This is a genomic window from Flavobacterium suzhouense, assembly GCF_042684765.1.
Lineage (GTDB): Bacteria > Bacteroidota > Bacteroidia > Flavobacteriales > Flavobacteriaceae > Flavobacterium > Flavobacterium suzhouense.
Genome location: NZ_JBHUMD010000024.1, coordinates 115,344 through 172,372 on the forward strand (window position 1 = coordinate 115,344; position 57,029 = coordinate 172,372).

Below are 57,029 nucleotides of genomic sequence, written 5' to 3' on the forward strand. Positions count from 1 at the left end.
TTGCATTGTTTACATTCTTTATCACTCAGTTTAGTGCCAACAAAGAATACTGGGGGCATATCTTCTGGATGCCTGGTGTACACCCAATCATGAAGGTTATTCTTGCTCCAATCGAAGTGTTGGGTATTTTTACAAAGCCATTCTCTCTAATGATACGTCTATTTGCAAACATCACTGCTGGTCACACGGTAGTTATGGGTCTAATTGCGATAGTATTCCTTTTAAAGGATAAACTTACAGTAGGAGGAAGTGTTGGAGTGTCTATGGGACTAACACTGTTTATTATGATAATCGAGTTGTTGGTGGCATTCCTTCAGGCGTTCATTTTTACCATGCTTTCGTCACTATTTATTGGTATGGCGGTTCAGGAGCATCATCATGAAGACCACGGTCATCATGAAGAAGAGGTGAATGATGAAATTCCTGTAATATAATTTAGTAAAACAGTAAACAAGTAAATTAATTTAATTATTTATATATCATGACAATTCCAAATCTTATTGGTGCCGGTCTTATTGTAATAGGAGCTGGTGTAGGTCTAGGTAAAATTGGTGGTTCTGCAATGGACGCTATTGCTCGTCAGCCTGAAGCTGCTGGTAAAATCCAAACTGCGATGATCATCATTGGAGCTCTTCTTGAAGGTCTTGCTTTCGGTGCTCTAATCCTAGGTGCTTAATTTTTAAATCCGGTATCAGGTAACGGTTGGTTGCCTGATCCGGATTAAATAATGTAATTAAAAAGCTTAAATAATTAAAATATACAATTTATAATGGAAAAGTTAATCAATGATTTTTCGTACGGTTTGTTCTTCTGGATGGCTATTATCCTTGTTATTCTTGTTATTCTATTAGCAAAGTTTGCATGGAAACCAATCGTAGAAGCACTTAATGCCAGAGAAGAAGGTATTGCTAATGCGCTTGCTTCTGCCGAAGCTGCTCGTAAAGAAATGCAAAACCTGCAGGCTGATAACCAAAGAATACTTCAGGAAGCAAGAGCTGAGAGAGATGCAATGATTAAAGATGCAAGAGATATCAGAGAAAAAATGATTGCTGATGCTAAAGCTGAAGCTCAGACTCAGGGAGAAAAAATGATCGAGCAGGCTAAAGCTGCTATTGAGAGCGAGAAAAACGCTGCAATGGCTGAGCTTAAAAGTCAGGTTTCAGGATTCTCTCTTGATATCGCTGAAAAAATCCTTAAAAACGAATTGTCTGACAAGGCTTCTCAAACTTCACTTGTTGAGAGAATGCTTGACGACGTAAAATTAAACTAATCGCTGTATGACAGGTTCAAGAGCTGCAATACGATATGCAAAGGCAATCCTGGATATGGCACAGGCTTCAGGAGCTGCCGGCAATGTAAATGAAGACATGGCCCTTATAGCATCTACCATCAAAGACAATGCTGAGCTGAGCAATTTTGTAGACAGCCCGGTTGTTAAGGCGGACGTTAAAGAGGCAGCCCTTAAGGAAATATTTGCGGGAACGCAGGCTATTACTCAGGGTCTTTTTCACCTATTACATGAAAACAAAAGGTTTGAGATACTTCCGCTTATCGCAGAAGAATACAAAAACCAGTTTGATATTCTAAATGGTATAGAGGTAGCAACAGTTACTACTGCAATACCATTAACAGAAGAACTTGAAGCTAAGGTAATGGCTAAGATCAAAGAGTTTTCAAGCAAAAAAGTTAGCATTAAGAATGTAGTAGACCCTGCTATTATTGGTGGGTTTATAATCAGGATAGGCGACAGACAGTTTAATGCTTCTGTGGCTAACAGGCTGACAACATTAAGAAGAGAGTTAAGTAATTAAGTATTTTATCGCACTAAACGTGTTTAAATTATAAAGTAACATGGCAGAAATTAAAGCTGCTGAAATTTCAGCAATATTAAAGAAACAATTGTCCGGTTTTGAATCGGGTGCTACATTAGAAGAAGTGGGAACAGTTCTTAATGTAGGAGATGGTATTGCCCGTATTCACGGACTATCTAACGCACAGTATGGTGAGTTAGTTCAGTTTGAGAATGGGTTAGAGGCTATGGTCCTGAATCTTGAAGAAGACAATGTGGGCGTAGTATTGTTTGGTACATCTCAGGGTATCGTAGAGGGATCTACAGTAAAAAGAACACAGCGTATCGCTTCACTTAAAGTAGGTGAGCAAATGGTAGGCCGTGTAGTAGACACTCTTGGTTTTCCAATTGATGGTAAAGGCCCTATCGGTGGTGACCTTTATGAGATGCCTCTTGAGCGTAAAGCTCCGGGAGTTATCTTCCGTCAGCCGGTAACTGAGCCACTACAAACAGGTGTAAAAGCTGTTGATGCCATGATTCCTGTAGGACGTGGTCAGCGTGAGCTTGTAATTGGTGACCGTCAGACTGGTAAAACTACTGTATGTATTGATACCATCCTTAACCAGAAAGAATTTTATGATGCTGGGCAACCGGTATTCTGTATATATGTTGCTGTTGGGCAAAAAGCTTCTACAGTAGCAGGTATCGCAAAAACACTAGAAGAGAAAGGCGCAATGGCTTATACAGTTATCGTTGCTGCTAATGCTTCTGACCCTGCTGCAATGCAGGTTTACGCTCCGTTTGCAGGTGCTGCAATTGGTGAGTACTTCCGTGATACTGGCCGTCCGGCTCTTATCATTTATGATGATCTTTCTAAACAGGCAGTTGCTTACCGTGAGGTATCGCTTCTACTTAGAAGACCACCAGGACGTGAGGCTTACCCTGGAGACGTATTCTACCTCCACTCAAGACTTCTTGAGCGTGCTGCGAAAGTTATCGCTGATGACGATATCGCTAAAAACATGAATGACCTTCCTGAATCACTTAAGCCAATCGTTAAAGGTGGTGGATCGCTTACTGCACTTCCAATCATCGAAACTCAGGCGGGTGACGTATCAGCATATATCCCAACTAACGTAATCTCGATTACTGACGGTCAGATATTCCTTGAGTCAGATCTATTCAACTCAGGTGTACGTCCGGCTATCAACGTGGGTATCTCTGTATCGCGTGTAGGTGGTAACGCTCAGATCAAATCAATGAAAAAAGTATCTGGTACACTTAAGCTTGACCAGGCACAGTTCCGTGAGCTTGAGGCTTTCGCGAAATTTGGTTCTGACCTTGATGCTGCTACACTAAACGTAATTGAAAAAGGTAGAAGAAACGTTGAGATCCTTAAACAGGCTGTTAACGACCCTTATACTGTAGAAGATCAGGTAGCTATTATTTATGCAGGTTCTAAAAACCTACTTAAAAATGTACCTGTAAGCAAAGTAAAAGAGTTCGAAAAAGACTATATCGAATACCTTAACGCTAAACACAGACCAACTCTTGATGGTCTTAAAGCGGGTAAATTTACAGATGAGATCACTGACGTTCTTGAGAAAGCAGCAGCAGAGATTTCAGCAAAATACTAATAAATTAATGTATCAATTAATCAATGTAGCAATTGTTACATTGATTAATTGCTTAATTATTACATTATAAAATGGCAAACTTAAAGGAAATACGTAACAGGATTGCTTCCGTTTCATCGACAATGCAAATTACGAGTGCGATGAAAATGGTTTCTGCAGCCAAGCTTAAAAAAGCACAGGATGCTATTACGGCCATGAGGCCTTATTCTGAAAAGCTTACTGAGCTATTGCAAAATCTTAGTGCTACCCTTGACAGCGACAACGGAGGAGTATATGCCGAGCAACGCCCGGTAAATAAAGTGCTTATTGTTGCTATTACATCAAACAGGGGTTTATGTGGTGCTTTTAATGCCAATGTGATAAAACAGATAAAAAACCTTCAGGTTGCTTATGCAGGTAAAGAGGTTGATGTTTTAGCTATTGGTAAAAAAGGTAACGACGTACTTAAGAAAACCTGCAATGTTGTTGGAAACAAAAGCGAGCTTTTTGATACCCTTACATTTGAAAATGTAGCTGAGGCAGCACAATCGTTAATGGATAAGTTTGCAGCAGGTGAGTACGACAAGATCGAACTGGTTTATAACCACTTTAAGAATGCCGCTACTCAGGTTGTGCTTACAGAGCAGTTCCTTCCGTTAGAGCCGGCAGCTAAAGATGAAAAAGCAGCTAACAATGCTACTGACTACATTTTTGAGCCTTCTAAAGAAGAGATCGTACTTAGCCTTGTGCCACTTTCGTTAAAAACGCAGTTGTACAAAGCCGTTCGTGACTCTTTTGCTTCTGAGCACGGAGCGCGTATGACAGCGATGCACAAAGCTACCGATAATGCTACTGCATTAAGGAATCAGCTTAAGCTTACTTACAACAAAGCCCGTCAGGCTGCCATTACTAATGAGATCCTTGAGATCGTGGGTGGTGCTGAGGCATTGAACAGCTAATAAACAAAACAAGCATATTTTTGAAAAGGCTTCCGGTTTTCGGGAGCCTTTTTGATTTAAAGCCATTGTATTATGAATATTTTAGGATTTGTACAATTATTCTTTTGTGCCGTAGTTTTTATAATGCTGTAAATTATAATTACTTTTGTTCTAACATAAAACAAACCACTCTTTGAGTTTATATAAAAACCTTTTTAAGCAAACGGCCATATATGGAATAGCGACGGTTGTACCCCGGATATTCAGCTTTTTGCTCACTCCGCTTTATACAAAGCTCCTCCCGGAAAAGGAGTATGGAGAGCAGGCGTTGATTTTTGCAGGAATGGCATTTTTAAATGTTATTCTGGCTTATGGTATGGAGACTGCTTTTTTCAGGTTTTACAGTTCAGAGCCTAAAAAAAATGTAGTTAGTACTTCTACGATTTCACTTTTCTGGTCGTCTATTACATTTTTGGTAGTTGCATTATTAGGGCGAAAATTTCTTGCTGATGCCGGAGATCTTGACGTTGAATATGTAACCTATACTATATGGATACTGGTGCTTGATGCTTTGGTAATCGTGCCGTTCTCTAAGCTCAGAGCCGAAGGCAGGCCATTGCTATACGCAGCAATCAAGATTGGAAATGTTGCGGTGAACCTGTTGTTCAATGTATTCTTTCTGGTTTACTTAAAAGACGTCGCAGCGGCTTATCCGGATAGTTTTTGGTCAACAATTTATCAGGAAGATTTTCAGGTAGGTTACATATTTGTGTCGAACCTTATTGCCAGTTTGCTTACCCTTGTTATACTGTTGCCGCACTATATTAAAACCGAATGGCATTTTGATGTTTCGCTATGGCGAAAGATGATGTGCTACAGTATGCCTGTTATGATCGCCGGATTGGCTTTTGTTATTAACGAGACCTTCGACAGGTTTTTCCTTAAAGCATTTCTTCCGTTGTCTGAAGACAACATTAAAATTAAGATTGGTATTTATTCAGCCTGTTATAAGCTTGCGGTATTTATGACGTTGTTTACAACGGCATTCCGTTTAGGAATTGAACCATTTTTCTTTAGTCATGCAAATCACGAAAATGCGCGTAATACCTATGCAACCATTACCAAGTATTTTGTAATATTCGGTTCGGTTATCCTGTTGGGTGTTGTGGTATTTGCCGACGTTTTAAAAATGCTGATGCTTCAGGATAAATCGTATTGGGAGGGTATGGACGTAGTTCCGCTAATTATCCTTGCTAATTTTTTCCTTGGTATCTATTCTAACCTTTCCGTTTGGTACAAACTATCAGATAAAACCAAAGTGGGAGCTAACATTTCCATTGCGGGTGCTATAGTGACCATAGTACTCAATTACCTGTTGATTCCTTATATGGGCTATATGGGTTCGGCAATTGCAACCATATCGGCATACGGAACCATGATGGGGCTTTCGTTTTACTTTGGCAATAAATATTACCCAATTCCGTATGACATGAAAAAGATATGCCTGTATCTTGGTTTGTCAATAACGCTTTCGGCACTATCATTTTATGTAGATATATTAAGAGAGACGTATATCTTTGGAATACTATCGATAATAGCATTGCTCGCTATAATTTATAAAGGGGAGAAAGAAACCCTGCAACGCATTTTAAAAAGAAAATAACAGATTACAATTATATAATGACAATTAACATCATCAATAAATCGGCACATGCATTGCCAAACTACGAAACTATTGCTTCGGCAGGAATGGACCTTAGGGCTAATATAGATGAGCCTATTGTATTACAACCATTAGGCAGGGCTATCGTAAAGACAGGATTGTTTATTGAACTTCCTATTGGTTACGAAGCACAGGTGCGTCCAAGAAGCGGACTGGCAGCCAAAAAAGGCGTAACGGTTTTAAACAGTCCGGGAACTATTGATGCCGATTACAGAGGTGAGATTGGTGTAATTTTAGTAAATTTATCGAATGAGCCGTTTACTATAGAAAATGGCGAAAGAATTGCCCAGCTGATTATTGCCAGACATGAGCGTGCCGAGTGGAATGAGGTAGAAGTATTAACAGAAACTTCGAGGGGAGAAGGCGGCTTTGGCAGTACAGGTGTAAAGTAACCAACAAACCAAGCCTATATGACGCAATTTTTTAAATTCTGTTTTATTCTCTTTTTAGGGTGTTCGACTGTAACATCGGCTCAGGACAAAAAACAACAGAAAGAAATAAAGAAACTTTCTGAAAAAGCCTGTGAATGTACTGATGATGTATCATCGGCACTCATTAAAGAAGAGATAATTGATAAAATAAATTTCTGTATCACCCAGGCCATCGTCAACGAGCAGATGGATGAATCTTTGAAAGAATTAAAGAATATTCAAAAACTGCTTAAGGAAACGAAATGGGAGACAAGAGTAGAGAATGGCGATACAGTTTATGTTGCAGATAAAGGCAGTAAAAGCGTAATTTTAGCGGATAAGAATTTCCAGGAGATTCAGGACTATATGATGAAGAACTGCAAGCGCATGAAAACGCTGATTGGCAGTGAAGATTTAGCATCTGATAAATCATATTCTTCAAATCCTGAAGCAATGAAGTTTTATACCGAGGGTAATAAATATGCTGAAAAAGGTAAAAATGATAAAGCTATAGAAAGCTATAAGAAGGCGGTAAAGGCAGATCCGGAATTTGCTTTTGCATGGGATAACCTTGGACTTTCATACCGAAAAGCAAATAATTATGAAGAAGCAATAAAATGCTATAATAAATCGCTGGAAGTTGATCCATTCGGAATTTTGCCTCTTCAAAATCTTGCTGTGGTATACGAGTATACCAAAGATTATAAAGCAGCGGCAGGAACCTACAGCAAACTAATAGAAAGTGACAGTAATAACCCGGAAGGGTATTATGGGGCTGGTAGAGCTTATTACATGGCGGGCGATTATGAAAAAGGGGTTGATAACATGTTTAAAGCCTTTGTGATTTATACAGAAACCAGATCGCCATATGCAAGTGATGCTCAGAATAATCTCGCTTTCTTTTACAGTGACCTGAAAAAACAGGGTAAGGAGAAAATATTTGAGGATATGGCGGCAAAAAATAAAGTTGATATAAAATAATAGAGAGAACATTATTATGTTCTTTGAGAATTACAAACAAACTACTAAATGAAAATTATAGTTCCTATGGCCGGGCGTGGTTCTCGCCTTCGCCCACATACACTTACAGTTCCAAAACCATTAATACCAATTGCAGGCAAACCTATCGTTCACAGGCTTGTTGAAGATATTGCAGGAGTGCTTAACCAGAAGATCGAAGAGATTGCGTTTATCGTAAGCCGTGATTTTGGTACTCAGGTAGAAACCGACCTTGTGGCTATTGCTGAAAAGCTTGGTGCTAAAGGTTCTATATACTATCAGGAGAAACCATTGGGTACTGCCCATGCTATTATGAGTGCTAAAGAATCGATCAGCGGACCTGTGGTTGTGGCTTATGCTGATACACTTTTCAGAGCCGATTTTACGTTAGATACTACAGCCGACAGTGTTATCTGGGTAAAGCAGGTTGAAGACCCGAGTGCTTTTGGCGTGGTTCAGCTTAATGAGAAGAACGAGATCGTTGATTTTGTTGAGAAACCTAAAGACTTTGTTTCTGATCTTGCTATTATTGGTATTTACTATTTCAAGAGCGGTGAAACACTTCGTGCCGAGCTTCAGTACCTGTTAGACAACAACGTTACTAAAGGCGGCGAGTACCAGCTTACCGATGCTCTTGAGAACATGAAAGAGAAAGGCATGAAATTTGTGCCGGGGAAAGTAGATGAGTGGATGGACTGCGGTAACAAGAACGTAACGGTAGAGACTAACTCACGTATGCTGGGCTTCCTTCATGCAGATGGTGAAAACCTGGTATCGGCTACGGTAAAGATGGAAAACAGTACTATCATCCCTCCTTGTTTTATTGGAGAAAATGTAGTCCTTAAAAATTCTACCATCGGGCCATACGTTTCGTTGGGCGACAACTCTCATGTAGAGAACACCATTATAAAAAACAGCCTTGTGCAAACGCACGCCACAATTAATAATGCCGTGCTGGATAACGGGATGATAGGTAATCATGCGGCTTTTAACGGTAAATTTACCAGCATTAGCATTGGTGACTATTCAGTTATAGAATAAGAGATATGAAATTTAAAATCCTTTTTTGCGGAGCATTGCTTTCGGGTTCATTACTGATACCCGGCACGCTGCATGCCCAGGAGCCAAAGGAACCCGATCAGGTAGCATTGGCTAATGATGAGTTTGAAAACAACTTTTTTGAGGCGCTAAAGCAAAAAGGAATTGAAAATTATGATAAAGCGATTAAATCGCTTGAAAAGTGCCTGGCTAAAGATCCTCAGAATGCTGTGGTGCTTCATGAACTGGGTAAAAATTACCTTTCGCTAAAAAATTATCCTGAAGCCGAAAAAGCATTTCTTAAGGCTCGCGATCTTGACCCAAACAATCGTTGGTACTGGCAAAGCCTGTATGATGTGTACTATGAAACGAAAGATTTTAATAAATCGATTCCGGTAGTGCAAAAACTTACAGAGTGGCGCAAGCAATACTATCAGGAAGATCTGGTGTCATTATATATGTATACCCAACAGTTTGATAAAGCGCTCGATCTTATCAATGAGATGGAACAAACGGTAGGGATGTCTGAGAAACGAGAGATGTACAAGCTACAGATTCTTAGTGACAGCAAGTACAGGAAACCGCAAAAGGAAACTCTTGAGGAAGCGATAAAGAAAAACCCTAAAGAGGAATCGAATTATCTTGAGCTGATCTATTTGTATTCTGAAAGCAATCAGGAGCAAAAGGCTCAGGAAGTTGCAAAAAAACTGGAGAAGGAAATCCCGGGATCGGACTGGGCACAGGTAAGTCTTTTTAAGTTCAACCTTAATAACAACGATGGTAAAAAAGCTGCCGAATCGATGTTCAGGGTATTGGACAGCAAAAAGATTGACCGCAAGATAAAACACAGGGTGCTGAATGAGTTCCTTATTTATGCTTCGAACAATCCGCAGTACATGGGAGATCTTGATAAGGCAGTTGGGTATTTTGAAGACGACAAACAGGTTAATGTGCCTAAAGAGATAGGGAAGTTCTTTTTCAGTAAAAACAGATATCCTGAGGCAATAAAATATTTCGAACGCGGACTTATCCAAAAACCTGATGATATCGAAACGGTTGAGTTATTACTATACACTTATACCGAAGCAGCGCAGTATGACAGGCTGCTGAAAAAATCGGAAGAATATATTGAGCTGTATCCTACCCAGGCCCGACTGTACTATTTTGCTGGACTTGCTTCAAATCAGCAAAAACAATATCCAAAGGCGAAACATTATCTGGAAACAGGAATCGATTTTGTGGTTGAAGATCCCGAACTTGAATTGAAGATTACCAAACAGCTTGTAGATACCTACACAGCATTGGGCGATAATAAAAAGAAAAATGAAATGGCTCAGCGTCAGGCTAAGCTTGAAAAATCGAAAAGCAATTAATGAAAAAATTACTGGTCATAACCCTTGCGGTACTATCGCTTACGTCGTGTAAAACAGCGCAAAAGGCTTTAATGTCTGAGGATAAGGCTGCTGAGCAAAAAGCGGTTAAAGAAATTGTAGATGGACACTATAGTAACGCTAAGGATTTTAAGACGTTGCTTATAAAAGCATCGGGGCATTACAAAAAAGGGAGCACTTCTTTTAATGCAAATGCCGAAATACGTGTTAAGAAAGATGAGATCATTCTGGTAAGCGTGCGCGTACTGGGTATCACAGTTGCTAAAGCAATTATTACACCTACCAGGGTAAGCTATTATGCAAAGACTACCAATGAATATTTTGACGGTAACTATGCTGCACTTAGCAAATGGCTTGGTAACGATCTTGACTATACCAAGGTACAGAATATCCTTTTAGGGAATGCTTTGTATGATCTTAACAAAGGAAATTATATAGGTTCACTTGAAGATGGTATGCACAAGCTACAATCTGCAGACAGATCGGCGATATCTAAATTATTCTTTTTTGAAGGGAGTAAATTTTTACTGAAAAAAGAAACATTTAAAACTTCAGGAAATATTCCGCAAAGCCTGGATATCCAGTATGCTTCTTATAAGGAATATCCAAAAGCGGTACTGCCGGCGGTAATTAACATCGAAGGTGAGCAGCAGGAGAGAATAAATGTAGACATTGAATATAATACTGTAACCTTCGATGAAAACCTTACATTCCCGTATGAGGTACCCGAAGGAATGGAACAGATTTTTATAGACTAAACCCAAAACCAGACATGACCAGATTTTTCTTTATTATTTTTTTCTTAGGCTTTACCGTTCTTGGCTATGGCCAGGTAGATCAGCGTAAAAAACTGGAGCAGCGCAAAGCACAGATTTTAAAAGAAATGAAGGAGCTGCAAAATCTTGAGTCGCAAAGCAAGACTAAAGAAAAATCAGTATTGGGGAAAATAGAAGAAAACAGTACTAAGATCAAGCTTAGTGAAAGGCTTATCAGTACAACTTCTAAACAAACTCGCCTGCTTACCGATGATATTTACACAAATCAGCTTAGCATCAATCAGCTTAAGCGTGAACTAAAAGTGCTTAAGGAGGATTATGCCAATATGGTGGTAAAAGCATATAAGAGCAGATCGGAACAAAGCCGTATCATGTTTATTCTTTCTTCTGAGAATTTTCTACAAGCTTATAAACGCATGCAGTACATGAAACAGTATGCAAGTTTCAGGAAAGTACAGGGTGAGGAGATTCGTTCCAAAATGGCTGAACTTGAATTAAGAGTAGAAGCATTGTCAAGTCAAAAGAAAGAAAAAGAAGTGTTGCTTGCCGAAAGCGAAAAACAGAAGAAAGATCTTGAACAGGATAAGCAGGAGCAGGAAAAGTTAGTGAAAGCTATCCGTAAGGATAAGAAAAAATATGCTTCGGAGATTAAGAAAAAGCAACAGGAAGCAAAAGAGATTGACAGAAAAATAGAGAAGGCCATAAAAGATGCGATCGCTGCTGCCAACAGAAAGGCTGCTGCCAAAGCAAAAAGTGCAGCCGAAAAGAAAGAGATTACAGAAGCTGCTAAAAAAGAACCTAACAAAATTGTAATGACTAAAGAAGAGAAACTTCTTGCTAACAGTTTTGTGGCTAATAAAGGTAAACTGCCATGGCCTGTGCGTGAAGGATATCTTTCTGCGCGATTCGGCAGACATGAAAGCCCTTATGATAAGGATGTAATTGTTGATAATAATTATATTGAGATAACAACCAATCCGGGTAGTGCCGTTAGGGCAATTTACAATGGAGAGGTTACTGCGGTGCAAATTGTGGCCGGTACCAAAGCAGTTACCATAAGGCATGGTGATTACATGACTATTTATTTTAACCTTGGGGCGGTAAGTGTAAATGTGGGCGACAAGGTAACGACATCTCAAAATATAGGGCAGGTATATACCTATCCTTCGGGGAAAACAGTAATGAGATTCTATGTGTCGCAAAATGCTAAATTCCAGAATCCAGAATCGTGGATTACAAGATAAAAAAATCCCTCGCTTAGCGAGGGATTTTTGTTTTATAGAAACAACGCTTTTAATTCGGTAGCTTCATGCGGGTTCATTTTGCCTGCCAGTACAAGGCTTAGCTGTTTTCTTCTCAGCGCAGCGTCATAGCGTTGTTTTTCAAGTTCGGTCTGGGGTTCAATAATTGGTACTTCAACCGGTCTTCCTGTTTCATCAACGGCAACAAAAGTGTAAATGGCTTCATTTGCTTTATGCCTTATTCCGCTTTCACGGTCTTCGATCCAAACATCAATAAACACTTCCATCGAGGTTTTAAAAGTGCGGGATATTTTTGCCTCAACGGTAACAACACTTCCTAATGGAATAGCGCGGTTAAAAGCAACGTGGTTCACAGATGCCGTAACAACAATACGACGTGAATGCCTTCTGGCGGCAATGCTCGCGGCACGATCCATGCGGGCCAGCAATTCTCCACCAAAAAGGTTGTTAAGCGGATTGGTCTCACCCGGTAAAACCAGGTCGGTCATAATGCAAATAGAGTCTGAAGGATATTTTGCCTGCATGCGTTTTTTTTGCAAAGATAGTACAGATGCAGATGCAAAAAAAATCTCCCCGTTTGGGGAGACTCAATTTTATAATTCTTTTACCAAAAGCCAGGCATCGCTGTTTTCAGTTTGTTTGATCTTATTCATTTTCGCCTGTGCTTCAGCATAGGTTTTAAAGCTTCCGTAACCTACCTGAAAAAGGCCGAATTTGTTTTTACCCAGTTTTCTGGCGTTGTAACCTTTAGATACAAGTTCGCCCACTGCTTTTTCAGCATTTTCCTCGCTCTTAAAAGCTCCAGCTACAACATGGTAAGGATAGGTAGATGCGCTTTCTTCTTTAACAGGAAGGCTTACTGCCGGCATAGGCGCCTCTATAAAAAAGGTAGCCTGTTGTATTTTTTCGTTTACACGATCCTGTACCGATTGCTCTACAAGCAGGGTTTGTTGTGCAATCTCATGGTCGCGGTATACTTTAAATCCTGCTCCGCTTGCACTTGTCATTACAACAAATATAGCGGCATATTTAAGATATGAGTAGTTTTTCTTTCTTTCCGGAGTAAATATTACCGGAGCCATTTCTTCCACTTTTTCGGCAACAGCTTTAAGCTCTTCTCTTTTTATGGCTGGAGAAATTACATTGGTAAGTCCAAACGCTTCAGCAAGGTAATTTACCGGAGTATCAGGCGTGAAAACAATATTGCCTTCTATGTTATGAGCAATAGTCCCAAGGTTCTTAAGAATAAGGGTTTCCCAGTTTTGAAGCCTTTTATTCCAGCTTTCAACAGTCTGGGTAATATTGGCTACAGCCTGATCGTAAGAAATTTTTTCCTGTAATGCGATATGATTGGCTAAAAGCCCGTCATTATTTTTTAAATTCGCATTGAATGAAATTAGTTTTTTAGGAGGATAGAACGTATAGGTGTCATTGTTAAGCTGCGCGGGCTGTGTGTCCGTAAGAAATGCGCCAAAGCCGGGAACGCTAACGCACTGGTAGCGATACAATAAAGCCGATATGTGTTTTTCTATCATCATAACAACAAAATTAACAATTCGACGCAAGTTGCAAAATTTTATTCACAATTTTTATTAACAACGCCAGAGAATCCGATAAACGCCATATAAAACCGATTAATGACTGATTTTGAATTACTTAATGCTCTTGCGCTGATGCGCGTTGAGGGTGTGGGCGACATTGTTGCCAAAAGGCTTATTAACCATTTAGGTTCTGCCGAAGCTGTTTTCAAAGCAAAAAAATCACAGATAACTGCCATAGAAGGAATAGGAGATGTTGTATACAACAGCCTGAAAAAGGCCGATACTTTTAAGCTGGCCGAAGCCGAAATGAAATTTATTGCAGACAGCGGCATCACTCCTTTATATTATCAGGACAAAACGTACCCTGACAGACTTAAACACTGTATAGACGGACCTGTTGTTTTGTTCACATCCGGAGATATTAATCTTGAGAACCGAAAAACGATCAGCATAGTGGGAACCCGCCAGATGACCTCTTATGGTTCCGACTTTTGCCGTAAACTTATTGAAGACCTCGCTCCGCTCAACCCTGTTATCATCAGCGGCTTTGCATATGGGGTAGATATTCATGCTCATGCTGTTGCCATGGAACTCGGCTTACAAACTATAGGTGTTGTGGCTCACGGGCTCAACCAGGTATATCCTAAGGTACATAAAAAGTACGTCTCTAAAATGGAGGAGAACGGTGGTTTTATGACAGAGTTTTGGAGCACGTCAAATCCGGATAAAGAAAATTTCGTAAAACGTAACCGCATTGTGGCAGGGCTTAGCGAAGCAACTATTATTATAGAAAGTGCTGATAAAGGCGGTTCACTGATAACGGCCAATATTGCGAACGATTATAATCGTGATGTATTTGCTGTTCCGGGGCGTATTACCGATAAATACAGTATGGGTTGTAATAATTTAATAAAGAGTCAGCGCGCCAATGTGCTAACCACTGCTGCCGATCTTGTTTATATGCTTAACTGGCAATTGGAAGACGAAAAAAAGAAGCCGGTGCAAAAACAGCTTTTTGTTGTGCTTGAAGATGATGAACAAAAAGTATATGATTTTTTACAAAAGCATGGGAAGGAACTAATGGATGTTATTGCCCTCGAATGCGAAATGCCAATCTTTAAAATATCGTCGTTACTCCTTAATATGGAACTGAAGGGAGTGATTCGCCCACTGCCCGGTAAATTGTTTGAGGCGATATAGTGATTCAGAGTTCAGAGTTCAGAGTTCAGAGTTCAGAGTTCAGAGTTCAGAGTTCAGAGTTCAGAGTTCAGAGTTCAGAGTTCAGAGTTCAAAAAAAGAGCCACAAATTACACTAATTCCACCAATTCGCGATAATTTGTGTAATTCGTGGCAACTGTAAACTGACCACTGTAAACTGTCAACTAACTATTCGTATCCCAGTTTTACTCTTACTCTTGATAGTACTCCGTTGGCAATGGTCGCTGCCTTTTCGGCACCGGCTTTTAACAGGGCATCTACTTCGTCAAGGTTATTGATGTAATAGGCGTATTTTTCACGGATAGGAGCAAACTTGTCAACGATAAGTTCAAACAATGCCTGTTTCGCATGGCCATAACCGTAGTTACCCCCAAGGTAGTTGGCTCTCATTGCCTCGATTTGTTCCGGAGTCCCTAATAATTTGTAAAGCGCAAATACATTACAGGTATCCGGGTTTTTAGGTTCTTCCAGCGGAGTACTGTCTGTTTGTATTGCCATTACCTGTTTGCGCAGCGGTTTGTCTTCAACAAAAATATTGATGAAGTTGTTGCGCGACTTACTCATTTTTTCGCCATCGATACCCGGAATAATTTTGGTATCATCGCTGGTAACCGCTTCAGGTAATACAAAGGTTTCACCCATTTGGTGGTTAAAGCGTGAGGCTACATCACGGGTAATCTCAAGGTGCTGCAGCTGGTCTTTACCTACAGGTACAAACTGAGCATCATATAATAATATATCGGCAGCCATAAGCATAGGGTAGGTAAACAATCCGGCGTTTACATCCTCCAGCCTGTCGGCTTTGTCTTTAAAAGAGTGGGCAAGCGTTAGTCGCTGAAACGGAAAGAAACAGCTAAGGTACCATGAAAGCTCTGCCGTTTGAGGCACATCGCTCTGGCGGTAAAAAGTAACCTTGTTAAGGTCAAGGCCACAGGCAAGCCATGTAGCCGCCACGCTATAGGTATTAGCGCGCAGGGTTTCGCCATCTTTGATCTGCGTAATAGAATGCAAATCGGCTATAAATAAAAATGAATCGTTCTCTGGTTTATTGGCCATTTCCACGGCCGGTAGTATAGCCCCCAGCAGGTTACCCAGGTGAGGGGTTCCGGTGCTTTGCACCCCGGTTAATATTCTTGCCATTCTACAAAAAATTGAATTTACACAAAGGTAAACGATTTGGGCAGAAAATAAGGATTGAATCCTTACATTTGGAATATATGAAAATAGCACGATATTTTTTATGGACACTGTGGCGAATTTGGTTCTATATCCTTATGGGAGTGCCAATTATAGTTTTGTCTCCATTACTTATCATAACGATATCATCCGAAAAAACCTATCCGCAGTTTTTTGTGCTTGCACGGATGTGGGCAAAAATCATCCTGTTCGGGATGGGACTTCCGTATAAGATAGAACGTGATGAGCAAATACAAAAAGGCAAAAGTTATATGCTTGTAGCCAATCATACATCTATGACGGATATAATGCTGATGCTTGTCATTTCGAAAAATCCGTTTGTATTTGTTGGTAAGAAAGAGTTGGTAAAGATTCCCATTTTCGGATTCTTTTATAAGCGTACCTGCATACTGGTAGACCGTAATAGCTCGAAGAGCCGTTTCGAAGTTTTTAAGCGTGCACAAAAAAGGCTCAATCAGGGATTAAGTATTTGCATTTTTCCTGAGGGTGGCGTTCCGGATGATGAATCGATACTGCTTGATGAATTTAAGGATGGAGCTTTCAGGCTTGCCATTGAACACCAGATTCCTATTGTGCCGATGAGTTTTTATGATAACAAAAAACGTTTTTCGTTTAGCTTTTTTAGTGGAAAACCGGGATTGCTAAGGGCTAAAGTGCATCACTTTGTACCAACCGACGGGTTATCGATGGAAGATAAGACTGACCTGAAAAACCTGAAAGATAAAGTATGGCAGATACTTTATAATGATTTGGTGGAGAAAGCAAAAAAATAAAAGCACCTCTGTGACTGCAGAAGTGCTTTTACTAATAGAACTACCTAATAAAATTTCCGAACCTAACCAACAAGGTTTAGAAACTAAAACTTACACCCGAGTAAAGCCCAACGAAATAAGGTTTAAAGTTACCTGCATTTCTGCTGTAGGCGTTCACCTGGTATTTGAATGTAGGTTCAAAGCTGGCCTGGAACGAATCCCAGAATTTGTATTTGAAACCAACACCTAAATTAGTACTGAAGTGTAGGTTGTTAAGGTTTTGTGCCTTACCTACCTCGGTGCTCATACCGGTAGATGATACCACGCTCACATTATTCTCATTAAGGAATAGCGAACTCACGCCACCTATAAGGTCTACACCAAATTTATTATTTACCAATGCATAGCTCATTTCCAAAGGAATCTCTATGTATCCTGTTTTCTGAATCATCGAACCTTCAACAAGCTGTGTGCTTTGCCCATCTATAAGGAATACATCCGGAGCTGCAGCATCGGCAGGCTGAATGACAAAACCTGTTGCTTTAGCAGTTCCGATATTTGAAGTTCCGCCGTTTAGCGATGCATAATAGGCAATATCGTTTGTTGAATAGTTCAGGTTAACACTGTTGATACCCGAACGTATGCTTATCCTGTCGGTAACGGCATAGTTAATGCCAAGACCGTAGCTCAGGTCGTTATCGTAGCTTTTGCTGTTTCCGGCTAATTGTTCATTGATTGGCGATCCTGCCGATAGCGAGTTGTAGAATACCGGAGCAACCTGAGGTCTTATGTTCCAGCGGTCTTTACTCTTTTTGTTTTCGGCAAGCTCCTTGTCTTTTTCTTCTCCTTTCAGTTTTTCCTCAAGCAGTTTTTCAAGCTCGTTTTGCGGAACCACTTTATTGGTGTCAACTACAGTTTGTGCTACTTCACCACCTACCGGAATATTCTTGTCGATGATTACGTTGCCTTTAGCAGCAGGGTCGTTTGTGCCGCTTGTGGTATTTGTGCCCGAAGCATTTTCTTTAGTAGCTGCGTCGTTGGCAGAGGCTATACCGTTAGCAGCATTTTGTTTTTGCAGATTACTGTTGGCAGCAGGATTGGTACTGTCTGTATTTTTGATTGATGATTTAGCATCTGTACCGGCAATACCTTCAGAAGCAATTGGCGTAGTGTTAGCGTTGCCATTTTGTTTCTGGGTTGTATTTCCATTATTAGGTGTACTGCCTACATTGCTGCCTGATGATTTTGCATCGGTTGCTGCGATACCTTCAGTTGCTGTAGATGTCGCATTGCCATTTTGTCTTTGCGCCGTATTCGCAGCATTCGTAAGACCTGTATTGCTGCCTGTGTTTGATCCCGCTGTTTTGCCGTTTGTGGTAGCAATACCTTCGTTAGCAGGTGAATTAGGTGCTATGCCGTTATTGTCAGCAGTATTGATACCGTTTTTATTGTTTTTGCTGTTTGAGTTCTGTGTACCGGCAACTGCATTGCTGTTTTGCATTTGGGCATTGCTGTTGTTTTTATTAGTTGTTGACGTGTTGGCAGCGTTCCTGTCATAAGCAACAGCATTATTGTTTTTGCTGCCAAAGCCGTTAGCTGCCGAATTTGCTCTTTGGTTGCGGCTGTTTGTTTGTGTAGCCGAATTTTGTTCGTTATTCTGTGCGGCTTCTTCGCTAACCGCAACAGCTGTATTGTTGTTAGTAGATATGTTGTTTTGAGAAGCTGTTCCTGTTTCTGTTCCCGTAGCCGATGGGCCGGCCTGTGTAGGAGCAGTTGCATCAGGAGATGATGGCATAACAGTGTTTGCCGGAGTAGCGTTTTGATCTTCAACTACTACAGCCGGAGCATTTGTGGCAGGGTTTTCCGCATCGTTAAAGAACAATGTGGCAAGTAGTCCGCCCAGCAGCAATAGTGCTGCCACACCCGATAGCCTTAGCCATAAAGGGGTGACCTTTCCTTTTGTCTTTTTTTCTTCCTGGAGTTCCTCCCGTATGTTTTCCCATACAAATTCAGGGGGAGCCACTTCAAAGTCCTTGAACTTTTCCTGGAATAACCTGTCTATATTGTGTTTCTCATTCATTTTGCAGTCGGTATGCTATTGCCCTGCAGGGCTTCAATTTTTTCTTTTAATATCATTCTTGCACGGGCAAGGTTCGATTTAGAGGTGCCGTCGGTAATGCCCAGCATCTCAGCAATTTCTTTGTGCGAATAACCGTCAATTACATACAGGTTAAAAACCATCCTGTAACGGTCCGGCAGTTCCTGGATAATACCTACAAGGTAGTCCATAGATATGCCTTCGCTATCCACTTCAACTTCGGCCACATCGGGTATGTTCTCGCTAACCAGTTCGAAGATACCTTCAGAGCGGTAGCGTTGCAGTACATTGTTTATCATCACCCTTTTTGCCCAGCCTTCAAAGGAACCTTTGAACTGGAACTGGCCAATTTTCTGGAAGATCAGCAGGAAACCATCCTGTAGGTTATCTTCGGCATCCGCACGATTGCGCGAATACTTAAGACAAGCCGCAAACAACTTAGGAGCAAGAAGCTTGTATAGCTGTTCCTGCGCCCGGATGCTGTTTTGCTGGCAATCCTTTATGAGCTGATCTAAACCCAAATTATATGTTAGTTTAAGTTATTTTTTAACCGGTATCACGATCTGTTCGTATGTTTTGTTGCCTTCTACATCATAACCTGTAAAGAATTTAAAGGTGTAGATATCGTTAGCGAGGGCATAGCTTTCGTCACACGAAAAAGTAAAGCTTTGCTCGTCTTTATTTTCTTTTTCATAATTCCTGCATTCACCTTCAAGGCGCACCATTGTTTGTATGGCAATAACCACGGCATTGCCGTCTTTTTCAGAAACAAAATGGTCAAACAGGTAACAGCCGTTAGGTTTTGTAAAGCCAACCCTTACCTCATAGGTATGGCCGGGCTCTACCCATTGTGGGAATATAACCCAGTCGGCAGGCAGGAATTCAACATTATATTGTGGTGCTTCATCAGGCTCCATGTTACATGATGAAAGAATAAATAATGCTGTAAATAATAGTAAAATCTTTTTCATAAATCAATCAGCGTAAAAAACCGGTTTATAGATAGATACAAAAAACGTAAAAGGTTGCGTAATAGCAATAAAAAAACCCGAAAAAATCGGGTTTTAATTATAAATTTAAGATGCCTGTTCTTTTATCATCTCTTTTATTTTCAGTTCAAGCTCTTCAGCGAGTTCCGGATTGTCTTTTATCAGGGCTTTTACAGCGTCGCGTCCCTGGCCTAATTTGGTGTCGCCGTAGCTAAACCATGAGCCCGATTTCTTGATAATCTCGAACTCTACCGCAAGGTCAAGTATCTCACCTGTTTTAGAAACGCCTTCGCCATACATGATGTCGAATTCAGCGGTTTTGAAAGGAGGTGCCACTTTGTTCTTAACGATCTTCACTTTTGTGCGGTTACCCAGTACGTTCTCACCGTCTTTGATCTGCGCAGCACGGCGGATGTCTATCCTTACCGAAGCGTAGAACTTAAGTGCGTTACCACCCGTAGTGGTTTCCGGGTTACCGAACATCACACCGATCTTCTCACGAAGCTGGTTGATGAAGAATACCGTACAGTTGGTTTTGCTGATAGTAGCGGTAAGCTTTCTAAGTGCCTGAGACATCAAACGTGCGTGAAGACCCATTTTAGAATCTCCCATTTCGCCTTCGATCTCGCTCTTAGGTGTAAGTGCCGCAACCGAGTCGATTACCACGATATCAATAGCACCCGAACGGATAAGGTTCTCGGCAATCTCTAATGCCTGCTCACCATTGTCCGGCTGTGATATGATAAGGTTTTCGATGTCAACGCCAAGTTTTTCTGCATACACACGGTCAAACGCGTGCTCGGCATCAATAAAGGCAGCGATACCGCCTGCTTTTTGCGCTTCAGAAATAGCGTGAAGCGTAAGTGTGGTTTTACCTGACGATTCAGGTCCGTATATTTCTATTATCCTTCCGCGAGGGTAACCGTTAACGCCAAGGGCAAGGTCTACACCCAGCGATCCGGATGGGATTGACTCAACTTCTTCAACAGCCTGGTCGCCCAGTTTCATCACCGTTCCTTTACCGTAAGCCTTGTCCAGTTTATCTAATGTAAGCTGTAATGCCTTCAGTTTTGCTTCTTTATCTCCGCTCATTTTTTGTATATGATTTTGGGTAAAAATAATGCTTTTTTTTGGTGTGGCAATGTGAGGATGAGGGTTGTGGATAAGTTTATTTATGTTAAAAAGAATCTTACATTAAATTAATGGTTTAAGGAAAATTGATAATTTAGTTCACAATAATTTTTAAGGATATGAATAAGGAGGAAGTACAAAAAGATTACTTGAAAAACAAACATGATCATTTAAAATTGGCTGAAAACCTTAAACACGCGTTAGAAGGTTTTCTAGTAGATAATGAAATTTCTTTCCATACAGTTTCTTTTAGAATTAAAGAATTTGAATCCTATCAGGAAAAAATTGAAAGAAAAGGATATGATGATCCGATTGAGCAAATTGAAGATTTTTGCGGTTTGAGAATAGTATGTTTTTATCCAACTGATTTACAAAGAATAGCTCAGGTAATAGCTCAAGAATTTGACGTTATTGAATCTATTGATAAAACTGGAAATTTTGAACCTGATAGATTTGGTTATAGGTCTCATCATTATATTGTTAAAATAAAAGAAGATTGGGCAAAAGCACCTAATTATAGAAACTTAGAGAATTTAAAAGCAGAAATTCAAGTAAGAACTATACTTATGCATGCGTGGGCTGATATTGAACATAAATTAGCATACAAGAAAAAAGAAGATATCCCAATAGCGTTTAGAAGGAAACTTTATCAACTGAGCGCTTTACTGGAGATAGCTGATGGCCAATTTCAAGATTTAAAAAATGAGAAAGAAGATTTTAGGAAATCTTTAATTTCTGAAAACAAAGGTGTTTTTGAGTTTGATGTAATGCAAGATTTAAATCTTGATAGTTTACAAGCATACCTTGATTTTAAATTCCCTAGGCATTCGATAGCAGAGAAGTCAACTGGTGATCTTTTAGAAGAATTTATAGAATATGATATTAGCTTAGAAGAATTTGATAAAATGTGCACTGAGATTGAAGATATATTACCAGAAGTAGAGAGGAAAATAAGAGGGAAATCATGGACTTTGGCTCAAGTTGGAGTAGCAAGATTGGTGTTGGATTTAAAATCAGAGGCTTACTGGATTAGCAGACAGGGAGATTTTCCTTCTCCTGAATGGAAAAATGTAGTCAAGAAAATGAGATCCGAATTTTCAAAAAAATAAAAGTATTTCTAATTATGGATTATAAACTCTAAATGAATATGCCTCCTGTCAATTCTAATATATTATCATTAACATCTGAACAACTCGAAATGCTTACCATGAGTGAAGATGATATTGCTAATGGCAGGATTATCTCTGAAGAAGAATTGGATAGGCTTGACGAAGCTTATTTTAAATCAAAAGGAGATTTTTCAAATTAAATAATTTTTCTACCTTTGCAGCCGGTTCCGCCATTGTGAACCAACAACATACTGAAAATATCTCACTTAAAATTGTATAGCATGCAACTGTTCAACACTTTAAGCGCAGAGGAAAGAACCGCCCTGATCGAGGAAAGCGGTAAACAGCGCCTTACGCTGTCTTTCTATGCCTACGCACACATTTCTGATCCAAAACAATTTCGCGATTCGCTTTTCTTAGCCTGGAACCCACTGGAGGTTTTAGGGAGAATTTACGTTGCTAAAGAGGGTATCAACGCCCAGCTTTCGCTTCCGGCTGATCATTTCTATGAATTCAAAGATCATTTAGATACTATCCCGTTCCTGAAAGACATTCGCCTTAACGTGGCGGTGGAGCAGGACGACCTTTCTTTCCTTAAACTTACCATTAAAGTTCGTGATAAAGTCGTTGCCGATGGACTTAACGACGATACTTTTGATGTGACCAATATCGGAGTACACCTGAAAGCACAGGAATTCAATGACATGTTAGAACACCCTGACACTATCGTGGTCGATATGCGTAACCACTACGAGAGCGAGATCGGCCATTTCCGTGGTGCCATCACTCCGGATGTGGACACGTTCCGTGAGTCGTTGCCAATCATCGAAGAGCAACTTTCAGAATATAAAGAGGGCAAAAACCTGCTGATGTACTGTACAGGAGGTATCCGTTGCGAAAAGGCATCGGCGTTCTTTAAACACAAAGGTTTCCAGAATGTGTACCAGCTTGAGGGCGGTATCATTGAATATACACGCCAGGTAAAGGCTGAAGGATTAGAGAGCAAATTCATAGGTAAGAACTTCGTATTCGATGCACGCCTTGGTGAGCGTATTACCGACGATATCGTTTCACAGTGCCACCAGTGCGGTAAGCCATGTGACAACCACACCAACTGTGCTAACGAGGCGTGTCACCTGCTGTTTATCCAGTGTGATGAGTGTAAGGACGCTTCACAAAATTGTTGTTCTGAAGCGTGCCAGGATGTGGTTAACCTGCCTGTTGAAGAGCAGAGAGCATTACGCCGTGGTATCATGAACGGAAACATGATCTTCAAAAAAGGTAAAGCCGACCGCCTTACCTTCAAGAAAACCGGAACGGAAGTTTCTGATGTTGCCTTAGGTACTGCTGCCAAAACTAAAACCGTTCGCCCACGAATCAGAAAAACACTGGTGGGTAAAGGCGAGCACTATTTCCCGAAAGCGGAAGTAGCGCAGTTCATTATGGAAAACGAACTGGCTGTTGGCGATACGGTAATCATTTCAGGTCCTACTACAGGCGAACAGCAACTGGTTATTGAAAAAATGCGCGTTAACGGTCAGGAGGGTACTACCGCTGCAAAAGGCGATAAAGTTACCTTCAGCGTTCCGTTCAGGATCCGTCTTTCCGACAAATTGTTTAAAGTTATAGGGTAACACCTAATTTATATAATTAAGAAACCTGCATGAGAGTGCAGGTTTTTTTGTGGCCTCACCCTTGTTTTCCTCACCCCCAGCCCCTCTCCAATCGAGAGGGGAGCGAAGCAGATTCTTAGTATGGTCGAGTGAAGCTTCACCCTCTCCCTTGGAGAGGGATGGGGTGAGGATATGTATGAGTAGGCTTCCCCTCCTTCGGAGGAGTGGCTGAAAGCCGGGGTGGTCAAAGTAAATTAAAACCACCCCATTCGCCGCGGCGCAACACTTTTCGAAGGAGGGGAAACCTGAATGCGCGTCTCACTCATGCGAAGGAAAGAATCCGCGTCTACCCGTTCAATCCTTGTCATCCGCGTTCAATATTTCATAATAAAGGCAGGTATAATGTTGTTAAACAGTTTACAGTCAGTGAGCTTCGCTCCAATCAAAACCCTTAACAACATTCCCGTAAAAAAATACTATCTTTACCCGCAAAAACATTTTACGAACAAGTAGCGGCCGGGCCGCGATCTATATATAAACACGAACTATGGCATGTACAAACTGTTCTACGGGATCCAAGGATGGACAACCCAGAGGATGTAAGAATAACGGGACCTGCGGGACGGACAGTTGCAATAAACTAACGGTCTTCGACTGGTTATCAAATATGAGCCTCCCGGGAGGCGAAGCGCCTTTTGACTGTGTTGAGGTGCGCTTTAAGAACGGGCGAAAAGAGTTTTACCGAAATACTGAAAAACTTACCCTGAGCATGGGCGACATTGTTGCTACTGAGGCTTCTCCGGGTCACGATATAGGCATTGTTACCCTTACCGGCGAACTGGTAAAGGTACAGATGAAGAAAAAGAATGTAAAAGACAACGCAGAGATTGCGAAGATTTACAGGAAGGCATCGCAAAAGGATATTGATATCTGGAGTGAAGCGCGTGATAAGGAAGAACCGATGAAGGTAGTGGCAAGGGAAATCGCGATTCGACTTAACCTTGAGATGAAGATATCGGATATCGAATTCCAGGGTGATGGGTCGAAAGCGACGTTCTATTACACGGCAAACGACCGTGTCGATTTCCGACAGCTTATCAAAGATTTTGCACGCGAATTCAGCACCCGTATCGAGATGAAACAGGTAGGTTTCCGTCAGGAGGCTTCACGTCTTGGGGGTATTGGATCATGCGGGCGTGAGCTTTGCTGCTCTACATGGCTAACGGACTTTAGGAGTGTAAACACTTCTGCGGCGCGTTACCAACAGTTATCGCTGAATCCACAAAAACTTGCCGGACAATGCGGTAAGCTTAAATGTTGTCTTAACTATGAACTGGACACCTATCTGGATGCGCTGAAAGGCCTGCCGGATATGGATACCAAAGTATATACCGAAAAAGGTGATGCTGTTTGCCAGAAGGTAGACATATTTAAAGGGCTGATGTGGTTTGCCTACACTAATAATATGGCTCACTGGCATGTGCTTAAAGCCGATCAGGTAAAAGAAATTGTAGAACTGAATAAACTGAAACAGCGTGTAAGCTCACTTGAGGATTATGCTGTGGAAGAAGTAGCTCCGGAAGTAGAAAAAACATTCCAGAATGCTATGGGTCAGGACAGTCTTACGCGTTTTGACGCACCTAAGAAAAGGAAAAGACCAGGAAAAGACAAAAAACGGGAGCATGCCCCTGCCGATAAAAGACAGGACAGGCCGGCTGGCGAAAGACCGTCTAACAAAATAGTTCCTGCAAACAAGGAGGCCAGGGATAACCGACCTGAGCGTCCGGAAAGAGTGAACAATGATAAGCCTACAGGCGAAAGAAAGCCTAACGAAAACAGGAACAACAATAACAGGCCTAAAGGCGAGAGAAGACCTAACGAGAACAGGAACAACAACGCTGAAAGACCGGAGAAACCAAGAACGGAAAGACCTCAGGCTGAAAAGCCACAAGGTGAAAATCCAAATGCCGAAAGACCTGAAGGCGAAAGAAAACCTAATAACAGGAATAAGAACCGAAACCATAAAAACCGAAATAAGAAAAATGGTAACGACAAGAATACCGGTGGCAGCCCTACGGAATAGCCTTGCTGTATTTGGCATGCTTTTTTTGGTAATCTCCTGCGACAAGACCCGTGTGTTTGACGAATACAAGGAGCTTGATGGCAAGTGGAAAAAAGATAATAAAGTGTCTTTTAGCTTTGACCAAAAGGATACGGTGTCAAAATATAATATGTTTATTAACGTTAGAAATAACAATGATTATCCGTACAGTAACCTGTTCCTGATTGTTCAGCTTCAGGAGCCGGGCAGCAAGCTTGTAAAGGTAGATACGCTGGAATACCCCATGGCAAACCCCGATGGGAGCCTTATGGGGCAGGGGTTTACCGATATTAAGGAGAGCAAGCTTTGGTATAAGGAAAATGTAAGATTCCCTAAGGCGGGTAAGTATACCGTAACCATTCAGCAGGCGGTGAGAAAGGGTGGTGAAGTGCCGGGCGTTAATGAACTTGACGGGGTAACTGATGTAGGTTTTAGAATTGAGTCAACAGAATAATATTGAAGATGGCGATAAAGAAGACAACAAAAAAATCAAATACAAATTCCGGAGATCATCCGGCTGAATATTTTGTAAAAAAGTTCTGGAAGATTTTCGGGATAGGCTTTGCGTCGATATTCCTTTTCTTCCTTTTGGCTTCGTGGGGAGTATTCGGAAGAATGCCCGACTTTGAGCAATTAGAGAATCCAGATTCTAACGTAGCGACGGAAATTATTTCGGAAGATGGTCAGACCATAGGTAAATTTTACCTTGAGAACCGTACACCGGTTAAGTATGCCGATCTTCCTAAATCACTGGTAGATGCGTTGATTGCTACCGAGGATGAGCGTTTCTTTGAGCACTCAGGTATTGATACCAGAGGTACATTAAGAGCTATGGTTACACTTGGAGGCAGTGGTGGTGCGAGTACAATAACGCAACAGTTGGCCAAGAACCTTTTCCATGGGGAAGGCTCAAGATTTTTCCTTTTCAGGATTGTACAGAAAGCTAAAGAATGGATTATCGCAACCAAGCTTGAAAGGCAGTATACAAAAGAAGAGATCATCGCTATGTACTTTAATACTGTTGATTTTGTAAACAACGCGGTGGGTATACGTTCGGCATCAAAAATATACTTTGGTAAAGAGCCTAAAAACCTTAAGGTTGAAGAAGCAGCCGTGCTTGTAGGTATGCTTAAGAACCCTTCGTTGTACAACCCAATGAAGGAAAAAAGGAAAGAAAAAGTACTAGCTCGCAGGAACACGGTATTAAGCCAGATGGTAAAATACGGAAAACTGGATGAGTCAACTAAGGAGAAACTCGCAGCCCAGCCTATAGTAACCGATTATAATCCCGAAAGCCATAACGAAGGTGTGGCTACCTATTTTAGGGAGTACCTTAGGGACTACATGAAAAAATGGGTTAAGGATAATCCTAAAGATGACGGATCGGAATATGATATTTACCGTGATGGTCTTAAAATATATACAACTATCGATTCTAAAATGCAACAGTATGCCGAAGAGGCAGTACAAGAGCACTTGGCAAATCTTCAGGAGGAATTTTTTATCCAGCAGAAAAAGAATACAAACGCACCTTTCGTAAACATATCTAAGGCTGAAACCGATAAGATATTAGACAGGGCAATGCGCAACTCGGAGCGCTGGAGGATAATGACGGATGAAGGCAAGGATGAAGATGAAATCATAGCTTCGTTTAAGGTAAAAACCGACATGAGAGTGTTTACCTGGAAAGGAGAAAGAGATACTGTAATGACACCAATAGATTCTATCCGTTATTACAAACACTTCCTTCAAACGGGTGTAATGTCTATGAATCCAATCGACGGACACGTAAAAGCATGGGTGGGTGGTATTAACTACAAACACTTCCAATACGATCACGTACAGCAGGGTGCAAGACAGGTAGGTTCTACCTTCAAGCCTTTCGTATATGCAGCAGCTATCGAGCAGCTACATTTATCGCCGTGTGATACCGTGGTAGATGCACCATTCAGTATGCCGAAAGGAAAATATGGTATTGATGCTGACTGGAATCCGCAAAACTCTAACGGACAGTTTATGGGGCCGATCACTTTGAAGAAAGCCCTTGCAAACTCAGTGAATACAATTTCAGCTAAACTGATAGACAGGGTTGGTCCTAAAGCAGTGGTAGATCTTACCCACAAGCTTGGTGTGGAAAGCAAGATACCTGAGCAGCCATCTATTGCGCTTGGAGCAGTTGATATTACAGTTAGTGATATGGTGGCGGCATATAGTACATTCGCTAATCAGGGGGTATATGTAAAACCTATTGTAATCAGTAAGATTGAAGATAAAAATGGCGTATTGTTATTCCAAAGTAAAATGGAAACAAAAGACGTTATGAGTAAAGATATTGCTTATGCTATCATTAAGCTGCTTGAAGGTGTTACCGAGAGTGGATCGGGAGCAAGGCTGAAATGGGGAGGTGCCGGTGGTTCGGGCTATAACCGTATGACAGGTTATCCTTATAAAATCGTAAATCCTGTTGCCGGTAAAACGGGAACAACCCAAAATCAGTCTGACGGATGGTTCATCGGTATGGTGCCTAACCTGGCAACGGGTGTATGGGTAGGTAACGAAGACCGTTCGGCTCACTTTAAAGGGCTTATTTATGGTCAGGGCGCTACCATGGCGCTACCGATATTCGGTTTATTCATGAAGAAATGTTATGCCGACGACACTATTGAGTATAAGATTTCAGAACGACCATTCGAACGACCGGCTAACCTGTCTATTAAAGTAGATTGTGCCAAACCAGTCGTCAAGGATACTACTGCATCAGATACCCTGAATGTAGATATGACAGGGTTTGATTTTTAAATTATACAAAACGTCTTCGAAAGAAGGCGTTTTTTTATATATTTATACGCGAAAACTAAATTCTATTGTATGATTAATAAAAAAGTGCAAAACGTTGGGGAAGCGCTGCACGATATAAAAGACGGCGTAACCATAATGCTTGGCGGTTTTGGCCTTTGTGGTATTCCGGAGAATAGCATTAACGAACTGGTTAAAAAAGGAACAACCAATCTTACCTGTATTTCTAACAATGCCGGAGTTGATGATTTTGGCCTTGGACTGCTGCTGCAAAAGAAACAAATCAAAAAAATGATATCGTCATACGTAGGTGAAAATGCCGAGTTTGAAAGGCAGATGCTTAGTGGCGAACTTGAAGTAGAGCTTACACCTCAGGGTACACTTGCCGAAAAATGCCGTGCTGCACAGGCAGGAATCCCGGCTTTCTTTACACCTGCGGGTTACGGTACTGAAGTGGCTGAAGGTAAAGAAGCACGTGAATTCAACGGAAAGATGCATATTATGGAAGAGGCTTTTAAAGCTGAGTTTTCTATTGTAAAAGCTTGGAAAGGTGACGAAGCGGGTAACCTTATCTTTAAAGGTACTGCCAGGAACTTTAACTCATGTATGGCAGGTGCTGCGAAGATTACTATCGCTGAGGTAGAAGAGCTTGTTCCGGCTGGAGAGCTTGACCCGAACCAAATCCATATTCCTGGCATATTCGTTCAACGAATATTTCAAGGAGAACGATACGAGAAACGCATTGAACAACGAACAGTAAGACAAAGAAGTTAATATGGCACTAGGAAAGGAACAAATCGCGAAGAGAATTGCGAAAGAAGTAAAAGACGGTTACTTTGTTAACCTTGGTATTGGTATACCAACCCTTGTTGCCAATTACGTTAGGCACGATATATCGGTAGAATTTCAGAGTGAGAACGGGGTATTGGGCATGGGTCCGTTTCCGTTTGAAGGTGAGGAGGATGCTGATATCATCAATGCAGGAAAACAAACTATAACAACATTACCGGGTGCATCATTCTTTGATTCAGCACTAAGCTTCGGAATGATACGCGCACAGAAGGTTGACCTTACCATTCTTGGCGCTATGGAAGTAGCAGAGAACGGAGATATTGCCAACTGGAAAATTCCGGGTAAGATGGTAAAAGGCATGGGTGGAGCGATGGATCTTGTAGCTTCGGCTGAGAACATCATCGTTGCCATGATGCACGTAAACAAAGCAGGCGAATCAAAATTGCTTAAGCGTTGTTCGCTACCGCTAACGGGTGTTGGATGCGTGAAGAAAGTAGTTACGGAACTCGCGGTTCTTGAGATCGTACCGGAAGGCTTTAAATTGTTAGAGCGTGCTCCGGGAGTAACTGTTGAAGACATTATAAAAGCAACAGAAGGTAATCTTATCATTGAGGGTGATATCCCTGAAATGGTGATCGATTAAAAATAGAAGTAATGATTAAATTAAAATACTTCAGTATTTTATATTTTCTATGTACCTCAGTATCTGCGCAAAGCATTTATACTGCTTTGCATCATGATAGCCCTGATGATTTAAGAAAAGGAATAAGTGTTAGCGAGATAACTGAAAATAGTATTATTTATGATGCTTCAGGAGCTAAAGTGACCAAAAAAGAAGTAACTCTTTTTAACAATCAAAATAGGGTTACATCAGAAGTAAGGTATGATGACAGTGGGAAAATGACTGACCGTTTAACCTTTATGTATGATTCTACAGGAGTAAAAAAGCTTGCGCGAAAATTCGAACACCTGATAAATGCAAAAGGTTTTGCAAGTGAGACTGCTTTTTATGAATATGACAATAACGGTTTTTTTATTGGGGTAATAGATAAGAACCAGCAGGGAAAAGTAGTAAGTACTACCAAGATTATCAATAATGAAAAAGGATACCCAATAGAATTGAAAGTAACTACTGATCGTACCGATGATTTTGGTAAAGAAGTTGCAGAATATGACTTTCAAAGTAATAGTGTCATGATTACTTCTATTGGACCTCGTGGAAATGTGATATCAACTCACAAAGCCAAAATAGACGATTCAATATATGATAAAGACGAGGTCGTTAATGAAAATGGTGATCTGGTAAAATCAGACGAATATTATTATAAATATGTGTATGATAAAAACCTAAACTGGATAAAACAGACACGATATAAAATAGTAAATGGTAAGCAGGTAAAAGATGCAGAATTTACAAGGAATATAAAATATTCAAAGAATTAATCTCGATTATTATGTAGCAAAGCCCTTTCGTTAGAGAGGGCTTTTTTTAGGTACTGTAGCTAAATCCGCGGGAATTCGCCAAAATCCGCGTCATCCGCGTTCTATTAATTGAGATTTACTTCAGCCTCGAGTCTTCACTTCGCTGTACTCCGGTCGAAATAGCATAGTATACGCCTATCTTTTTCTAAAACTACAAAACGTAAAATTCTGTATCGTATCAAATGGAGTTTTATGGTCAATATTGAAGCATTCCAGTTTTTCAAAACCTTTAGCGAAGACTTCGTTTAATTCTTCCTGAGAATATTGCTTTATATCAATACCGCTACATTTTTTAGGACCATTTTCAGAAAATGTTCCTATTGCAAGTAGTGCATTATTACTTAGTGCTGCATTGGCAATGATAACATAATTGATAATGTCTTTTTCTTCGGTAAGGAAATGAAAAGCCGCACGATCATGCCAGAAATCATATTTCTCTACAGGTTCAAAATGTGCAGCATCGGCAACAATCCATTTTATTTTACCTGCGTTATCGCCCAGTCTTTCTTTAGCTCTTTCCAGTGCTTTTTCTGATATGTCCAACACAGTGATATCGGTATAACCTATATCAAGTAATTGCTCAGCAAAAAAGCTGTCACCACCACCTATATCAATAATTTTAGCATTTTTAGGCAGGTTGTTCTTTATAACGAAATCAAGTGATGTTTGTGGTACCGGCTGGTACCAGCTTACATCCGTTAATTGCTTGGTGTCGTAGATGTTTTGCCAGTGGTCTTGTCTGTTGAAGTCTTCCATTAACTCTTTGGTATAGCGGCAATTAGCTTCTTAGTATATTCTTTCTGCGGATGCGCATACAGTGCATCGGCTTCATTCATTTCCTCAATTTTTCCTTTGTTCATAACCAGTACCTGATCGCTCATGTATTTTACCACGGCAAGGTCGTGCGAAATAAAAATATAGGTAAAGCCAAAGTTCTCCTTTAGCTCGTTAAGCAGGTTAAGGACCTGTGCCTGTACCGAAATATCCAGTGCCGATACCGACTCATCACAAACGATAAGTTTGGGCTGAAGGGCAATGGTTCGGGCAATCCCGATACGCTGTCGCTGACCTCCCGAAAACTCATGTGGATAACGGTTAAAGTGTTCTTCGCCCAATCCTACTCGGTTTAGTATTTCGATGGTCTTTTCACGACGTTCCTTGTCATTTTTGTAAAGCTTGTGCACCTGCATTGGTTCCATGATGGCTTTCCCTACAGTAATACGCGGGTTAAGCGATGAATACGGATCCTGAAAAATGATTTGTATCTCTTTGCGCAGGTCGCGAATTTCTCCGGGTGATAGTTTTGTTAGGTCAACACCACGGTATAGTATCGTTCCGGCAGTAGCTTTGTCTAACTGCAGTATGGCATTGCCAAGTGTTGATTTGCCGCAACCCGATTCGCCCACAAGGCCAAGAGTTTCGCCTTCGTATATCTTAAAGCTTACATCATCAACTGCTTTGAAATGCACATTTTTACCAAATAATCCTGCCGACGATACGTATTCTTTTTCTACATTTTTTACTTCCAGCAATGGCATTTGGCTGTATAGTTTTTCCAGATGTGCTGCGCGCTGCTGTGGCGTTATCTCTTCCGGATTTACAGTACCTTCAAGGTAATCCTGTATAGTAGGCAGTCGCTTAAGGCGAACGTCTAATGACGGGCGCGAACTGATAAGCGCTTTGGTATACGTATGTTTTGGATCATGGAATATCTCTTCCGATTCGCCCTGTTCAACGATTTCACCCCTAAACATCACGATGACCCTGTTGGCAATCTCAGATACCAATGAAAGGTCATGCGAAATAAAGATGATGCTCATTTTGGTTTCCTGCTGTAGTTCTTTCAGCAATAGTATGATTTCCTGCTGAACGGTAACATCAAGAGCCGTGGTAGGTTCGTCGGCAATAAGTATTTTAGGCTTGCAGGCAATAGCCATAGCGATCATAACGCGCTGCTTTTGCCCTCCCGATATCTCATGCGGATAACGGTTGTATATCTTTTCAGGGTTGGGAAGTTTTACTTTTTCAAAAAGAGAAAGTACCTCCTGTTTTATTGCTGCCGCGGTAAGTGATGTATGTTCTTTTAATATTTCTTCTACCTGATAGCCACATTTTAATGACGGATTCAGCGAACTCATAGGTTCTTGAAAGATCATGGCAATGTCATTCCCACGGAGGTTGCGAAGCTCTTTTTGGCTCATGGCCGAAGTATCCTTGCCATCAAACTCAATTTTTCCTTCGGTTATAGCCAATATACCTTTGGGTAATAAGCCCATAACGGCTAATGAAGTAACCGATTTACCTGAACCTGATTCACCCACAATACCAAGTATCTCATTTTCATTCAAAGTAAATGAACTGTTTTTTACTATGGGAATCCACTGGCCTTCTTTACGGGCTGAAATGGTAACGTGGTCTATATGGAGGAGAGGGTTATTCATGAAGTAAAAATAGGCATTTTTGTCCGAAGTCCGAAGTCGGATGTCCGAAGTTAGGATATGGTATATTGGTAATATGGATAGTGAATGGAGCCTCTGACTTCGGACTTCAAACCACTAAACATGTATAATCTCATCATCCACCAAAAGCTCTTCTCTTCTAAAACGAAGCAGTACCTGTGCCACTGCGATAACGTCTTTTTCGCAATAGGTCACTATACGGTCAATGTCTTTCTCTACGTGGTATACATAACCTACCTGGCTGCCGTCGATATCGCCTTTGGGCGAGGGAATGCCTAATATTTTGGTAAGTAGCTTTAGTGAAGTAAAACTTTTATAATCGCCAAATTTCCAAAGCTCCATGGTGTCCAGATGAGGTACTTCCCAAGGTTTTTTGCCAAAGAGGTTCAGCTTAAGCGGTATCGCAATGTTGTTGATGATCATACGACGTGCAATGAATGGAAAATCGAATTCCTTGGCATTGTGTCCGCACATGATATGTTGTGGCTGACTGAAGTGATTGTTCAGCAGGTTGTTGAAGTCTTTTAATATTTTTGACTCTTCCCCATGAAAAGACGTTACCCTGAAGTGGCGGATATCTCCCTTAAATGTAAAGTAACCCACAGAAAGGCATATGATCTTGCCAAACTCCGCCCAAATGCCTGCTTTTTCATAAAATTCTTCAGGTGATTGCCCGTCTTTACGCTGATAGTGTGTTTTCAGGTCGTAAAGGAGCTGGGTCTCTTCGTCAAGAAGGGTATAGTTAGGCTGTTCGGGAACCGTTTCTATATCAAGGAAAAGTATATTTTCGAGGTTTATTCTTTCTAGCATATTTTGTCAACGTTTCTTCATTGCGAGCGCAATATAATGGAGCGTGGCAATCTGAGATTGCTTCGTCGTTCCTCCCTGCCTTTGCCGGCAGGCAGGCTCGCAAAGACCAATCGGGGTTGTTTTACTTTTTCATTACTGTTACTTCTGCCTCTTCTTTAGTCATGGGCAGGCTGTTGCCTTTGCCTTCGTTGGGTTTCATAAGTCCCATCATTTTGTAGGCTTCGTCTACATATACATAAAAGTCGTTGCTGTGCGGGTCGGTCGTAGTTTGTAGTCCTTTGATGTGGCCTAAGCGAACGATAATGATATCATCTTCCGGAATCACGATTACAAACTGGCCCAGGTGCCCACGAAGGTAATACATGTCCTTACCCATATAGTTGTTTAACCAAACGCCATAGGCATACTGCGGTGAGGCAGGAAAACGGGCATGCGTCATTTTGGCTACAGCCGTACTATCTAAAATCTGCTCATTGTTCCATTTTCCGTTATGTTTAAGCAGTTTTCCAAAGCGGGCAAAATCGCGGGCATTACTGGCAATGCAGCAGTAAGCTTTTTCGATACCGTCAGGTTTGTCAATTTGCCAGAGCGCATCGTTATCGGCCCCCATAGGCTGCCAGAATTTTTTAGATACGTAGTCAGAAAGTGTTTCGCCGGTGGCTTTGGTAATTACCATTGCCAGAAGTTCAGTAGCACCGCTTACGTATTCGAATTCTTTACCCGGTTCTTTTATAACCGGAACTCCAAGCATGGTGTCCCACAAGTGGTCGCCAAAGTAAGCGCGGGTAGTTATGGAAAATGCACTGCTGTACTGCTCACCCCAGTCAAGGCCTGTGCTCATAGAAGATAAATCGCCTACAGTAAGTTTTGCTGCAACGCCTTTGCCAAATTCAGGGAAATAATCGGAAACAGGTTGGTCAAGGCTTTTTATCTTGCCTTCCATAATGGCTTTAAACATAGCGGCTGTAACCACCGTTTTTGCCATAGAGAAAGAGTTCGATTTGGAGTCTTTACCATAACCGTCGTAATAGCTTTCGTGCCAGATACTGTCATTTTTAATGATAAGATAGGCTACGGTACCAAGCTCTTTATGAACTTCTTCAAGTCTTTGGGTCGCCTTTACTTTATTATACTCCTTATGGGTAGCCCAGGGTTGTGAAGTGCCTTTTTTAATGGTGCGGTTATCAAAATGGGTATAATCGTCAAGATAGGCGGTAGTCTTACCGTGAAGATACACTACGCGAACAGCTTTTATAAGATAATCAACATCAAAAATGTACATCAGGGCAATGATTGCAGCAATAATGCCGACAAACCAAAGAAGGAATTTTTTCATAAGTATCGGTTAGGATGTTATGACGAATTTACATAAAAAATGGTTAGCTTTTGAGCCTGGTATTATACGAATTATAATCAATTTGCACTAAACAGGATCAGAACAAACTCTGCTGTATAGGAGGAGTTTCATGCTCCAGCAGCCATTTCTTGCGCCATAATCCTCCGGCATATCCGGTTAATGAACCGTCAGAGCCTATTACCCTATGGCAGGGTACAACTACCCAAAGCGGATTCTTTCCATTAGCAGATGCTACGGCGCGTATGGCTTTTACATCGCCAAGTTTTATGGATAGTTCCTGGTAGGAAGTTGTCTTTCCAAACGGGATTTCGAGCAGAGCCTTCCATACTTTTTTCTGGAAATCGGTGCCCTGAGGATTGAGCTGAAAATCAAAAGTATTGCGTTTGCCGTCAAAATATTCGGTTAGCTGCAGGGCTGCGTTCTCAAGGGGCGCTGGTATTTTTTTAGTAACCGGAAGTTCTTCATCCAATACCCATATTTTACAGATGCCATTTTCATCACCCTCAAGAAGGGCAATGCCAAGCGGTGTTTTTATATGGGCCTGTTCCATTTAGGGATTATTAGATTTTTAGACTGCTGGATTATTGGATAAAGATAGCAATAGTTTTTATACCGCAGAGATGCGCTAAGCTGACGTAGAGCTACACTGAGGGTTTGTTGTTGTCAATTGAGCACTCTGCGAATTTCACTTTGTGAAGTATAATCTTTGCGTAACTCTGCGGTATAACTCCTAATCCTCTTCCCCTAATTCGAAAATCTCATTAACGGGTTTTTCAAACAGGCGTGAGATCTTTAATGCCAGTACGGTTGAAGGTACAAATTTTCCGGCTTCCATGGCATTTATGGTCTGACGGCTAACACCAATCTTATCGGCAAGATCCTGCTGGGTAAGGTTAAATATGGCGCGTTGTACTTTTATATTATTCTTCATGATCTGCGGAGTGTTTAAATGTATACAATTTCCAGTTAAAACGGATAATGAAAAATAAAAGATGTGTAAAGAGGGCAATCATCATTACGGTATAGATTATAGATCCGTATACAAACCATACACATAAAAAGAAAAGTAAATAATTTACATAGGTTGACCAAACCAGGCTTTCCAACCTTATTTTCGCCGTCATTTCATCTTCGATCTTTTCTTTTGAAAAGGCAAAAACAAGCCCACTTATCACAAATACTGATATTAAAAGCTCATCAAATATATCATTGGGTATAAACTCAAAATATTTCATTTTCCCAAAGATATCATCGTTCATTACGGCAAATACTGTTGTGTCTAAATTGATGATTTCTGAATCGTCTATTAATAGAAGATAGAACATTACTAATGTTGCGACAATAAACAGTATACCGCTTATTGTTTTAAACTTGTGCGGAAATAAATAATTCGTTTTCATGATGATTGGATTTAAAGTTCAAACGAATGTAAAATAAAATTTCCAATATGACAAATAAACTTTACATTTTGTAAAGTATAAAATTCTTTTAGTAAAGAGTTTACGTCAATATACTTCATAAAAAAAGCCCTCCGCAAAGCGGAAGGCCTTCTATATAGTAAGATGATATACGAATTAGTTAGCTGTAGGTGCAGTTACCGGAGCAGCCTCAGTAGCAGGAGCTAAAACTTTACCTTTGATAGTAAGGATTTTGTTTACGTCGCTGTCGTTTGTAGTTACAGTTACGTTTTTGGTGAAGCTTCCCGGAGATGCAGCGTTAAAAGTTGCAGTTACAGTAGCAGACTCACCTGGTTTAACAGGAGTCTTAGTGTAGTTTGTAGCTGTACATCCGCAAGACGCTTTTACGTTAGTGATAAGTACAGTTTGTTTTGTAGTGTTTTTGAAAGTAAACTCGTGAGAAACCGGTTTACCTTTCTCAATATCACCAAAATTGTGAGTATCTTCTTTCCAAGTGATTCCAGATGGAGTCATATTTTTTGGAGCTTCTTGTGTTGCAGCAGTAGCAGCAGGAGCAGCAGCAGCTTTTTTAGCCGTAGCTGTTTGTGCAGAAGCACCCTGAGCAACAAAGAAGAAAGCACCAACAAGTGCAAGAGTAGATAATTTTAAAGTTTTCATAATCGTAATCAATTAATATTAGTTATTAAATTTTTTCAGTTTTCTATTACACAAATATATTTAGTAAAATCTTCCAATTTGTTAATCGCTTTCAAAGTATTGTTAATGACATGTTAACGGTCACTATTTCAGCGTTTTTTATATGCAGCCCTTCACTAATTTTATACTGCATTATTGTTTTCCTATTTTTGGAGGCAATATACTATTTATAAATAAAACCGTAACCGGTTAAACAAATAACATTCCAAAATTGAAATTTAACACGTTAAATATAATAGTTTTTATTGGTTTACTTGCAATTGTAGGGGTTTTGAGCATGCAGCTTGTGATGCTTAACCAGGCGTATACCTTCGAAAAAAAGGAGGTTGGCGAGAAAATCCACTTCGCATTGCAGGATGTGGTAAACAAGATTTACAGAGACAATAACAATGAACTTCCTGCCGAAACGCCTATAAAAAAAGTGTCGGAAGATTATTATGTTGTGAATGTAAATGATGTTTTTGAGGCAGAAATACTTGAAGTGTACCTTCAAAATGAGTTCCAGAAAGTTAAGCTGGATATGGATTATGAATATGCTATTTACGATTGCGGATCTGACGAGATGATGTATGGAGAATATATAACTGCTGCGGGTAAAGCAAGGACCGATAAGGTTAAATGCGAAAAATGTTTTACCAAGCGTGCAGGTTTGGTTTATTATTTTGCGGTACGTTTTCCACAACTGCGATACAGCTACATTTCTTCGCTTCAGCAATACTGGATTTACACCGGGGTATTATTCCTTGTACTTATTATTTATGTATATTCGGTTTTTCTGATGCTAAAGCAAAAAAAATATACCGAGCTCCAAAAGGATTTTATCAATAATATGACGCATGAGTTCAAGACACCATTATCGTCTATTCTTATTGCTTCTAATTATGCTGCGAAACAGCAAGCCATTGAAAACGATCCCAAACTGAACAAATACCTTAAAATTATAATTGAGCAAAGCAATAAGCTTAACCAGCATATAGAACGTATACTTTCGGTGGCCAAGACAGAATCGTCGTTGGTATCGTTAGAGAAGAAGGAGTTTGATTTGGTAGAGCGTCTGGAACTTGTTCGTGAGAATGCTTCAATAAAATTTGAAAATGCGGTTATCACTTTAAAGAGTGCCAAACCTGAATATTTTATAAAAGCTGACGAGTTTCACTTTTACAATATTGCTTACAACATAGTAGAGAATGCTGTAAAATACAGTGCCGGCAAACCCGAAATAACGATTACCATAAATGAGCCTGGTAAAGGACTTGCAATAAGTTTTAGCGATAACGGTCCGGGTATCGCCCCTGAACATATTGACTATGTGTTCGATCGTTTTTACAGGGTGCCAAGAGAGAACAAGACCGAGGTGGAAGGTTTTGGCATCGGGCTTTTTTATGTAAAAAAGATATGCGAACTTCACGGTTGGAAAATAAGCATTCATAATAATGAGAGTAGTGGCATTACCATTACTATTCATATTCCTAAAAGCAGCATTGTATGAGCCGAAAGAAAATTTTATACGTAGAAGACGATAATACGCTGGCGTTCCTAACGTCAGATAACTTAGAGCAATACTATGAGGTGGTACATTTTGCTAACGGGAAGGATGCTTTTGATGCTTTTAAAAAAGAAGAGTTTGACCTGTGCATACTCGATGTGATGCTACCTGAGATGGATGGCTTTGAACTTGCTGCTGCCATACGGGAACGTAACCTTGCCGTACCTATTATTTTCCTTTCAGCTAAAACACTTAAGGAAGACCGTATAAAAGGACTGAAGCTTGGTGCAGATGATTACCTCATAAAGCCTTACAGCATTGAGGAACTTATCCTGAAAATTGAGGTGTTCCTGCAGCGCAGCCACAAAGTTACACCAACAAAAAGTACAGCCTGTACGATAGGTTCATTTACTTTCGATCCTGAAAATTACGTGATAATAAAAGGAGACGAAAAAATTAGCCTTACCGAAAGGGAGTCGGCATTGCTAAAGCTTTTTATTGATAACAAAAACACCATCCTGAAACGCGAAAAGATCCTTAGGGAACTTTGGGGTACCGATGATTATTTCATGGGAAGAAGCATGGATGTTTTTATCTCACGTTTACGCAAAATTTTCAAGGACGATGAAACTATCAGAATTGAAAATATCCCAAGGATAGGTTTTAAGCTTGTAGCACCGTAAAGCCCCCAACCCCAAAGGGGAGTTTTTCACGTATTGCAATTCCCCCTTTGGGGGGTTAGGGGGCAACACTATAGAAATAATCCTCAAGAGCTTTCAGTTCCTCATCCGTAAAATTTTTAGTGATGGCAAAGTTGGCCTGCATCACTGCATATTGCGAAGGATCTACCAATGGCTCGCCATTGCCTTTAAGGAACTCGACCATATTGCCTTTTTTCTCTTTGTATATTTTCGCAATTTCAATTACGCTTGGTCCAATGATTTTTTGATCGGTCTTGTGGCAGGAGAAGCAGTTTCCTTTGCCATCAAAAATTTCCTGGCCTAATTGTTCTGACGGGCTAAGGTTGGCAGTAGCACCTTCAGAAACTGTTTCGCTTGTAGTGTAAGATGCGTCTTTTTTCTCTTCTTCTTTTTTACAGGCACAAAGGGAAAGTGCAAGGAAAGGGATGATTAGTTTGTGTTTCATTTCAAAGTTTTTGCAAATATAAAAACAACCGCCCCTTCATTATGAAGGGGCGCAGTTAAATTATTTATTCAAAAGTATAGCGGCTTCTTTAGCAAAATACGTCGATATAATATCGGCTCCTGCACGTTTAATGCAGTGCAGCTGCTCGATCATAATCTTGTCGTTGTCCAGCCAGCCTCTTTCGGCAGCAGCCTTGATCATGGCATATTCGCCCGACACATGATATACCGATACCGGTACATTCACGGTATTCTTCACTTCGCGAACGATGTCCAGATAAGCGATACCCGGTTTTACCATAACAATGTCAGCACCTTCTTCTACGTCGTGCAATGCTTCCCTAATGGCTTCAATACGGTTAGCATAATCCATCTGGTAAGTCTTTTTATCCTTCGGTACTTTCACTTCCGATTCTTTTGGAGCACTGTCAAGCGCATCTCTGAAAGGCCCGTAAAAAGATGATGCATATTTGGCACTGTAGCTCATAATACCTACATGCTGAAAACCTGCACTGTCTAGTCCTTCGCGAAGACGCAGCACCCTGCCATCCATCATATCGCTTGGTGCGGCAAAATCGGCTCCCGCCTCGGCGTGGGAAACAGCCATACGTACAAGAGCATCTACAGTTTCGTCGTTAGCCACATCACCATTTTTGATAATGCCATCGTGACCGTAAATAGAATAAGGGTCAAGAGCCACATCGGGCATAACGATAATTTCAGGAACAGCATCTTTAATGGCTTTGATAGCGCGCTGCATCAGTCCGTCAGGATTCCAGGCTTCTTTACCGGTATTGTCCTTTAGTTTATCATCTACTTTTACATAAATGTTTACGGCTTTTATGCCAAGGCTCCAAAGCTCTTTTACTTCCTTAACGGTAAGGTCGATGGAACGGCGAAATATTCCCGGCATAGATGGGATGGCCACTTCTACATTTGTTCCTTCGGCAATGAACATCGGGAACATAAAGTCGTTTGGTGTCAGTATGGTTTCACGTACCAGCGAACGGATGGATTCGTTGGTGCGTAGTCTGCGGTCTCTGTGTATTGGAAACATGATATTAAGTTTTAAGTTTACAGTTGACGGTTGTCAGTCTATAAATTGTATTTAGTTTTTATTTTATTCTTTTCTCTCGTTAAAACATCCGGGGCATTAAACCGATAACCAAAAAATATCGTCCCAAAGCTTACAGCATCATTCATTTCTACTTTGCTTTCGGTGCTATGGTTCGATGCGGTGCCCTTTGTGTAGAGTCCGCCGTAAAAGGTGTCTGAATTATATCCTAACGATATGCTTAGCGAAGCTGTACTCAAAAAATGGGTTTCATCGTCGCCCTCATCATTCATGTACGTTATTCCGCCGCCAAGCGAAAATCCTGCTCCAACAAGAAATTTTTTAGCGATAACCCAGTTGTAATTATATGCCGGAGACAGCGCAACATCTATAAAGTAAGACTTGCCTTTAAGGTCTTCGGTTTTATTGCCGTTCAGTTCTGTGTAATAATAAGAGAGCTGCGGGGCAAAACTTCCGGCACTTTTTAGCTGTCGCTCACTCTGGAAAGCCAGTGCCCTGAAAGAGTAATTCTTATTAAAGACATAGGAAGTGCTTCCGCCTACTTTAAAGGTTTTTAATCCCGAATAGTATATACTAGCCTGAGGAGCCTCTAGGGAGATTCCTTTCTGATAGATAAGATCAAAATGCTGCATCCATCTGCCTGGGAACAGGGTCATGCTGTATGCTGTCATCTTAGAGCCTTTATTGTCTTTGTTCTCGGCAAAGAATTTAGGCGCAATACCAAAACTGAAAGAAATGAAATCGTACTGAACCGAAACGCCTAAGGTGGTTTTTTGATTCGGAACTAAATCTACAGTTAGGTTTTCCTGGCTATAGTCAAGAGTGAATTGATTTGAGGTATTCAGTATAAACAGCTGTGTTGATATCTTGTCTTCAAATTTTTGAATATAAGGATTACTGAGGCTGTCGGTTTGTGCAAAACAACCGCTGCCTGTAAACAACATTGCTGCTATGTATCTGTTTATACCCAATCTATCGGATTTGCCAGTATTTTTATCAGTCGTTCTTCTTCGCTTCCTGCTGCCGGATGATGATCATATACCCATTGCACATGTGGTGGAAGGCTCATTAATATACTCTCCATACGACCGTTGGTCTTAAGCCCAAACAGCGTTCCTTTATCGTGCACAAGGTTGAACTCTACATAACGTCCGCGGCGAATTTCCTGCCAGGTACGGTTTTCATCAGTATAAGCAATATCTTTTCTTCGTTCCACTATCGGTACATAAGCCTGAAGGAAACTGTTGCCCACTTCGGTCACGAAATCATACCAGTTGTCCATACTGAAGTTTTCAGAGGCCTTGCAGTGGTCAAAGAACAATCCGCCTATGCCGCGTGCTTCGTCACGGTGAGCGTTCCAGAAATATTCATCGCACTGTTTTTTGAACTTTGCGTAAAAGTCAGGATTATGTTTATCACAGGCCGTTTTACAGGTTTGGTGAAAATGTTTTGCATCCTCATCAAACAGATAGTAAGGAGTCAGGTCCTGCCCTCCGCCAAACCAGCTGTTTACTACATTACCTTGTTTATCATACATTTCAAAATAACGCCAGTTGGCATGTACAGTCGGTACAAAAGGATTCTTAGGGTGGATGACCAAACTTAACCCGCAGGCAAAGAAATCTACATCGCCTACCTTAAAATAGGCCTGCATTGCCGGAGGTAACGGTCCGTGAACGGCAGAGATATTTACCCCTCCCTTTTCGAACACACTTCCGTTTTCAATAACGCGCGTACGTCCGCCACCGCCTTCGGCGCGTTCCCAAATGTCTTCACGAAATTTTGCAGTACCGTCGACCGCTTCAAGTCCTGAAGTGATGGTGTCCTGTAATTGCTGTATGTATTGGTAAAATTTATTTTTCATTGTTTTTCTCTTTCCTTGGATTTTACCACAAGGGGCACAAGGTTTTACACTAAGGACACAAAGCTTTGTGAACCTTGTGAATATCGTAGTGTACTTTGTGGTTATTTACTCAACGCATTTATCTTATTAAAAATATCAAATGAGAACATTTTGCTTTCGACTTGTATAAAATTGTATAATGCTATGGCTTTATCCTTAAAGGCAGGATTAGCAGCCAGCATATCAGCAAGGCGTTCCATATTGGCAAAATCGAAATGCAGTTTGGTTACATGGGCATTCAGTTCATCACCCGTCATGGCGTCAATGCTTTCATAAGACAATCCAAGCTGCGTCAATAATGGTTGTGCTTCATCTTTCAGCCAGCCTTCAGGAACATAAGCCAGTTCCATAAGCTTGTTCAGGATGTTGTTTATCCTTTCGTTCTCTTCGTCGCGTAGTCCTAAGCTTAGAGGCATTTTTATAGTTTTAAGTTAACGGTTTACAGTTTACAGTCATTCAGCAACCGTGGCAGCTGTGAACCGTAAACTGTAAACTTGTAGCTTATTTATATTCTTTCACAGCATCAATAAATGCTTTGGCGTGGTCTACCGGAATGTTAGGTAGTATGCCGTGGCCTAAATTTACGATATAATTGTCTTTGCCAAACTCATCGATCATCTGGTGTACCATTTTCTTGATAGTTGGTATTGGCGAAAGTAGCCTTGACGGGTCAAAGTTACCTTGTAGTGTAATTCTTCCGCCTGATAGGTAACGGGCGTTACGTGCCGAACACGTCCAGTCAACCCCAAGTGCCGATGCCTTGCTTTGTGCCATATCATTAAGGGCAAACCAACAGCCTTTTCCAAACACGATAACGTGCGTTTCAGGAGCCAGTGCTTCTACGATCTGGTTAATATATTTCCATGAGAATTCCTGATAGTCAACAGGCGATAACATACCACCCCAGCTGTCAAATACCTGAACGGCATTTACACCTGCTTTTACTTTTTCTTTAAGGTAAGCAATGGTAGTATCGGTAATTTTCTGAAGCAGCGCGTGCGCCGCTTCAGGCTGCGAAAAGCAGAAACCTTTGGCAGTATCAAAACTTTTTGAGCCTTTTCCTTCTACCGCATAACAGAAGATCGTCCATGGCGAACCTGCGAAACCGATAAGTGGCACTTCGTCGTTCAGCATTTCTTTGGTCAGCTTAATGGCATCCATCACGTAACCAAGCGTTTCGTGAATGTCCGGTACGCGTACTTTCTCTACGTCCTGAGCCGTGCGTATAGGGTTTGGCAAAAACGGACCTACGCTTTCTTTCATCAGCACTTCAATGCCCATAGCCTGTGGCACCACAAGAATGTCAGAGAACAGGATAGCAGCATCCGGCTTTACAATACGGATAGGCTGTACTGTAATCTCAGCAGCAAGCTCAGGAGTCTGGCAGCGGGTAAAGAAATCATACTTGTCGCGAAGTGCACGGAATTCAGGTAAATACCTGCCTGCCTGGCGCATCATCCATACCGGTGGGCGTTCTACTGTCTCGTTGCGTAATGCTTTTAAGAAAAGGTCGTTTTTTATGCTCATGTTTGTTTTTGTTTTTTACCACAAGGGGCACTATGGTTTTTTCACAAAGTTCACAAGGTTTTCTTTTCACGCGCACAAAGCTTTGTGTTCTTTGTGTCTGCATTGTGTCCTTTGTGGTTAAATACGTTCTTTATAATAATTTATACACTGTATGATTACATTCTCAACCGAGGGCTGATTGGCAATCACTACATTTTGTGTTATATCCTTCAATGCGTTTGCCGTAGTCGTACCAATGCAAAAGCAGGTTTCATTCGTAATGTTGTTTTCTTTCAGGTAACTTTCTACGCCGCTTGGGCTGTAAAAAAGTATGCCATTCAGTTTGCTCTTAATCGTGTGTGGCGAAAGCACGGTTTCATAAGCCTGAATCTCGTTCATTTCAATTCCCGCAGCTTTCAACGCTTCCGGAAGCGTATCTCTTCTCAGGTTGCCCGAGAAAAAGGTAAAGCTTTTATCGGCATAACCTTGAGTAATCGTTTTGGCAAGTTCTTCGGCATAATCGGTGCAGACCTTTACGGTGTAGCCGTAATGTTCAAGGGCTGCTTTGGTTTTTATGCCTACGCAAAAGATACCCTTATCCTTAAGCTGTGCCGACTCACCATTGTGCAAAAAGCTTATTACCGCATTCTGACTGGTAAATATCAGGTTATCCTTTGCGATGCCAATCTCAAAACGTTTCAGGTTAACCGAGATAAAATCGGCTTCCACTACCGACAGTCCTGCATTGAGCAGAAATTGCTTCTGGTTTGCCAAAAGCTTTTTGGTAGACAGCACACGAAAGGTTTCCATTACTTTTTCAGTTGGTCCTTAATCTTCGCCATTAGTTCGGTACCTCCATTATTCAGTACTTCATTAGCGCATTTGTTGCCAAATTCGGCCGCGTCTTCATCGGTGCCCATTACTTTTTCAATATGGATGCGTTCTTTGCCATCTATCGACAATAAAACACCCTCAAAACGGATTTCTCCGTCTATATTGGTTGCCAATGCACCTATAGGAGCCGTACAGCCGCCCTCAAGCGTTCGCAGGAACTGACGTTCAATGCGGGTGCACAATTCGGTTTCGGCATGGTTTAGTTTTGCCAGGGCTTCAAGGCTGTAAAGGTCGTTTTCCATAGCAACTACTACCATAGCACCCTGCGCGGGAGCCGGAATCATCCAGTCCAGATTAATATAATTTTCAGGAAGAAGGTTAATGCGCTCCAGTCCGGCAGCGGCAAAAACAGCCCCATCCCAGTTGTTGTCTTTCAGCTTCTGCAAACGGGTATTTACATTACCGCGAAGGTCGGTTACATTATGGTTAGGGTAGCGGTGTAGCCATTGCGCCTGTCGGCGAAGGCTGCCTGTTGCGATAGTACCATTATCATGAAGGAAATCGGTACTTCCCTTATGTACAAGAATGTCATTTACATTGGCACGCTCTAAAACGGCTGCCTGCACTATACCTTTTGGCAATGCGGTAGGCACGTCTTTCATGGAGTGTACTGCAATGTCTACCTCGCCTTTTATCATGGCAACATCCAGCGTTTTGGTAAAAATACCGGTAATGCCAAGTTCGTATAACGGGACATCGAGAATAATGTCTCCGGTAGATTTTACGGCAACAATTTGTGTCGGATACCCTAACTGATTCAGTTTGCGTTCTACAGTATGGGCTTGCCAAAGGGCAAGTTCGCTATCGCGGGTACCTATTCGTATTGGTTTTTTCATTTGGAAGAAGGTTCGATCTGAAACACCTTTTCGATCCATTCGATGCTCTCATCTACCATGGTATCGCGGTCTTTAAGATGATTTGCAAAATGTGTCGTAATCTTATGAATAATGCGCTGGCTGATAATTTCGGCCTGCTCTTCATCAAAATTACTTATTTTTTTGCGTTGAAAGTTAAGCTCAGTATCTTTTATGGTATTAAGCTTTTCTTTAAGGGCATTTATAGTTGGGGCAAATTTTCGGGCTGTTGTCCAGTCGGTAAATTCGCCTTTAATATCTTCAATAATAGCCTCGGCAGCAGGAATATGTTTCTTGCGGTTTTCAAGGGTAGTATCTGTAATTTTAGACAGGTCGTCCAAGTGTATTACGGTAACACCTTCAAGTTCCGTTACATTGCTGTGCACGTTTTTAGGAATAGAAAGGTCAAGGATAAGTAATGGTTTATTGATTTCCAGAATATCTTTATCAATAGTAGGCATAGGAGCTCCGGTTGCAACCACCAGTACATCGGCTTTCGCTACTTCCAGCGGAAGCAGGTCATAATCCTTAACGATGAGGTTGAATTTTCCGGCTACCTGCTCTGCTTTTTCGCGGGTACGGTTAATAAGGATAATATGGTCGTTCTTGGTGTGCTTAACCAGGTTTTCGCATGTATTGCGTCCTATCTTACCGGTACCAAAAAGTAGTATGTTCTTGTTTTGGATATCGGCTACATTGTTCATAATGTACTGTACCGATGCAAAAGATACCGATGTGGCACCCGAACTAAGTTCGGTTTCGTTTTTAATCCTTTTGCTTGCCTGAATCACGCTGTTTACAAGACGTTCCATAAAAGCATTGGTAAGCCCTAATGATTTTGATTCGCTAAAGCTGGTCTTGATCTGGCTGATGATTTCGAAATCACCTAATATCTGGCTGTCAAGTCCTGAACCCACGCGGAATACATGGTCGATGGCTTCAGCATTTTTGTATACAAAGGCTACACGCTGAAATTCTTCAACGGTACCCTGACTGTTGTCACAAAGTAGTTTTATTAACTGATAAGGGTGTTGGGCATAACCGTATATCTCGGTTCTGTTGCAGGTAGATATAACAACAAGGCTCTCGATACCTTCCTGTTTTGCCTGCTCCAGCAAAGCAGTCTTTGCTGTGTTTCCTAAACTAAATTTGCCCCTTATCTCGGCATCGGCTTTCCTGTAACTCAGACCCACCGCATAAAAATAATGATGCCTCGATATATTATTGTTCTCCATAGTGCGCACTTATCCTAAAAGTTCTACAAAAGTATTGTGAACGTTTTTTAAAAAATAACGCTCAAAGTCCTATTTGTATCGCTGTGGGATATTTTGGCACGAAAATGTATTTATTTGGTCAAATAATCTAAATTTGCAATAAAATCAGCGTATTGCAAAAATATAGTTTAGAATAATTCTAAATAAAGTTAGATTTGATTTTTGCGATTGCTATAAAAAAAATACCGCTATGGGTTCTCATGAGGAAATTAAGATTGAGGATGATTTTATAGTGCTGCGCTTTCAGAACGACAGCGATGAAACCTCTCATTATGAAAGGGAAGTAGGAACAGACCTCATACAATTTCACTTTGGCATAAAGGGCCGTGCCAAGTTTATTTTTAATCAGGGTCGATATGCGCTCGACCTTAGAGAGGAGTTATCACTGTTTTTGTACAACCCGCAAAAAGAGCTTCCGGTGCATCTTGAAATAGCTCCGCACAGCTGGGTAATATCGGTACTGGTATCCATCAAAAAATTCCATGGGTTCTTTTCAGAACAGGCCGATCATATTCCTTTTTTGAGCAATGACAACATTGATAAGAAATATTATAAGGACGAAAAAATAAACCCGTCAATGGCAGTGGTGCTCAGTCAGCTTTTTCATTTTAACCTGCACCAGAGCATCAAAAAATTATATTTTAAGGGTAAGGTATACGAACTGTTAAGCCTGTATTTTAACCGTGCTGAAGATACTAATGCTGAGTCGTGTCCTTTCCTTGTTGATGAGGAGAACGTAATAAAAATACGTAAGGCTAAGGATATTGTAATTGCTAATATGGCCGAACCGCCGGGGCTTGAAGAACTGGCCGATCAGGTAGGCATCAGTTTAAAGAGGCTAAAAATGGGCTTTAAGCAAATTTATGGTGACAGTGTATACAGCTTCCTTTTTGACTATAAGATGGATTATGCCCGTAAGCTGCTTGACAGTGGTACCTATAATGTAAACGAAGTAGGACTGAGGATAGGGTATAGCACGGCAAGCCATTTTATATCGGCATTCAAGAAGAAATTTGGAACCACGCCTAAGAAGTATTTGATGAGTATAAACGAGAAGGTTTAATATATAGGATTGTACCGCAAAGTTGCACAAAGAAGCACAGAGACACACAAAGTTTTTTAGCTATACGCCAAAGGCGTAAGTTCTCTGAGAGCTTTATAAGTATAAATTCTTTGTGAATCTTCGCGAATCTTTGTGTAATAGGCAATAAACTTTAAAAATAGAAAAAGAAAATAACAACAAAATAAACCGCCTTTCGCATGGTTTTTGTGAACAGCTAAAGGCTTTTTAAAATAGCAAACAAAGAGTAATATAATGAAAGGAGTACTACTAGTAAACCTGGGGTCGCCAAAAAGTCCGACGCCAAAAGACGTAAAGCCGTATCTTGATGAGTTTTTAATGGACAAATATGTAATAGATGTTCCGTTTTTATTAAGGGCCCTGTTAGTGAGAGGTATTATTCTTCGCAAAAGGCCGGAGGCTTCGGCTGAAGCTTACCAGAAAATATGGTGGGAAGAAGGCTCACCGCTTATTGTGCTTTCGGAAAGGATGCATAAAAAAGTGAAACAAAGAACAGAGTTGCCGGTAGCGCTGTCAATGCGTTATGGCGAACCATCCATAGAACAGGGACTTCAGGAATTGTCTGACCAGGGCGTTACCGAAGTATTGCTCTTTCCGTTATACCCTCAGTATGCCATGGCTTCTACGCTTACTATATTAGTACTGGCTGAAGAAATAAGGAAAAAGAAATTCCCTCACATGACCTTTACCGATGTTCCTGCTTTTTATGATAAGCCGGATTATATTACTGCATTGGCAAATTCAATAAAAAGATCACTGGAAGGATTTGATTACGATCATCTTCTTTTCTCGTATCACGGTATCCCGGAACGTCATATCAGAAAGACCGATGTAACCAAATCGCATTGTAAAATAAACGATACCTGTTGTGTAACGCCATCGGCAGCACACAAATTTTGTTACCGTCACCAGTGTTACGAAACTACCCGTTTAGTGGTAGAGCAACTGGGTATACCTAAAGAAAAATATTCGCTTACGTTCCAGTCGCGCCTTGCCGGCGACAAATGGCTGGAACCATATACCGACGTTGAAATCAACAAAATGCCTTCCGGCGGAATTAAAAAACTGGCGGTGGTAACACCTGCTTTCGTAGCCGACTGCCTTGAAACCCTTGAGGAGATCGCAATGCGTGCCAAAGAGGAATTTGAAGAGCATGGCGGCGAGAAATTCCTGGCAATTCCTTGTCTTAATGATAATGATGAATGGATTGGTGTTGTGAGCAACTGGATTAACGAATGGGCTCACGCTGAAACACCGGCAGTATAAATGGAGCTTTCATCCCGCGAGCTTGCAAAAAAAGATATTAAGAGCCTGCTGATAAAACAGTCGGTTCCGGCATCTATAGGTATATTGTTCATGACGGTCAATATACTTATAGATACCATTTTTGTAGGTCGCTGGATAGGGTCATTGGCTATAGCTGCATTATCAGTAGTTATGCCTATTACTTTTTTTATCTCGTCACTGGGCATGGCAATAGGCACAGGCGGAAGCTCGGTATTGTCGCGTGCGCTTGGTGCCAAAAACAAGGATAAGGCGCTTGCTACTTTTGCCCACCAGATCATGATGACCTTTGGAGTATCGTCGGTATTTGTAGCTGCAGGATTGTTTTTTGGCGATGAGATATTGTTCATTTTCGGGTCGAATGGTGATATTACCGCACCGGCAAAAGAATTTTTTTTCCCGATACTGCTGGCAGTACCTTTTCAGGCAATGAGCATGATGGGTAACAATGTTATCCGCGCCGAAGATAAATCAAGGCATTCCATGATATCCATGATCATATCTGCATCATCCAATATAATACTTGATATCCTTTTTATAAAAATACTCGGATTGGGAGTAATGGGAGCAGCATTGGCAACAGCAGCATCTTTCTTCCTGTCATTTGCTTATATCTTTTGGTTCTTTGTTTATAAAAGTGAGCTTCGTCTTAAATGGAGTCATTTTACCTGGAAGAAAGAAATAGCAGGCGAGATCACTTCATTAAGTTTTGTAACCTTTGCAAGACAGGGCGTAATAAGCGTACTGGCAGTGATACTGAATCATACGCTATTCGCACAGGGAGGTGAACATGCCATCACGGTATATGGTATCATCAGCCGTATGCTCATGTTTGCACTGTTTCCTGTACTGGGCATTACGCAGGGCTTTTTGCCGATTGCGGGGTATAATTATGGAGCTAAGAATCACGAAAGGGTGCGCGAGTCGGTTTTCCTGTCTATTAAATATGCGGGAGGGCTGGCGATCCTCATATTCATTGTAATCTTGGTTTTTGCAAAGCCTATAACAGCAGTTTTTACTACCGACCCTGATGTTATCCGCGATACGCCGGGAGCATTGCGCTGGGTATTTGCGGCATCGCCCATTATTGCGGTACAGCTTATAGGTGCAGCCTATTTTCAGGCGGCAGGAATGGCTAAAAAAGCACTGATGCTTACGCTATCCAAACAGGGCTTTTTCCTGATACCATTGGTGCTTATATTGCCACAGTTTTTTGGTATTTTTGGAGTGTGGGTGGCTTTTCCTATTGCCGATGTGCTCTCGACTATAGTAACGGGAGTATTTTTAAAGACAGCAATGGCCGAACATGTTAACGAAGAATAAAACCAGGATGAGTTTAGAAATTATTGTCTATTGCAAAGAAGTTTCGAATAATCTGATTCCTCAAATGATGAAGAGGCTTAATGATTATGATATGGTTACTGAAGTTCACCCTGAATTTAACTTTAATGGAGAGAATGCAGGTTTTTTGCCGTTTAAATTCAGATTGTCAAATCCACATCTTGATACATTAAAGGGAAAAGATCTTATAAGCGGCTTTGAATTATATATTGGTGATTTTAATCTTCAGAAGGCCAAAGAGGATATGAGACCAAAGCAATCTTTTTTTGAGAAACTTATTGGTAAAAAGCAACCTGAAATTCAATTTGCAGCTCAGGAAATTGAAGACAGGTTAAAAGATTGTAAAAAAGAAGTCCATTTTGTTTGGCATTCGGGAGATAGCTTTCAGTTACGTTTCGCCTTATTAACAAGTGCTATATTTGCCGAATTGACAAATGGTGTTTGTACATATCCAGCAGATGATATTTGGTACGATAATCAAGGGTTTACAGATAAAACTTTTAAAGAGATTTTAGAATATGAAAACTCTTTAAATGCATCGAAAATTAAATTTTTTGAATTTCAAAATTGGTAATGGAATATTATAATTACATAAAATCACTGCACCTTATATTTGTAATCACCTGGTTTGCCGGGCTGTTTTATATTGTAAGGCTGTTTGTATACCACATAGAGGCGAATGACAAGCCTTCGCCCGAAAAGGAAATACTCATTAAACAATACAAGCTGATGAGCTACAGACTATGGTACATTATTACCTGGCCGTCGGCGGTACTGGCAACTATCTTTGCGATAACACTTTTATGTATCATGCCGCAGTGGTTACAGCAACCGTGGATGCATGTAAAACTTACATTCGTTTTTCTGTTGTTTTTATACCACTTTAAATGCCACAGCATTTTTAAGCAATTGCAAAACGATGAGGTAAAATACAGCACAGGCTTTATGCGACTTTGGAATGAAGGGGCAACCATCATACTTTTTGCAGTTGTATTTTTGGTGATACTCAAAAGTGCCATCAACTGGATATTTGGGGTAATAGGTATTATCGTATTTTCGATACTGCTGATGCTGGGCTATAAATTTTACAAACGCATACGAGAGAAAAACAACTCTTAATGAAACAAAAATTCAAGATAAAGAGGTGGTCATTGCGGACAAGAATTTTCCTGTCCATGATTTTTATTACCCTTATCGCATCGCTGCTTATTGCCGCGGTGAGCATTTACCAGTTTAAAAAAGAAGCGAAAGATTACCATCAGGACAGGCTGGAACGCAAGGAACTTGCCATAAAGGCGCACATTAATTACATACTTGCCAATACTACCTATCCGCTGAATACCGAAAACCTTCCGCTGATATTCCGAGAGCGAATTCATGAGCTTGCCAATATCCACGGGATGGAAATTAATATTTACGACCTTAACGGACATTTGCTTAAATCATCTAAGGCAGCCTTTTCGGTCGATACCATTAGCATGAACATACCGGCACCTATACTAAAGGTGTTGCGATCTACTGCCGAAAAGAGGTATGTAGATTTTAAAGTAAAAGACGGCAAGCGTTTCCGTTCGTCTTACAGCTATATAAAAGATACTAAATTTAAGCCTTTAGGCATAATGAACCTGCCTTATATAGAAGACGATGGTTATTATGAAAAAGAAACCAGTAATTTTCTGATACGCTTCACACAGGTATATTCCTTTATGCTGTTGATATCAGTTATTATAGCTTACTTCCTGTCGAGTTACATTACCAAGTCGATTAAAGAAGTGTCTGACCGCCTTAAAGAAACCCGACTCAGTGAAGAGAACGAAAAACTGGACATGGGCGATACTCCTCAGGAGATAAGCCTGCTGGTAGACGCCTACAATAACCTTGTTGACGATCTCGACGAAAGTGCGACCAAGCTCGCCCAGAGTGAGAGGGAACAGGCATGGCGCGAAATGGCCAAGCAGGTAGCCCATGAGATCAAGAACCCACTAACGCCAATGCGTCTTACCGTGCAGAGTTTCCAACGTAAGTTTGACCCGAACCATCCGGATATCGTTCAAAAGCTTGACGAGTATTCAAAAACCCTGATACAGCAAATAGATACCATGAGTTCGGTAGCATCGGCATTCTCGAGTTTTGCCTCTATGCCGGCACAGCAAAACGAAACACTGAACGTGGTAAAGATCGTTCAGCTGGCATTGGAGATATTCAACGAACCTTACATTACCTACCATGCCGACGAACCGTATATCATAACGCGTATGGACAGGACACAGCTTATCCGTATCATTACCAATCTGGTTAAGAATGCAACACAGGCTATTTCGGAAGATGAAGTTAATCCAATGGTTGAGGTGAGGGTTTTCCGTGAAGGCGAAATGGCAAAGATTTCGGTAAAAGATAACGGTAAAGGAATTAGCATGGAAAATAAGCGCCGTATTTTTGAACCGAAGTTTACGACCAAAACCAGCGGTATGGGTCTGGGGCTTGGAATCATAAAAAATATTGTGGAAAATTACCACGGTACGATTACCTTTGAAAGCACTGTAGGCGTGGGTACCGAATTTTTAGTTACCCTGCCAATTACTACCGCCGAAGGCGACGAAGAAGAGACAAACAACAAACATACATAATACAATGAATTACGAAAACATACTTACGGAACAGGCTGTCGGGCTTGCTGTAATTACCATTAACAGGCCAACAAAGCTTAATGCACTTAACAAAGCTACCATTCAGGAGCTGCACGAAGCCTTTAAAGCACTTGATGCTGACAATAGCGTAAAAGCAATAATCGTAACCGGAAGTGGCGAGAAGGCTTTTGTTGCCGGCGCTGACATCTCTGAGTTTGCTGATTTCTCTACAGATCAGGGGGAGCTTTTAGCAGCTAAAGGGCAGGAACTTCTTTTTGATTTTGTACAGAACCTTTCTACTCCTGTAATTGCAGCAGTTAACGGTTTTGCACTTGGCGGAGGTCTTGAACTGGCTATGGCAGCACATTTTAGGGTAGCTTCAGATAATGCTAAAATGGGTCTTCCGGAAGTATCGCTTGGTGTTATTCCGGGGTATGGCGGAACGCAGCGTTTGCCACAGCTTGTAGGCAAAGGCCGTGCTATGGAAATGATTATGACAGCGGGTATGATAAACGCCGAAGAGGCAAAAGCTTACGGACTTGTAAACCATGTAGTGCCTCAGGCAGAGCTTGTAGATTTCTGTAAAGGTATCGCAGCGAAGATCATGAAAAACTCTCCGGTAGCGATATCGGCTGCTATAAAAGCCATCAATGCTAACTTTGAGGATGGAGTAAATGGTTACGAAGCAGAGATAAAAGCCTTTGGTGAATCGTTTGGAACTGCCGATTTTAAAGAGGGTACAACAGCATTCCTTGAAAAGAGAAAAGCAGAATTCCCTGGGAAATAATAAACAGGATTTATATAAAACAAAAAACCGGCATTACGCCGGTTTTTTTTATTCCTTGTATACATTTTTAAATTTGAGCATATCAAATAAACGTTGTTCCTTTTCGTTGTCAAATCCGCAGGAGGTCTTGAACTCTTTGGGGTTTTCATAGGTACCAAAGAGCATATCCCACCATACGATATCGCCATAGTTATTAGTGTGCTTATTGTATTCGTGGTGTATGCGGTGCATCTCCGGTCGCTGAAAGATATAGCCTATCCATTGCGGTGTTTTGATGTTGGTATGGTAAAAGAACTCCCCCAAAGCGGTACATACCGTATAGATGCCCGCAGCTTCAAGATTTAATCCTAAAAGAGAATAGACTAATAGACTTCCTATTATGGAGTTCACAACCATTTCCATAGGATGTTTGTAGAATGAAGTGATTATTTCTATGCGCTGGGCGCTGTGGTGTATCTGGTGAAAGCGTGTCCATAAAAAGTCGCTGCGATGGCGCCATCTGTGCCACCAGTAAAACAGGAAGGTAGCAATAAAATAAGCAATGATACCTCCCATAATAGGCGATACATGGCTGGACAAATGGAAGAGCGAAAATGATGATAACCATTTCTCCCAACTGATGCCGGCCAGCAATACTACGCCCAGTTGGATAAAGTTTACACCCAGTACCCTGATAGTCCAGGTAGGCACTTCAGGGAGTTTCCAGCCCAGGTTAAGCCGTTCAATTAAAAAGCATACAGCAAAATGCGATGAATATAATGAGTAGCATATAAGTTGGTTTTAAATTTTACATCAGCGAAAACACCTGCCATAAAAGGAGTAATGATGTAAGGCTGGCAAAAATTATCGAGAGGACTTTTAAATAATTCACTTTGATAGCCTGTGCGAAAATAAAACCCGAGATACCGAGGAGGAAAACGTCAATCATGGTAATGATCCTGGCGTTTTGCAGCCATGAAGGGAATACGCTTAGGTAAGCCGGAACCATTTCTTCAAAAGTATCGTATTGTGCTGTAATGCGGAACCAGTGGATCAGGTTACCAATGACCACCGCAAGCAGTGCTACGCCTACCATATATATGGGGAATCTGTATTTTGTTTTCATAGTAAAGTAATTTAGAAAGCCCCGCAGCCGTCCGCTAAACCGGGAACAGCCACAGGGCACCGCTAAGGGTTATATATTGTTAGATTCAAATTGTTTCAGGTCACGGGTGTTCTTTTGTACGGCAATGGCCGAGAACAGTCCAAGGGCAAATGACATCCCGAAGAATCCCTTTTCACTCAATAACAGGTTGGCATTCCATAATCCTATTATCAATAGGGTTAATGAGGCAATGGTACTAAACCAGCTTATGCCATAATACAGGTCGGTTACGGGTATGCCTTCAAGCCTGTCGCGTACGCTTTTCTGTACTGATATTACCGAGAACAATCCAAAAAGTAATATGGTAAAGTAATAGCCTTTTTCGTTGTAAAGCATGTCCGAATTAAAAAGCCCGATGCAATAAGCACCCATTCCGATGATGAGTGTCATCCATGAAGCGCCCACAAAGGCGGCACTTGGCCTTAAGGGTGATTGTACATTTAGTTTTGAATTTCTTGATTCTGAAGTGTTGTTTACTTCTGTTGGTTTTAGCGGTTCCATAATTTGTTGTTTTAAAATTATGAAGCAAATTTCCTTCAAAGTTAATTGCGTTAAAAATCAATATATCAAAAAAACTGACGATATAAAATAGCATTTTTTATATATTTATGATCTTAAAATCAGTTGATATGAATGCGATTCAGGAAGTGATACATCTTATGAATGATTTAGATATAAAGGCTTTTAGCCTCTATCTTGACAAAAGGAATAAACGTAAGGATGTGCGCAATACAGAACTCTTCAATTTTCTAAAAACTGACGATATAAAAGTTGAAAAAAAGTCCTTCCCCGATAAAAAATCTGCTGATGCCTATCATGCCTTGAGCAAAAGGCTGTATGATACGCTGGTCGAATTTATGGCGAACCGCAGTTTTGAGAACGATACTTCCGATGAACATGCTGTATTACGTCTGTTAGTAGTGAGTCGCCTGTTTTTTGAGCATAAGCTCATCAAGGCTGCTTTTAAATCTCTGGCAAAAGCCGAAAACATCGCTGTCGGACTGGAACACTTTGGCCTGCTTAACGAGATCTATCATACCCAGATACAGTTTGCTCACCTGAATCCGGCATTGCCCTTAGAAGAGGTTATTAAAAAATTCGCGGGCAATAAAAAGAAGCTGGAGCAG

At 41.0% G+C, this 57,029-nt stretch carries 61 protein-coding genes (2 of these 61 cut by a window edge); 34 read left to right on the forward strand and 27 right to left on the reverse strand.

Annotated elements, in window-relative coordinates:
- The 13 genes from atpB to ACFSR3_RS10035 all read left to right on the forward strand — a co-directional run.
- Positions 1–434, forward strand: the 3' portion of a protein-coding gene (atpB, locus tag ACFSR3_RS09975; protein WP_379820840.1) for a F0F1 ATP synthase subunit A. Its footprint begins 769 nt before the window's first position; the window shows 434 of its 1,203 coding nt (coding positions 770–1,203); its start codon lies off the left edge, out of view; its stop codon occupies positions 432–434.
- 47 nt (positions 435–481) lie between these two features.
- A complete protein-coding gene (gene atpE, locus ACFSR3_RS09980) occupies positions 482–676 on the forward strand; it encodes an ATP synthase F0 subunit C (RefSeq protein ID WP_114758690.1) in 195 nt (64 codons plus the stop codon).
- 93 nt (positions 677–769) lie between these two features.
- Positions 770–1,270, forward strand: coding sequence for a F0F1 ATP synthase subunit B (locus tag ACFSR3_RS09985; RefSeq protein WP_379820841.1), 501 nt, complete (start codon positions 770–772; stop codon positions 1,268–1,270).
- A 7-nt stretch (positions 1,271–1,277) separates the two neighbouring features.
- On the forward strand, positions 1,278–1,811 hold the full coding sequence (gene atpH, locus ACFSR3_RS09990; protein WP_379820842.1) for an ATP synthase F1 subunit delta: 534 nt from the start codon (positions 1,278–1,280) through the stop codon (positions 1,809–1,811).
- 40 nt (positions 1,812–1,851) lie between these two features.
- On the forward strand, positions 1,852–3,426 hold the full coding sequence (gene atpA / locus ACFSR3_RS09995) for a F0F1 ATP synthase subunit alpha (protein WP_114758687.1): 1,575 nt from the start codon (positions 1,852–1,854) through the stop codon (positions 3,424–3,426).
- A gap of 71 nt (positions 3,427–3,497) precedes the next feature.
- The gene (atpG, locus tag ACFSR3_RS10000) at positions 3,498–4,364 is read left to right on the forward strand and encodes an ATP synthase F1 subunit gamma (RefSeq protein WP_379820843.1); all 867 of its coding nucleotides are present in this window, start codon (positions 3,498–3,500) and stop codon (positions 4,362–4,364) included.
- Between the two features lie 172 nt (positions 4,365–4,536).
- Positions 4,537–6,006, forward strand: a complete 1,470-nt coding sequence (locus ACFSR3_RS10005) for an oligosaccharide flippase family protein (protein WP_379820844.1) — start codon at positions 4,537–4,539, stop codon at positions 6,004–6,006.
- 17 nt (positions 6,007–6,023) lie between these two features.
- Entirely contained in the window at positions 6,024–6,458 is a 435-nt protein-coding gene (dut, locus tag ACFSR3_RS10010; RefSeq protein WP_169520752.1) for a dUTP diphosphatase, read from the forward strand.
- Between the two features lie 18 nt (positions 6,459–6,476).
- Positions 6,477–7,457: a tetratricopeptide repeat protein gene (locus ACFSR3_RS10015; RefSeq protein WP_379820845.1), complete on the forward strand. Its 981-nt coding sequence runs from the start codon at positions 6,477–6,479 to the stop codon at positions 7,455–7,457.
- Between the two features lie 48 nt (positions 7,458–7,505).
- Entirely contained in the window at positions 7,506–8,516 is a 1,011-nt protein-coding gene (locus ACFSR3_RS10020) for a sugar phosphate nucleotidyltransferase (protein WP_114758683.1), read from the forward strand.
- A 5-nt stretch (positions 8,517–8,521) separates the two neighbouring features.
- Positions 8,522–9,886, forward strand: coding sequence for a tetratricopeptide repeat protein (locus tag ACFSR3_RS10025; protein WP_379820846.1), 1,365 nt, complete (start codon positions 8,522–8,524; stop codon positions 9,884–9,886).
- On the forward strand, positions 9,886–10,662 hold the full coding sequence (locus ACFSR3_RS10030) for a DUF4292 domain-containing protein (protein ID WP_379820847.1): 777 nt from the start codon (positions 9,886–9,888) through the stop codon (positions 10,660–10,662). Before ACFSR3_RS10025 ends, ACFSR3_RS10030 begins: the two co-directional genes overlap by 1 nt.
- A 14-nt stretch (positions 10,663–10,676) precedes the next feature.
- A complete protein-coding gene (locus tag ACFSR3_RS10035; protein ID WP_379820848.1) occupies positions 10,677–11,924 on the forward strand; it encodes a murein hydrolase activator EnvC family protein in 1,248 nt (415 codons plus the stop codon).
- Positions 11,925–11,956: 32 nt separating this feature from the next.
- Here ACFSR3_RS10035 and ACFSR3_RS10040 read toward each other — a convergent pair whose 3' ends face one another.
- Both ACFSR3_RS10040 and ACFSR3_RS10045 read right to left on the reverse strand, forming a co-directional pair.
- Complete coding sequence (locus ACFSR3_RS10040) at positions 11,957–12,466, reverse strand: acyl-CoA thioesterase (RefSeq protein WP_379820849.1); 510 nt, start codon at positions 12,464–12,466, stop codon at positions 11,957–11,959.
- Positions 12,467–12,535: 69 nt separating this feature from the next.
- Positions 12,536–13,480, reverse strand: a complete 945-nt coding sequence (locus ACFSR3_RS10045; RefSeq protein ID WP_379820850.1) for an HU domain-containing protein — start codon at positions 13,478–13,480, stop codon at positions 12,536–12,538.
- A 99-nt stretch (positions 13,481–13,579) separates the two neighbouring features.
- Here ACFSR3_RS10045 and dprA point away from each other — a divergent pair, with 99 nt between their 5' ends.
- Entirely contained in the window at positions 13,580–14,683 is a 1,104-nt protein-coding gene (gene dprA / locus ACFSR3_RS10050; protein ID WP_379820851.1) for a DNA-processing protein DprA, read from the forward strand.
- A 186-nt stretch (positions 14,684–14,869) separates the two neighbouring features.
- Here dprA and trpS read toward each other — a convergent pair whose 3' ends face one another.
- Positions 14,870–15,841, reverse strand: coding sequence for a tryptophan--tRNA ligase (gene trpS / locus ACFSR3_RS10055; RefSeq protein WP_114758676.1), 972 nt, complete (start codon positions 15,839–15,841; stop codon positions 14,870–14,872).
- Between the two features lie 77 nt (positions 15,842–15,918).
- Here trpS and ACFSR3_RS10060 point away from each other — a divergent pair, with 77 nt between their 5' ends.
- Positions 15,919–16,671 (forward strand): lysophospholipid acyltransferase family protein, encoded by a 753-nt coding sequence (locus ACFSR3_RS10060; protein ID WP_379820852.1) that lies wholly within the window; start codon positions 15,919–15,921, stop codon positions 16,669–16,671.
- Positions 16,672–16,747: 76 nt separating this feature from the next.
- Here the strand turns inward: ACFSR3_RS10060 and ACFSR3_RS10065 are convergent, their stop codons facing one another.
- From ACFSR3_RS10065 to recA, 4 genes are all read right to left on the reverse strand, one after another.
- Entirely contained in the window at positions 16,748–18,730 is a 1,983-nt protein-coding gene (locus ACFSR3_RS10065) for a hypothetical protein (protein ID WP_379820853.1), read from the reverse strand.
- Complete coding sequence (locus tag ACFSR3_RS10070) at positions 18,727–19,269, reverse strand: RNA polymerase sigma factor (RefSeq protein ID WP_379820854.1); 543 nt, start codon at positions 19,267–19,269, stop codon at positions 18,727–18,729. Before ACFSR3_RS10070 ends, ACFSR3_RS10065 begins: the two co-directional genes overlap by 4 nt.
- An 18-nt stretch (positions 19,270–19,287) precedes the next feature.
- Positions 19,288–19,719, reverse strand: coding sequence for a membrane lipoprotein lipid attachment site-containing protein (locus tag ACFSR3_RS10075; RefSeq protein ID WP_379820855.1), 432 nt, complete (start codon positions 19,717–19,719; stop codon positions 19,288–19,290).
- A gap of 105 nt (positions 19,720–19,824) precedes the next feature.
- On the reverse strand, positions 19,825–20,829 hold the full coding sequence (gene recA, locus ACFSR3_RS10080) for a recombinase RecA (protein ID WP_379820856.1): 1,005 nt from the start codon (positions 20,827–20,829) through the stop codon (positions 19,825–19,827).
- Between the two features lie 158 nt (positions 20,830–20,987).
- Here recA and ACFSR3_RS10085 point away from each other — a divergent pair, with 158 nt between their 5' ends.
- From ACFSR3_RS10085 to ACFSR3_RS10125, 9 genes are all read left to right on the forward strand, one after another.
- On the forward strand, positions 20,988–21,977 hold the full coding sequence (locus tag ACFSR3_RS10085) for a GTP pyrophosphokinase (RefSeq protein WP_379820857.1): 990 nt from the start codon (positions 20,988–20,990) through the stop codon (positions 21,975–21,977).
- 38 nt (positions 21,978–22,015) lie between these two features.
- Positions 22,016–22,177, forward strand: a complete 162-nt coding sequence (locus ACFSR3_RS10090; RefSeq protein ID WP_379820858.1) for a hypothetical protein — start codon at positions 22,016–22,018, stop codon at positions 22,175–22,177.
- Positions 22,178–22,258: 81 nt separating this feature from the next.
- On the forward strand, positions 22,259–23,611 hold the full coding sequence (gene trhO / locus ACFSR3_RS10095; RefSeq protein ID WP_379820859.1) for an oxygen-dependent tRNA uridine(34) hydroxylase TrhO: 1,353 nt from the start codon (positions 22,259–22,261) through the stop codon (positions 23,609–23,611).
- A 526-nt stretch (positions 23,612–24,137) separates the two neighbouring features.
- Positions 24,138–25,673 carry a PSP1 domain-containing protein gene (locus ACFSR3_RS10100; protein WP_379820860.1) on the forward strand — a complete coding sequence of 512 codons (1,536 nt, stop codon included), beginning with the start codon at positions 24,138–24,140 and terminating at the stop codon, positions 25,671–25,673.
- Positions 25,633–26,145 carry a gliding motility lipoprotein GldH gene (locus tag ACFSR3_RS10105; RefSeq protein ID WP_114758664.1) on the forward strand — a complete coding sequence of 171 codons (513 nt, stop codon included), beginning with the start codon at positions 25,633–25,635 and terminating at the stop codon, positions 26,143–26,145. Before ACFSR3_RS10100 ends, ACFSR3_RS10105 begins: the two co-directional genes overlap by 41 nt.
- Before the next feature lie 8 nt (positions 26,146–26,153).
- Positions 26,154–28,490 (forward strand): penicillin-binding protein 1A, encoded by a 2,337-nt coding sequence (locus ACFSR3_RS10110; RefSeq protein ID WP_114758663.1) that lies wholly within the window; start codon positions 26,154–26,156, stop codon positions 28,488–28,490.
- A gap of 69 nt (positions 28,491–28,559) precedes the next feature.
- Positions 28,560–29,261 (forward strand): CoA transferase subunit A, encoded by a 702-nt coding sequence (locus tag ACFSR3_RS10115; protein WP_114758662.1) that lies wholly within the window; start codon positions 28,560–28,562, stop codon positions 29,259–29,261.
- 1 nt (position 29,262) lies between these two features.
- Positions 29,263–29,922: a 3-oxoacid CoA-transferase subunit B gene (locus tag ACFSR3_RS10120; RefSeq protein ID WP_114758661.1), complete on the forward strand. Its 660-nt coding sequence runs from the start codon at positions 29,263–29,265 to the stop codon at positions 29,920–29,922.
- A gap of 11 nt (positions 29,923–29,933) precedes the next feature.
- The gene (locus tag ACFSR3_RS10125; protein ID WP_379820861.1) at positions 29,934–30,722 is read left to right on the forward strand and encodes a hypothetical protein; all 789 of its coding nucleotides are present in this window, start codon (positions 29,934–29,936) and stop codon (positions 30,720–30,722) included.
- A 174-nt stretch (positions 30,723–30,896) separates the two neighbouring features.
- Here the strand turns inward: ACFSR3_RS10125 and ACFSR3_RS10130 are convergent, their stop codons facing one another.
- From ACFSR3_RS10130 to ACFSR3_RS10165, 8 genes are all read right to left on the reverse strand, one after another.
- The gene (locus ACFSR3_RS10130; RefSeq protein WP_379820862.1) at positions 30,897–31,517 is read right to left on the reverse strand and encodes a class I SAM-dependent methyltransferase; all 621 of its coding nucleotides are present in this window, start codon (positions 31,515–31,517) and stop codon (positions 30,897–30,899) included.
- A complete protein-coding gene (locus ACFSR3_RS10135) occupies positions 31,517–33,202 on the reverse strand; it encodes an ABC transporter ATP-binding protein (protein ID WP_379820863.1) in 1,686 nt (561 codons plus the stop codon). The genes ACFSR3_RS10130 and ACFSR3_RS10135 overlap by 1 nt, the downstream gene beginning before the upstream one ends.
- A gap of 114 nt (positions 33,203–33,316) precedes the next feature.
- The gene (locus tag ACFSR3_RS10140) at positions 33,317–34,030 is read right to left on the reverse strand and encodes a 3'-5' exonuclease (protein WP_379820864.1); all 714 of its coding nucleotides are present in this window, start codon (positions 34,028–34,030) and stop codon (positions 33,317–33,319) included.
- A gap of 121 nt (positions 34,031–34,151) precedes the next feature.
- Positions 34,152–35,366 (reverse strand): serine hydrolase domain-containing protein, encoded by a 1,215-nt coding sequence (locus ACFSR3_RS10145; protein WP_379820865.1) that lies wholly within the window; start codon positions 35,364–35,366, stop codon positions 34,152–34,154.
- A 97-nt stretch (positions 35,367–35,463) separates the two neighbouring features.
- A complete protein-coding gene (locus tag ACFSR3_RS10150) occupies positions 35,464–35,937 on the reverse strand; it encodes a methylated-DNA--[protein]-cysteine S-methyltransferase (protein ID WP_379820866.1) in 474 nt (157 codons plus the stop codon).
- A 180-nt stretch (positions 35,938–36,117) separates the two neighbouring features.
- Positions 36,118–36,318, reverse strand: a complete 201-nt coding sequence (locus ACFSR3_RS10155; RefSeq protein WP_169520777.1) for a helix-turn-helix transcriptional regulator — start codon at positions 36,316–36,318, stop codon at positions 36,118–36,120.
- Positions 36,308–36,787, reverse strand: coding sequence for a hypothetical protein (locus ACFSR3_RS10160; RefSeq protein WP_379820867.1), 480 nt, complete (start codon positions 36,785–36,787; stop codon positions 36,308–36,310). The genes ACFSR3_RS10155 and ACFSR3_RS10160 overlap by 11 nt, the downstream gene beginning before the upstream one ends.
- A gap of 174 nt (positions 36,788–36,961) precedes the next feature.
- Positions 36,962–37,462 (reverse strand): DUF1573 domain-containing protein, encoded by a 501-nt coding sequence (locus ACFSR3_RS10165; RefSeq protein WP_114758401.1) that lies wholly within the window; start codon positions 37,460–37,462, stop codon positions 36,962–36,964.
- A gap of 250 nt (positions 37,463–37,712) precedes the next feature.
- Here ACFSR3_RS10165 and ACFSR3_RS10170 point away from each other — a divergent pair, with 250 nt between their 5' ends.
- Both ACFSR3_RS10170 and ACFSR3_RS10175 read left to right on the forward strand, forming a co-directional pair.
- Entirely contained in the window at positions 37,713–38,990 is a 1,278-nt protein-coding gene (locus ACFSR3_RS10170) for a sensor histidine kinase (RefSeq protein ID WP_379820868.1), read from the forward strand.
- Complete coding sequence (locus tag ACFSR3_RS10175) at positions 38,987–39,670, forward strand: response regulator transcription factor (protein ID WP_379820869.1); 684 nt, start codon at positions 38,987–38,989, stop codon at positions 39,668–39,670. The genes ACFSR3_RS10170 and ACFSR3_RS10175 overlap by 4 nt, the downstream gene beginning before the upstream one ends.
- A 55-nt stretch (positions 39,671–39,725) precedes the next feature.
- On the opposite strand, the gene ACFSR3_RS10180 is transcribed toward ACFSR3_RS10175, so the two are convergent.
- From ACFSR3_RS10180 to hemA, 9 genes are all read right to left on the reverse strand, one after another.
- Positions 39,726–40,133, reverse strand: coding sequence for a c-type cytochrome (locus ACFSR3_RS10180; protein WP_379820870.1), 408 nt, complete (start codon positions 40,131–40,133; stop codon positions 39,726–39,728).
- A gap of 60 nt (positions 40,134–40,193) precedes the next feature.
- Positions 40,194–41,189: a porphobilinogen synthase gene (hemB, locus tag ACFSR3_RS10185; protein WP_379820871.1), complete on the reverse strand. Its 996-nt coding sequence runs from the start codon at positions 41,187–41,189 to the stop codon at positions 40,194–40,196.
- Positions 41,190–41,227: 38 nt separating this feature from the next.
- Positions 41,228–42,178 (reverse strand): DUF4421 family protein, encoded by a 951-nt coding sequence (locus tag ACFSR3_RS10190; protein WP_379820872.1) that lies wholly within the window; start codon positions 42,176–42,178, stop codon positions 41,228–41,230.
- A complete protein-coding gene (gene hemF, locus ACFSR3_RS10195; protein WP_379820873.1) occupies positions 42,169–43,071 on the reverse strand; it encodes an oxygen-dependent coproporphyrinogen oxidase in 903 nt (300 codons plus the stop codon). The genes ACFSR3_RS10190 and hemF overlap by 10 nt, the downstream gene beginning before the upstream one ends.
- A gap of 101 nt (positions 43,072–43,172) precedes the next feature.
- Complete coding sequence (locus ACFSR3_RS10200; RefSeq protein WP_379820874.1) at positions 43,173–43,526, reverse strand: hypothetical protein; 354 nt, start codon at positions 43,524–43,526, stop codon at positions 43,173–43,175.
- A gap of 85 nt (positions 43,527–43,611) precedes the next feature.
- Entirely contained in the window at positions 43,612–44,637 is a 1,026-nt protein-coding gene (gene hemE, locus ACFSR3_RS10205) for a uroporphyrinogen decarboxylase (protein WP_114758523.1), read from the reverse strand.
- 117 nt (positions 44,638–44,754) lie between these two features.
- Entirely contained in the window at positions 44,755–45,426 is a 672-nt protein-coding gene (locus ACFSR3_RS10210) for a uroporphyrinogen-III synthase (RefSeq protein WP_379820875.1), read from the reverse strand.
- Positions 45,426–46,346, reverse strand: a complete 921-nt coding sequence (gene hemC / locus ACFSR3_RS10215; protein ID WP_379820876.1) for a hydroxymethylbilane synthase — start codon at positions 46,344–46,346, stop codon at positions 45,426–45,428. The genes ACFSR3_RS10210 and hemC overlap by 1 nt, the downstream gene beginning before the upstream one ends.
- A complete protein-coding gene (gene hemA, locus ACFSR3_RS10220; RefSeq protein WP_379820877.1) occupies positions 46,343–47,599 on the reverse strand; it encodes a glutamyl-tRNA reductase in 1,257 nt (418 codons plus the stop codon). Before hemA ends, hemC begins: the two co-directional genes overlap by 4 nt.
- Before the next feature lie 229 nt (positions 47,600–47,828).
- Here hemA and ACFSR3_RS10225 point away from each other — a divergent pair, with 229 nt between their 5' ends.
- The 7 genes from ACFSR3_RS10225 to ACFSR3_RS10255 all read left to right on the forward strand — a co-directional run bounded on the left by ACFSR3_RS10225 (position 47,829) and on the right by ACFSR3_RS10255 (position 54,758).
- Entirely contained in the window at positions 47,829–48,701 is an 873-nt protein-coding gene (locus ACFSR3_RS10225; protein ID WP_114758412.1) for a helix-turn-helix transcriptional regulator, read from the forward strand.
- Positions 48,702–48,953: 252 nt separating this feature from the next.
- A complete protein-coding gene (hemH, locus tag ACFSR3_RS10230) occupies positions 48,954–49,985 on the forward strand; it encodes a ferrochelatase (protein WP_114758413.1) in 1,032 nt (343 codons plus the stop codon).
- Positions 49,986–51,326: an MATE family efflux transporter gene (locus tag ACFSR3_RS10235; RefSeq protein ID WP_379820878.1), complete on the forward strand. Its 1,341-nt coding sequence runs from the start codon at positions 49,986–49,988 to the stop codon at positions 51,324–51,326.
- Positions 51,327–51,333: 7 nt separating this feature from the next.
- Complete coding sequence (locus ACFSR3_RS10240) at positions 51,334–51,918, forward strand: hypothetical protein (RefSeq protein ID WP_379820879.1); 585 nt, start codon at positions 51,334–51,336, stop codon at positions 51,916–51,918.
- Positions 51,918–52,463, forward strand: a complete 546-nt coding sequence (locus ACFSR3_RS10245) for a CopD family protein (protein ID WP_379820880.1) — start codon at positions 51,918–51,920, stop codon at positions 52,461–52,463. Before ACFSR3_RS10240 ends, ACFSR3_RS10245 begins: the two co-directional genes overlap by 1 nt.
- Complete coding sequence (locus tag ACFSR3_RS10250) at positions 52,463–53,971, forward strand: sensor histidine kinase (RefSeq protein WP_379820881.1); 1,509 nt, start codon at positions 52,463–52,465, stop codon at positions 53,969–53,971. Before ACFSR3_RS10245 ends, ACFSR3_RS10250 begins: the two co-directional genes overlap by 1 nt.
- Before the next feature lie 4 nt (positions 53,972–53,975).
- A complete protein-coding gene (locus ACFSR3_RS10255) occupies positions 53,976–54,758 on the forward strand; it encodes an enoyl-CoA hydratase/isomerase family protein (RefSeq protein ID WP_379820882.1) in 783 nt (260 codons plus the stop codon).
- A gap of 48 nt (positions 54,759–54,806) precedes the next feature.
- Here the strand turns inward: ACFSR3_RS10255 and ACFSR3_RS10260 are convergent, their stop codons facing one another.
- The 3 genes from ACFSR3_RS10260 to yiaA form a co-directional block, all read right to left on the reverse strand.
- Entirely contained in the window at positions 54,807–55,448 is a 642-nt protein-coding gene (locus ACFSR3_RS10260; RefSeq protein WP_379820883.1) for a sterol desaturase family protein, read from the reverse strand.
- A gap of 97 nt (positions 55,449–55,545) precedes the next feature.
- The gene (locus tag ACFSR3_RS10265; RefSeq protein ID WP_379820884.1) at positions 55,546–55,863 is read right to left on the reverse strand and encodes a hypothetical protein; all 318 of its coding nucleotides are present in this window, start codon (positions 55,861–55,863) and stop codon (positions 55,546–55,548) included.
- 69 nt (positions 55,864–55,932) lie between these two features.
- Positions 55,933–56,403, reverse strand: coding sequence for an inner membrane protein YiaA (gene yiaA / locus ACFSR3_RS10270; protein WP_114758420.1), 471 nt, complete (start codon positions 56,401–56,403; stop codon positions 55,933–55,935).
- A gap of 128 nt (positions 56,404–56,531) precedes the next feature.
- Between yiaA and ACFSR3_RS10275 the strand changes: the two genes are divergently transcribed.
- Positions 56,532–57,029, forward strand: the 5' end (the start) of a protein-coding gene (locus tag ACFSR3_RS10275; protein WP_379820885.1) for a hypothetical protein. The gene runs 1,023 nt beyond the window's last position; only the first 498 of its 1,521 coding nucleotides appear in the window; it begins with the start codon at positions 56,532–56,534; its stop codon lies beyond the right edge, outside the window.

What these genes read in the sequence shown, in the direction of transcription:
- atpE (WP_114758690.1), top strand. Translation starts at nt 482, where the DNA reads ATGACAATTCCAAATCTTATTGGTGCCGGTCTTATTGTAATAGGAGCT.
- ACFSR3_RS09985 (WP_379820841.1), top strand. Translation starts at nt 770, where the DNA reads ATGGAAAAGTTAATCAATGATTTTTCGTACGGTTTGTTCTTCTGGATG.
- atpH (WP_379820842.1), top strand. Translation starts at nt 1,278, where the DNA reads ATGACAGGTTCAAGAGCTGCAATACGATATGCAAAGGCAATCCTGGAT.
- atpA (WP_114758687.1), top strand. Translation starts at nt 1,852, where the DNA reads ATGGCAGAAATTAAAGCTGCTGAAATTTCAGCAATATTAAAGAAACAA.
- atpG (WP_379820843.1), top strand. Translation starts at nt 3,498, where the DNA reads ATGGCAAACTTAAAGGAAATACGTAACAGGATTGCTTCCGTTTCATCG.
- dut (WP_169520752.1), top strand. Translation starts at nt 6,024, where the DNA reads ATGACAATTAACATCATCAATAAATCGGCACATGCATTGCCAAACTAC.
- ACFSR3_RS10015 (WP_379820845.1), top strand. Translation starts at nt 6,477, where the DNA reads ATGACGCAATTTTTTAAATTCTGTTTTATTCTCTTTTTAGGGTGTTCG.
- ACFSR3_RS10020 (WP_114758683.1), top strand. Translation starts at nt 7,506, where the DNA reads ATGAAAATTATAGTTCCTATGGCCGGGCGTGGTTCTCGCCTTCGCCCA.
- ACFSR3_RS10025 (WP_379820846.1), top strand. Translation starts at nt 8,522, where the DNA reads ATGAAATTTAAAATCCTTTTTTGCGGAGCATTGCTTTCGGGTTCATTA.
- ACFSR3_RS10030 (WP_379820847.1), top strand. Translation starts at nt 9,886, where the DNA reads ATGAAAAAATTACTGGTCATAACCCTTGCGGTACTATCGCTTACGTCG.
- ACFSR3_RS10035 (WP_379820848.1), top strand. Translation starts at nt 10,677, where the DNA reads ATGACCAGATTTTTCTTTATTATTTTTTTCTTAGGCTTTACCGTTCTT.
- ACFSR3_RS10040 (WP_379820849.1), bottom strand. Translation starts at nt 12,466, where the DNA reads ATGCAGGCAAAATATCCTTCAGACTCTATTTGCATTATGACCGACCTG.
- ACFSR3_RS10045 (WP_379820850.1), bottom strand. Translation starts at nt 13,480, where the DNA reads ATGATGATAGAAAAACACATATCGGCTTTATTGTATCGCTACCAGTGC.
- dprA (WP_379820851.1), top strand. Translation starts at nt 13,580, where the DNA reads ATGACTGATTTTGAATTACTTAATGCTCTTGCGCTGATGCGCGTTGAG.
- trpS (WP_114758676.1), bottom strand. Translation starts at nt 15,841, where the DNA reads ATGGCAAGAATATTAACCGGGGTGCAAAGCACCGGAACCCCTCACCTG.
- ACFSR3_RS10060 (WP_379820852.1), top strand. Translation starts at nt 15,919, where the DNA reads ATGAAAATAGCACGATATTTTTTATGGACACTGTGGCGAATTTGGTTC.
- ACFSR3_RS10065 (WP_379820853.1), bottom strand. Translation starts at nt 18,730, where the DNA reads ATGAATGAGAAACACAATATAGACAGGTTATTCCAGGAAAAGTTCAAG.
- ACFSR3_RS10075 (WP_379820855.1), bottom strand. Translation starts at nt 19,719, where the DNA reads ATGAAAAAGATTTTACTATTATTTACAGCATTATTTATTCTTTCATCA.
- recA (WP_379820856.1), bottom strand. Translation starts at nt 20,829, where the DNA reads ATGAGCGGAGATAAAGAAGCAAAACTGAAGGCATTACAGCTTACATTA.
- ACFSR3_RS10085 (WP_379820857.1), top strand. Translation starts at nt 20,988, where the DNA reads ATGAATAAGGAGGAAGTACAAAAAGATTACTTGAAAAACAAACATGAT.
- ACFSR3_RS10090 (WP_379820858.1), top strand. Translation starts at nt 22,016, where the DNA reads ATGCCTCCTGTCAATTCTAATATATTATCATTAACATCTGAACAACTC.
- trhO (WP_379820859.1), top strand. Translation starts at nt 22,259, where the DNA reads ATGCAACTGTTCAACACTTTAAGCGCAGAGGAAAGAACCGCCCTGATC.
- ACFSR3_RS10100 (WP_379820860.1), top strand. Translation starts at nt 24,138, where the DNA reads ATGGCATGTACAAACTGTTCTACGGGATCCAAGGATGGACAACCCAGA.
- ACFSR3_RS10105 (WP_114758664.1), top strand. Translation starts at nt 25,633, where the DNA reads ATGGTAACGACAAGAATACCGGTGGCAGCCCTACGGAATAGCCTTGCT.
- ACFSR3_RS10110 (WP_114758663.1), top strand. Translation starts at nt 26,154, where the DNA reads ATGGCGATAAAGAAGACAACAAAAAAATCAAATACAAATTCCGGAGAT.
- ACFSR3_RS10115 (WP_114758662.1), top strand. Translation starts at nt 28,560, where the DNA reads ATGATTAATAAAAAAGTGCAAAACGTTGGGGAAGCGCTGCACGATATA.
- ACFSR3_RS10120 (WP_114758661.1), top strand. Translation starts at nt 29,263, where the DNA reads ATGGCACTAGGAAAGGAACAAATCGCGAAGAGAATTGCGAAAGAAGTA.
- ACFSR3_RS10125 (WP_379820861.1), top strand. Translation starts at nt 29,934, where the DNA reads ATGATTAAATTAAAATACTTCAGTATTTTATATTTTCTATGTACCTCA.
- ACFSR3_RS10130 (WP_379820862.1), bottom strand. Translation starts at nt 31,517, where the DNA reads ATGGAAGACTTCAACAGACAAGACCACTGGCAAAACATCTACGACACC.
- ACFSR3_RS10135 (WP_379820863.1), bottom strand. Translation starts at nt 33,202, where the DNA reads ATGAATAACCCTCTCCTCCATATAGACCACGTTACCATTTCAGCCCGT.
- ACFSR3_RS10140 (WP_379820864.1), bottom strand. Translation starts at nt 34,030, where the DNA reads ATGCTAGAAAGAATAAACCTCGAAAATATACTTTTCCTTGATATAGAA.
- ACFSR3_RS10145 (WP_379820865.1), bottom strand. Translation starts at nt 35,366, where the DNA reads ATGAAAAAATTCCTTCTTTGGTTTGTCGGCATTATTGCTGCAATCATT.
- ACFSR3_RS10150 (WP_379820866.1), bottom strand. Translation starts at nt 35,937, where the DNA reads ATGGAACAGGCCCATATAAAAACACCGCTTGGCATTGCCCTTCTTGAG.
- ACFSR3_RS10155 (WP_169520777.1), bottom strand. Translation starts at nt 36,318, where the DNA reads ATGAAGAATAATATAAAAGTACAACGCGCCATATTTAACCTTACCCAG.
- ACFSR3_RS10160 (WP_379820867.1), bottom strand. Translation starts at nt 36,787, where the DNA reads ATGAAAACGAATTATTTATTTCCGCACAAGTTTAAAACAATAAGCGGT.
- ACFSR3_RS10165 (WP_114758401.1), bottom strand. Translation starts at nt 37,462, where the DNA reads ATGAAAACTTTAAAATTATCTACTCTTGCACTTGTTGGTGCTTTCTTC.
- ACFSR3_RS10175 (WP_379820869.1), top strand. Translation starts at nt 38,987, where the DNA reads ATGAGCCGAAAGAAAATTTTATACGTAGAAGACGATAATACGCTGGCG.
- ACFSR3_RS10180 (WP_379820870.1), bottom strand. Translation starts at nt 40,133, where the DNA reads ATGAAACACAAACTAATCATCCCTTTCCTTGCACTTTCCCTTTGTGCC.
- hemB (WP_379820871.1), bottom strand. Translation starts at nt 41,189, where the DNA reads ATGTTTCCAATACACAGAGACCGCAGACTACGCACCAACGAATCCATC.
- hemF (WP_379820873.1), bottom strand. Translation starts at nt 43,071, where the DNA reads ATGAAAAATAAATTTTACCAATACATACAGCAATTACAGGACACCATC.
- ACFSR3_RS10200 (WP_379820874.1), bottom strand. Translation starts at nt 43,526, where the DNA reads ATGCCTCTAAGCTTAGGACTACGCGACGAAGAGAACGAAAGGATAAAC.
- hemE (WP_114758523.1), bottom strand. Translation starts at nt 44,637, where the DNA reads ATGAGCATAAAAAACGACCTTTTCTTAAAAGCATTACGCAACGAGACA.
- ACFSR3_RS10210 (WP_379820875.1), bottom strand. Translation starts at nt 45,426, where the DNA reads ATGGAAACCTTTCGTGTGCTGTCTACCAAAAAGCTTTTGGCAAACCAG.
- hemC (WP_379820876.1), bottom strand. Translation starts at nt 46,346, where the DNA reads ATGAAAAAACCAATACGAATAGGTACCCGCGATAGCGAACTTGCCCTT.
- hemA (WP_379820877.1), bottom strand. Translation starts at nt 47,599, where the DNA reads ATGGAGAACAATAATATATCGAGGCATCATTATTTTTATGCGGTGGGT.
- ACFSR3_RS10225 (WP_114758412.1), top strand. Translation starts at nt 47,829, where the DNA reads ATGGGTTCTCATGAGGAAATTAAGATTGAGGATGATTTTATAGTGCTG.
- hemH (WP_114758413.1), top strand. Translation starts at nt 48,954, where the DNA reads ATGAAAGGAGTACTACTAGTAAACCTGGGGTCGCCAAAAAGTCCGACG.
- ACFSR3_RS10235 (WP_379820878.1), top strand. Translation starts at nt 49,986, where the DNA reads ATGGAGCTTTCATCCCGCGAGCTTGCAAAAAAAGATATTAAGAGCCTG.
- ACFSR3_RS10240 (WP_379820879.1), top strand. Translation starts at nt 51,334, where the DNA reads ATGAGTTTAGAAATTATTGTCTATTGCAAAGAAGTTTCGAATAATCTG.
- ACFSR3_RS10245 (WP_379820880.1), top strand. Translation starts at nt 51,918, where the DNA reads ATGGAATATTATAATTACATAAAATCACTGCACCTTATATTTGTAATC.
- ACFSR3_RS10250 (WP_379820881.1), top strand. Translation starts at nt 52,463, where the DNA reads ATGAAACAAAAATTCAAGATAAAGAGGTGGTCATTGCGGACAAGAATT.
- ACFSR3_RS10255 (WP_379820882.1), top strand. Translation starts at nt 53,976, where the DNA reads ATGAATTACGAAAACATACTTACGGAACAGGCTGTCGGGCTTGCTGTA.
- ACFSR3_RS10265 (WP_379820884.1), bottom strand. Translation starts at nt 55,863, where the DNA reads ATGAAAACAAAATACAGATTCCCCATATATATGGTAGGCGTAGCACTG.
- yiaA (WP_114758420.1), bottom strand. Translation starts at nt 56,403, where the DNA reads ATGGAACCGCTAAAACCAACAGAAGTAAACAACACTTCAGAATCAAGA.